At 73.6% G+C, this 57,270-nt stretch carries 48 protein-coding genes (2 of these 48 running past the window's edge); 29 read left to right on the forward strand and 19 right to left on the reverse strand.

Features of this window, described 5'->3' with window-relative positions; all coding sequences use genetic code 11:
• The 6 genes from ACZ6AQ_RS16515 to ACZ6AQ_RS16540 form a co-directional block, all read right to left on the reverse strand.
• Positions 1–947 carry the 5' portion of a serine hydrolase domain-containing protein gene (locus tag ACZ6AQ_RS16515; RefSeq protein WP_468760408.1) on the reverse strand. 229 nt of this gene lie to the left of the window's left edge, so the window shows 947 of its 1,176 coding nt (coding positions 1–947); it begins with the start codon at positions 945–947; the stop codon falls past the left edge of the window.
• A gap of 99 nt (positions 948–1,046) precedes the next feature.
• Complete coding sequence (locus ACZ6AQ_RS16520; protein ID WP_468760409.1) at positions 1,047–1,757, reverse strand: response regulator transcription factor; 711 nt, start codon at positions 1,755–1,757, stop codon at positions 1,047–1,049.
• Entirely contained in the window at positions 1,754–2,911 is a 1,158-nt protein-coding gene (locus tag ACZ6AQ_RS16525; RefSeq protein ID WP_468760410.1) for a sensor histidine kinase, read from the reverse strand. Before ACZ6AQ_RS16525 ends, ACZ6AQ_RS16520 begins: the two co-directional genes overlap by 4 nt.
• Positions 2,911–3,696, reverse strand: a complete 786-nt coding sequence (locus ACZ6AQ_RS16530) for an SAM-dependent methyltransferase (protein ID WP_468760470.1) — start codon at positions 3,694–3,696, stop codon at positions 2,911–2,913. Before ACZ6AQ_RS16530 ends, ACZ6AQ_RS16525 begins: the two co-directional genes overlap by 1 nt.
• A gap of 20 nt (positions 3,697–3,716) precedes the next feature.
• Positions 3,717–4,406 (reverse strand): glycerophosphodiester phosphodiesterase, encoded by a 690-nt coding sequence (locus ACZ6AQ_RS16535; RefSeq protein ID WP_468760411.1) that lies wholly within the window; start codon positions 4,404–4,406, stop codon positions 3,717–3,719.
• A 61-nt stretch (positions 4,407–4,467) separates the two neighbouring features.
• The gene (locus ACZ6AQ_RS16540; RefSeq protein WP_468760412.1) at positions 4,468–5,499 is read right to left on the reverse strand and encodes an adenosine deaminase; all 1,032 of its coding nucleotides are present in this window, start codon (positions 5,497–5,499) and stop codon (positions 4,468–4,470) included.
• Positions 5,500–5,574: 75 nt separating this feature from the next.
• On the opposite strand from ACZ6AQ_RS16540, the gene ACZ6AQ_RS16545 reads away from it, so the two are divergent.
• Positions 5,575–6,306, forward strand: a complete 732-nt coding sequence (locus tag ACZ6AQ_RS16545; RefSeq protein WP_468760413.1) for a DUF4190 domain-containing protein — start codon at positions 5,575–5,577, stop codon at positions 6,304–6,306.
• A 138-nt stretch (positions 6,307–6,444) separates the two neighbouring features.
• On the opposite strand, the gene ACZ6AQ_RS16550 is transcribed toward ACZ6AQ_RS16545, so the two are convergent.
• Positions 6,445–6,993, reverse strand: coding sequence for an NADAR family protein (locus tag ACZ6AQ_RS16550; protein WP_468760414.1), 549 nt, complete (start codon positions 6,991–6,993; stop codon positions 6,445–6,447).
• A gap of 175 nt (positions 6,994–7,168) precedes the next feature.
• Between ACZ6AQ_RS16550 and ACZ6AQ_RS16555 the strand changes: the two genes are divergently transcribed.
• The 8 genes from ACZ6AQ_RS16555 (at position 7,169) to ACZ6AQ_RS16590 (ending at position 16,903) form a co-directional block, all read left to right on the forward strand.
• On the forward strand, positions 7,169–8,686 hold the full coding sequence (locus ACZ6AQ_RS16555) for a gamma-aminobutyraldehyde dehydrogenase (protein ID WP_468760415.1): 1,518 nt from the start codon (positions 7,169–7,171) through the stop codon (positions 8,684–8,686).
• 73 nt (positions 8,687–8,759) lie between these two features.
• Positions 8,760–10,007, forward strand: coding sequence for a polyamine ABC transporter substrate-binding protein (locus tag ACZ6AQ_RS16560; RefSeq protein ID WP_468760416.1), 1,248 nt, complete (start codon positions 8,760–8,762; stop codon positions 10,005–10,007).
• Positions 10,008–10,049: 42 nt separating this feature from the next.
• Complete coding sequence (locus tag ACZ6AQ_RS16565) at positions 10,050–11,225, forward strand: ABC transporter ATP-binding protein (RefSeq protein WP_468760417.1); 1,176 nt, start codon at positions 10,050–10,052, stop codon at positions 11,223–11,225.
• Positions 11,222–12,154 carry an ABC transporter permease gene (locus ACZ6AQ_RS16570; protein ID WP_388689310.1) on the forward strand — a complete coding sequence of 311 codons (933 nt, stop codon included), beginning with the start codon at positions 11,222–11,224 and terminating at the stop codon, positions 12,152–12,154. Before ACZ6AQ_RS16565 ends, ACZ6AQ_RS16570 begins: the two co-directional genes overlap by 4 nt.
• Complete coding sequence (locus ACZ6AQ_RS16575; protein ID WP_468760418.1) at positions 12,154–12,951, forward strand: ABC transporter permease; 798 nt, start codon at positions 12,154–12,156, stop codon at positions 12,949–12,951. The genes ACZ6AQ_RS16570 and ACZ6AQ_RS16575 overlap by 1 nt, the downstream gene beginning before the upstream one ends.
• A 36-nt stretch (positions 12,952–12,987) precedes the next feature.
• Positions 12,988–14,406: an NAD(P)/FAD-dependent oxidoreductase gene (locus ACZ6AQ_RS16580; RefSeq protein ID WP_468760419.1), complete on the forward strand. Its 1,419-nt coding sequence runs from the start codon at positions 12,988–12,990 to the stop codon at positions 14,404–14,406.
• A 115-nt stretch (positions 14,407–14,521) separates the two neighbouring features.
• A complete protein-coding gene (locus ACZ6AQ_RS16585; RefSeq protein ID WP_468760420.1) occupies positions 14,522–15,031 on the forward strand; it encodes a hypothetical protein in 510 nt (169 codons plus the stop codon).
• A 93-nt stretch (positions 15,032–15,124) separates the two neighbouring features.
• A complete protein-coding gene (locus tag ACZ6AQ_RS16590) occupies positions 15,125–16,903 on the forward strand; it encodes a chitinase (protein ID WP_468760471.1) in 1,779 nt (592 codons plus the stop codon).
• 37 nt (positions 16,904–16,940) lie between these two features.
• Here ACZ6AQ_RS16590 and ACZ6AQ_RS16595 read toward each other — a convergent pair whose 3' ends face one another.
• Both ACZ6AQ_RS16595 and gabT read right to left on the reverse strand, forming a co-directional pair.
• Positions 16,941–17,696, reverse strand: coding sequence for a phosphatase PAP2 family protein (locus tag ACZ6AQ_RS16595; RefSeq protein WP_468760421.1), 756 nt, complete (start codon positions 17,694–17,696; stop codon positions 16,941–16,943).
• A 114-nt stretch (positions 17,697–17,810) separates the two neighbouring features.
• Positions 17,811–19,145: a 4-aminobutyrate--2-oxoglutarate transaminase gene (gene gabT / locus ACZ6AQ_RS16600; protein WP_468760422.1), complete on the reverse strand. Its 1,335-nt coding sequence runs from the start codon at positions 19,143–19,145 to the stop codon at positions 17,811–17,813.
• A 350-nt stretch (positions 19,146–19,495) separates the two neighbouring features.
• Between gabT and ACZ6AQ_RS16605 the strand changes: the two genes are divergently transcribed.
• The 11 genes from ACZ6AQ_RS16605 (at position 19,496) to ACZ6AQ_RS16655 (ending at position 34,859) form a co-directional block, all read left to right on the forward strand.
• On the forward strand, positions 19,496–21,592 hold the full coding sequence (locus tag ACZ6AQ_RS16605; RefSeq protein ID WP_468760423.1) for a type IV secretory system conjugative DNA transfer family protein: 2,097 nt from the start codon (positions 19,496–19,498) through the stop codon (positions 21,590–21,592).
• A gap of 83 nt (positions 21,593–21,675) precedes the next feature.
• On the forward strand, positions 21,676–23,229 hold the full coding sequence (locus ACZ6AQ_RS16610; RefSeq protein WP_388689324.1) for a PucR family transcriptional regulator: 1,554 nt from the start codon (positions 21,676–21,678) through the stop codon (positions 23,227–23,229).
• A 355-nt stretch (positions 23,230–23,584) separates the two neighbouring features.
• Positions 23,585–24,544, forward strand: a complete 960-nt coding sequence (locus ACZ6AQ_RS16615) for an EamA family transporter (RefSeq protein WP_468760424.1) — start codon at positions 23,585–23,587, stop codon at positions 24,542–24,544.
• A 172-nt stretch (positions 24,545–24,716) separates the two neighbouring features.
• Positions 24,717–26,162, forward strand: a complete 1,446-nt coding sequence (locus tag ACZ6AQ_RS16620) for an aldehyde dehydrogenase family protein (RefSeq protein ID WP_468760425.1) — start codon at positions 24,717–24,719, stop codon at positions 26,160–26,162.
• 206 nt (positions 26,163–26,368) lie between these two features.
• Complete coding sequence (aroA, locus tag ACZ6AQ_RS16625) at positions 26,369–27,604, forward strand: 3-phosphoshikimate 1-carboxyvinyltransferase (RefSeq protein WP_468760426.1); 1,236 nt, start codon at positions 26,369–26,371, stop codon at positions 27,602–27,604.
• Between the two features lie 34 nt (positions 27,605–27,638).
• A complete protein-coding gene (gene dxr, locus ACZ6AQ_RS16630) occupies positions 27,639–28,889 on the forward strand; it encodes a 1-deoxy-D-xylulose-5-phosphate reductoisomerase (protein ID WP_468760427.1) in 1,251 nt (416 codons plus the stop codon).
• Positions 28,886–30,196, forward strand: a complete 1,311-nt coding sequence (locus ACZ6AQ_RS16635; RefSeq protein WP_468760428.1) for a M50 family metallopeptidase — start codon at positions 28,886–28,888, stop codon at positions 30,194–30,196. The genes dxr and ACZ6AQ_RS16635 overlap by 4 nt, the downstream gene beginning before the upstream one ends.
• A gap of 103 nt (positions 30,197–30,299) precedes the next feature.
• Positions 30,300–31,457, forward strand: coding sequence for a flavodoxin-dependent (E)-4-hydroxy-3-methylbut-2-enyl-diphosphate synthase (ispG, locus tag ACZ6AQ_RS16640; protein ID WP_468760429.1), 1,158 nt, complete (start codon positions 30,300–30,302; stop codon positions 31,455–31,457).
• A 150-nt stretch (positions 31,458–31,607) separates the two neighbouring features.
• On the forward strand, positions 31,608–32,450 hold the full coding sequence (locus ACZ6AQ_RS16645) for a GNAT family N-acetyltransferase (protein WP_468760430.1): 843 nt from the start codon (positions 31,608–31,610) through the stop codon (positions 32,448–32,450).
• A 55-nt stretch (positions 32,451–32,505) separates the two neighbouring features.
• The gene (locus ACZ6AQ_RS16650; protein WP_468760431.1) at positions 32,506–33,051 is read left to right on the forward strand and encodes a GNAT family N-acetyltransferase; all 546 of its coding nucleotides are present in this window, start codon (positions 32,506–32,508) and stop codon (positions 33,049–33,051) included.
• A 107-nt stretch (positions 33,052–33,158) separates the two neighbouring features.
• Entirely contained in the window at positions 33,159–34,859 is a 1,701-nt protein-coding gene (locus tag ACZ6AQ_RS16655; protein WP_468760432.1) for a proline--tRNA ligase, read from the forward strand.
• Between the two features lie 61 nt (positions 34,860–34,920).
• Here ACZ6AQ_RS16655 and ACZ6AQ_RS16660 read toward each other — a convergent pair whose 3' ends face one another.
• From ACZ6AQ_RS16660 to ACZ6AQ_RS16675, 4 genes are all read right to left on the reverse strand, one after another.
• Positions 34,921–35,892, reverse strand: coding sequence for a slipin family protein (locus ACZ6AQ_RS16660; protein ID WP_468760433.1), 972 nt, complete (start codon positions 35,890–35,892; stop codon positions 34,921–34,923).
• A gap of 198 nt (positions 35,893–36,090) precedes the next feature.
• The gene (locus tag ACZ6AQ_RS16665; RefSeq protein ID WP_468760434.1) at positions 36,091–36,990 is read right to left on the reverse strand and encodes an aminoglycoside phosphotransferase family protein; all 900 of its coding nucleotides are present in this window, start codon (positions 36,988–36,990) and stop codon (positions 36,091–36,093) included.
• A 30-nt stretch (positions 36,991–37,020) separates the two neighbouring features.
• Entirely contained in the window at positions 37,021–37,437 is a 417-nt protein-coding gene (locus ACZ6AQ_RS16670) for a DUF4439 domain-containing protein (RefSeq protein ID WP_468760435.1), read from the reverse strand.
• Positions 37,434–37,997 carry a hypothetical protein gene (locus tag ACZ6AQ_RS16675; RefSeq protein ID WP_468760436.1) on the reverse strand — a complete coding sequence of 188 codons (564 nt, stop codon included), beginning with the start codon at positions 37,995–37,997 and terminating at the stop codon, positions 37,434–37,436. The genes ACZ6AQ_RS16670 and ACZ6AQ_RS16675 overlap by 4 nt, the downstream gene beginning before the upstream one ends.
• A 187-nt stretch (positions 37,998–38,184) precedes the next feature.
• Between ACZ6AQ_RS16675 and rimP the strand changes: the two genes are divergently transcribed.
• The 9 genes from rimP (at position 38,185) to ACZ6AQ_RS16720 (ending at position 50,063) form a co-directional block, all read left to right on the forward strand.
• Positions 38,185–38,682: a ribosome maturation factor RimP gene (gene rimP / locus ACZ6AQ_RS16680; RefSeq protein WP_468760437.1), complete on the forward strand. Its 498-nt coding sequence runs from the start codon at positions 38,185–38,187 to the stop codon at positions 38,680–38,682.
• A gap of 2 nt (positions 38,683–38,684) precedes the next feature.
• Positions 38,685–39,695: a transcription termination factor NusA gene (gene nusA, locus ACZ6AQ_RS16685; RefSeq protein WP_468760438.1), complete on the forward strand. Its 1,011-nt coding sequence runs from the start codon at positions 38,685–38,687 to the stop codon at positions 39,693–39,695.
• 74 nt (positions 39,696–39,769) lie between these two features.
• Entirely contained in the window at positions 39,770–40,051 is a 282-nt protein-coding gene (locus tag ACZ6AQ_RS16690) for a YlxR family protein (RefSeq protein WP_388699576.1), read from the forward strand.
• Positions 40,052–40,198: 147 nt separating this feature from the next.
• Positions 40,199–43,288 (forward strand): translation initiation factor IF-2, encoded by a 3,090-nt coding sequence (gene infB, locus ACZ6AQ_RS16695; protein WP_468760439.1) that lies wholly within the window; start codon positions 40,199–40,201, stop codon positions 43,286–43,288.
• Positions 43,289–43,436: 148 nt separating this feature from the next.
• Complete coding sequence (locus ACZ6AQ_RS16700; protein WP_030217805.1) at positions 43,437–43,730, forward strand: DUF503 domain-containing protein; 294 nt, start codon at positions 43,437–43,439, stop codon at positions 43,728–43,730.
• Positions 43,731–43,760: 30 nt separating this feature from the next.
• Positions 43,761–44,201, forward strand: coding sequence for a 30S ribosome-binding factor RbfA (rbfA, locus tag ACZ6AQ_RS16705; RefSeq protein WP_360312255.1), 441 nt, complete (start codon positions 43,761–43,763; stop codon positions 44,199–44,201).
• The gene (gene truB, locus ACZ6AQ_RS16710; RefSeq protein ID WP_468760440.1) at positions 44,198–45,097 is read left to right on the forward strand and encodes a tRNA pseudouridine(55) synthase TruB; all 900 of its coding nucleotides are present in this window, start codon (positions 44,198–44,200) and stop codon (positions 45,095–45,097) included. Before rbfA ends, truB begins: the two co-directional genes overlap by 4 nt.
• A gap of 240 nt (positions 45,098–45,337) precedes the next feature.
• Positions 45,338–49,063 carry a trypsin-like peptidase domain-containing protein gene (locus tag ACZ6AQ_RS16715; protein WP_468760441.1) on the forward strand — a complete coding sequence of 1,242 codons (3,726 nt, stop codon included), beginning with the start codon at positions 45,338–45,340 and terminating at the stop codon, positions 49,061–49,063.
• Positions 49,064–49,094: 31 nt separating this feature from the next.
• Positions 49,095–50,063: a bifunctional riboflavin kinase/FAD synthetase gene (locus ACZ6AQ_RS16720; RefSeq protein WP_468760442.1), complete on the forward strand. Its 969-nt coding sequence runs from the start codon at positions 49,095–49,097 to the stop codon at positions 50,061–50,063.
• A 28-nt stretch (positions 50,064–50,091) separates the two neighbouring features.
• On the opposite strand, the gene ACZ6AQ_RS16725 is transcribed toward ACZ6AQ_RS16720, so the two are convergent.
• The 6 genes from ACZ6AQ_RS16725 to ACZ6AQ_RS16750 all read right to left on the reverse strand — a co-directional run.
• Entirely contained in the window at positions 50,092–51,120 is a 1,029-nt protein-coding gene (locus tag ACZ6AQ_RS16725; RefSeq protein WP_468760443.1) for an ABC transporter ATP-binding protein, read from the reverse strand.
• The gene (locus tag ACZ6AQ_RS16730) at positions 51,117–52,082 is read right to left on the reverse strand and encodes an ABC transporter ATP-binding protein (RefSeq protein WP_388699590.1); all 966 of its coding nucleotides are present in this window, start codon (positions 52,080–52,082) and stop codon (positions 51,117–51,119) included. The genes ACZ6AQ_RS16725 and ACZ6AQ_RS16730 overlap by 4 nt, the downstream gene beginning before the upstream one ends.
• Positions 52,079–53,059 carry an ABC transporter permease gene (locus ACZ6AQ_RS16735; RefSeq protein ID WP_468760444.1) on the reverse strand — a complete coding sequence of 327 codons (981 nt, stop codon included), beginning with the start codon at positions 53,057–53,059 and terminating at the stop codon, positions 52,079–52,081. Before ACZ6AQ_RS16735 ends, ACZ6AQ_RS16730 begins: the two co-directional genes overlap by 4 nt.
• Positions 53,056–54,117: an ABC transporter permease gene (locus ACZ6AQ_RS16740; protein WP_468760445.1), complete on the reverse strand. Its 1,062-nt coding sequence runs from the start codon at positions 54,115–54,117 to the stop codon at positions 53,056–53,058. The genes ACZ6AQ_RS16735 and ACZ6AQ_RS16740 overlap by 4 nt, the downstream gene beginning before the upstream one ends.
• 3 nt (positions 54,118–54,120) lie before the next feature.
• Complete coding sequence (locus ACZ6AQ_RS16745) at positions 54,121–55,956, reverse strand: ABC transporter substrate-binding protein (protein ID WP_468760472.1); 1,836 nt, start codon at positions 55,954–55,956, stop codon at positions 54,121–54,123.
• Positions 55,957–56,148: 192 nt separating this feature from the next.
• On the reverse strand, positions 56,149–57,270 hold the final stretch of the coding sequence (locus ACZ6AQ_RS16750; RefSeq protein ID WP_468760446.1) for an SCO5717 family growth-regulating ATPase. Its footprint extends 1,542 nt past the window's final position; only the last 1,122 of its 2,664 coding nucleotides appear in the window; its start codon lies beyond the right edge, outside the window — the gene reads right to left on this strand; it ends in the stop codon at positions 56,149–56,151.

A 57,270-nucleotide genomic window follows, 5' to 3' on the forward strand; every position in this document is an offset into this window, starting at 1 on the left:
CTCACGTCCGGCACCCCCGGCAGCGTGAACATCTCCTCCAGGAGCGGTCCGCGCACCACCCGGCCCGCGAACAGCGCCCGGGTGAAGCGCTCCAGGTCCGCCGTGGTCGAGACGAGGTCCCCGGCCGCCCAGCCGTCCGTCGTCCCCCACACCGAGACGTCGCGGAGTCCGGTCGTGCCGTCGTCCAGCCGCATCGTCTGGTACCCGTGGTTGTACGGACCGACGATCCCGGCGGCCGGGCCCGGGAGGTACGTGTCCCGGAGGCCGAGCGGGCGCAGGATCCGCCGCTCCACCTGGCGCTCGTACGAGTCGCCCGTCACCCGCTCCACGATCAGGCCGGCGATCGTGTACCCGATGTTGAGGTAGTGCTGCCGGGTGCCCGGCCGGAACTCGCGCGGCTTCGCCGTCGCCGAACGGACCTGTTCCTCCGGGTCGTGGATGACGAAGCGCTGTTCGTACCACTCCTCCACCGTCTCGCCCCGGACGTCGGGAGCCGGGATGCCGTGGGTGTGGTTCAGGAGCTGGCGCACCGTCACCCCGGCGTAACGGGCGGGGATCAGGCCCGGCAGGTACGCGCGGGCCGGGCGGTCCAGGTCGATCCGGTGCTCGGCGGCGAGCTGGAGGACGGTCGCCGCGGTGAACACCTTCGTCACCGAACCGGCCCGGAAACGAGCGGCCGGGTCCGCCGGGGCGCCGGACTCCAGGTCGTGGACGCCCGAACTCCCCTGCCAGGAACCCCCCGTGCCCCCGACCCGGACGAGCGCGGCCGTCGCGTCGGCGCGGGGGAGCCCCGCGATCGCCGCCGACATGGCCTTCGCCAGGCCGGCGTCCGGCGCGTGTCGCGCGGTCGCGGCCGGAGCCGAGGCCACGGCCGGGACGAGCGCCGGTCCGGCGGTGACGCCCAGGACCAGGGCGGCGGCGAGCAGGGTGCGGGCGGGTGTGCGCATGGCGGTCAACTCCGTAGGTGGGGGCCGTCGTTCTCGATGGCTCCATCCTGCTGACCGGGGGCGGCCGGCGGATCGCCCGCACCGGCGGTCTCCGCGGGGTCAGTTCCTCCCCGGCACGGGGGAGGAACCGGCGCCCGCGCCTCCCCCGGGCGGGGGAGAGCCCGCCGCGACCAGGCCCGTCTCGTACGCGCAGATCACCGCCTGGACGCGGTCCCGCAGCCCGAGTTTCGCCAGCACGTTGCCCACGTGGGTCTTCACCGTGTGGTCGCTGACCACCAGCTCCGCCGCGATCTCCGCGTTCGACAGGCCCCGGGCGAGCAGCAGTAGGGTCTCGCGCTCCCGGGCCGTCAGCACGCCGAGGCGCGGGTCGGGCCCGGCCGTCCGGCGCGGGCCCGCCGTGTACTGCTCCACCAGCCGCCGGGCCACCGACGGCGCGAGCAGCGAGTCGCCCGCCGCCACCACCCGGACCGCGTGCACCAGGTCGTCGCGCCGCACGTCCTTGAGGAGGAAGCCGCTCGCGCCCGCGTGCAGCGCCTCGTACACGTACGCGTCGGTGTCGAAGGTCGTGAGCATCACCGTCCGGCAGCCGGACTCCGCGCAGATCGTCCGGCACGCCTCGATGCCGTCCGTCCGGGGCATCCGGATGTCCAGCAGCGCCACGTCGGGGGAGTGGCGGCGGACCGCCTCGACGGCCTCCGCCCCGTCCCCGGCCTCCGCCACCACCTCGATGTCCGGCTGCGCGTCCAGGATCATCGCGAAACCGCTGCGGACCAGTTCCTGGTCGTCCGCGACCACCACCCGGACCGTCATGATCCCGCCCCCTCCGCCATCGGCACGGGGAGCAGCACCCGCACCTCGAATCCCCTGCCGTCCGGGCCCGGACCCGTCACCGCCGTACCGCCGTGGGCGGCCGCCCGCTCCCGGATGCCCAGCAGGCCGTGTCCGCCGGGGCCCGGCCGCGGGCCGCGCCCGTCGTCGGTGACCGTGATCCGCAGGACGCCGTCCGCGTGGACCAGTCCGACCTCGGCCGTGCGGGCCCGCGCGTGCTTGACGACGTTCGTCAGCGCCTCCTGCACGATCCGGTGGACGCTCGCCCCGGTCGCCGCAGGCAGCGACCGCACCCCGCCCTCCGTCGTGTACCGGACGGTCAGACCGCCTGCCCGCACCCGCTCCACGAGGGCGGGAATCCCGGCGATGTCCGGCTGCGGTTCGCGGGGGGCCGCCGTCTCGCCGCCCTCGCGCAGCACCCCCAGCATCCGCCGCAACTGGTCCATCGCGTCGCGGCCCGTCTCCGAGATCGCCTCGAACGCGGCCTCGGCGCGCTCCGGCGCCGTCCGCACCGCCACCGGGCCCGCCTCCGCCTGCACCACCATCAGGCTCACCGCGTGCGACAGGACGTCGTGCATCTCCCGCGCGATCCTGGCTCGTTCCCGCGCGGCCGCCCGCTCGGCCTCCACCCGCTGCGCCCGCTGCCGGGCGTCCGTGAGCCGCCCGAAGACATAGGCGGCGCCGAACACGAAGAGGGAGAAGGTCAGTTCGCGCGCCGACCGGGTGTTGAGCCACACCGAGACCGGTACCGCGACCGCCAGGAGCCCCATCGTCACGAACCGCTGCCACGCGGGCGAGAGTGCGGCGACCGTGTAGACGCCGACCAGGCCGGTGTACGGCAGCGGCTGACCCGGGCCCTCCACGGCGAACCGGTACAGGCCGCTCGCCGCCAGGATCGCGAGCAGCACGGTCATCGGTGCCCGTCTGCGCCAGACCAGCGGCAGCACGGTGAGCGTCATCAGCCCGTACGCCGGCCAGGTCGCCGGCGCGAGGCCGGGCGGGCGCGGCACCACGAACGGCATCGTCACCGCCGCCTGGACCAGGAGCGCGATCCCGGCGTCCACCGCCCACGGGTTCGCCGCGCCCCAGGTCCGCGCCCGTTCCCACCCGCCGCGCACGTCCCCCCGTATGCCCATTACGGCTTGCGGCCCACCGCGCCGAACTGCGCCACCACGTGCGTCTCCTGCGAGGAGGACCGCCAGCGCGAGCAGGAGACGACGCCCGGCTCCAGCAGGTCGAGGCCCTCGAAGAACGAGGTGAACTCCTCCCGGGTGCGGGCGGTGATCGGCGGGGTCGCGTTCTCGTTCCAGAAGGCCATCGCGGCCTCGTTCCCCTCGCCGCCCAGCTCCGGCTCCAGGGTGGGGTGGGTGAGCACCAGGAAGCTGCCGGAGGGGACGGCGGCCATCAGGGTCCGCACGATCGACCGGGCCTCGTCGGTGTCCAGGACGAAGTTGAGGATGCCGAGCATCATCACCGCGACCGGACGGGAGAGGTCCAGGGTGGCCGACGCCGCCTCCAGGATGCCCGCCGGGTCGTGCGCGTCGGCGTCGACGTACTCGGTGACGCCCTCCGGCGCGCTGGTCAGGAGCGCGCGGGCGTGGGTGAGGACGATCGGGTCGTTGTCGACGTAGACGATCCGGGCGTCCGGGGCGGCCCGCTGCGCCACCTCGTGGGTGTTGTCGGCGGTCGGCAGGCCGGTGCCGATGTCCAGGAACTGGCGGACGCCCTCCCCGGCCGCCAGGTGGGTCACCGCCCGGCCGAGGAACGCCCGGTCCGCGCGCGCCACTTCGCCGATGCTCGGGTAGAAGCCGGTGACCTGCGCGCCGACCGCGCGGTCCACCGGGTAGTTGTCCTTTCCGCCCAGCCAGTAGTTCCACACCCGGGCGTTGTGGGCGATGTCGGTGCGGATGCGGTCGTTCACGCTCTGGTGTGCGCGGTCGTTCACGCGGGGGCCTTTCGCAGGACGGAGGCGAGGGCGTCGACGCGGTTCGTGGTGATCGCGTCCACCCCGTTCTTGATCAGCTTACGCATGGTGCGTCTCGTGTCCGCCGTCCAGGCGGAGACGAGCAGGCCGTCCCGGTGCACCCGCTCGCTCAGCTCCCGACTCACCAGTCCGAACCGGTAGTTCAGCCAGCGCGGGCGCACGGCGTCGAGGAGCACGGGGCGGGGCGGGGCGAGCGAGGTCCAGGTCAGGGCGATCTCGGCGGCCGGATCGGCGGCCCGCACCTGGAGCATGGCGACGGTGCCCGCGCAGTAGTACACCCGCTCCCCGGCGCCGCACTCGTGGACCGTGCCGACGATCTTCCGGACCGATTCCTCGTTCCCGCCCGGCAGGTCCAGCATCAGCCGGTGGTCCCCGGCGGCGAGCAGCGCCTCCCGCAGGGTCGGCACCCCGCCCGCCGTCGCCTCCTCCACCTGCGCGTACGAGAGCGCGGAGAGCGCCCGGTCCAGGCCCCAGAGGCGCTTCAGGGTGTCGTCGTGGAGGAGGACGGGCACCCCGTCCCGCGTCAGCCGGACGTCGACCTCGACCGCGTCCGCCCCCCATTCGATCGCCGAGACGATCGAACGCAGCGTGTTCTCACGGGCGCGGTACGGGTCGCCGCGGTGGCCTACGACAGTGACGGATCGCATGGGGCCATTGTGGGCGCCGCCCGGCGCCGGTGCCGACGGCGGGGCCGCCGTACGGACGCCGTCAGCGCGCCGTCCACTCCTCGGTGTACGCGTCGATCTCGGCGAGGAGCCGGGCCTTGCCCGCCGCGTCGAGGAAGGACGCCTCCACCGCGTTCCGGGCGAGGGCGGCGAGACCGCGCTCGTCGAGGTCCAGGAGCCGGGCGGCGACCGCGTACTCGTTGTTCAGGTCGGTGCCGAACATCGGCGGGTCGTCGCTGTTGACCGTGACGAGCACGCCGGCGTCCACCATCCGCCGGACCGGGTGCTCCTCCAGGGTCGCCACGGCCCGGGTGGCGATGTTGGAGGTCGGGCAGACCTCCAGGGCGATGCGGTGCTCGGCCAGGTACGCCAGGAGCTCCGGATCCCGGACCGAGCTGGTGCCGTGGCCGATGCGCTCGGCGCCCAGGAACCGGATCGCGTCCCAGACGGTCTCCGGGCCGGTCGTCTCGCCCGCGTGCGGGACGGACCGCAGGCCGGCCGCCCGCGCCCGGTCGAAGTACGGCTGGAACTGGGGGCGCGGCACCCCGATCTCCGGGCCGCCGAGGCCGAAGGAGACCAGGCCCTCCGGGCGCAGCCCGTCGGTGGTGGCCAGTCGCGCGGTCTCCTCGGCGGCTTCGAGGCCGGCCTCGCCCGGGATGTCGAAGCACCAGCGCAGGACCGTGCCGAACTCGGCCTCGGCCGCCTTGCGGGCGTCCTCGATCGCCTCCATGAAGGCGCCCTCGTCGATGCCGCGACGGGTGGAGGAGTAGGGGGTGACGGTCAGTTCGGCGTAACGGATGTTCTGGCGGGCCATGTCGCGGGCGACCTCGAAGGTCAGCAGCCGGACGTCCTCGGGCGTGCGGACCAGGTCGACCACCGACAGGTAGACGTCGATGAAGTGCGCGAAGTCGGTGAACGTGAAGTAGTCGGCCAGCGCCTCCGGGTCCGTGGGGACCTTGGAGTCCGGGTGACGGGCCGCGAGTTCCGCGACGATCCGGGGCGAGGCGGACCCCACGTGGTGGACGTGCAGCTCGGCCTTGGGGAGGCCCGCGATGAAGGGGTGCAGATCGGTCATCGGGTCATCGTAGGCCGGGTGGTTCCCCCCCAGGGGTGAGGCTTTAGCATGACGTGACCACGACGGGGGAGGCACATGTCCGACGATCGAGAACAGCCGAGGGACGGCCACGGCCCGGCGGACCCGTGGGCTCCGCCCCCTCGCGACGGGGTGGAGCTGAGCAAGTCGCCCACTCCGCCCACTCCGCCGACTCCGCCGGCCCCGCCCGCGCACGACCGGCCGACGGTCGCGTCCATGCCCGGGGTGCCGGCGCCCGGCGGTGACGTGCCGCCGCCGCCGATCGCGCCCGGCGGCGCGGTCCCCGGCGCGTACGGCCATCCGGCCGCTCCCGGCGGCTACGGCCACCCGGCGGCCCCCGGCGGCTACGGTCATCCGGCGGCCCCCGGCGGCTACGGTTACCCGACGGCGCCCGTGCCGCCCGCCGGGTACGGCCATCCCGGCTACCCGGGCTATCCGGCGTACGGCCCCCTCCGGCAGCAGTCGCAGAACAACGGCATGGGCACGGCGGCCATGGTGCTCGGCATCCTCGCCGTCGTGCTCTCGGTCTGCTCCTACGGCGTCATGGGCCTGGTCCTGGGCGGGATCGCGCTGCCCCTCGGCATCGTCGCCCGCAAGAAGAGCCTGCGGGGCGAGGCGGACAACCGGGGGCAGGCCGTGGCCGGCATCGTGCTCGGCTCCGTCGGCCTCGTCCTCGGCATCGCGGGCATCGTCCTCTTCGCCTTCCTCGTCACGCACGCGGACGAGTGGGACGACAGCCCGGACGACCCCTGGTCGACGAGCGGGGTCTCCGTCGGCGCCCTTCGCTGAACGGAGGGGCGGCCGGGACCGGCCCCGCACCGGTTCCGCACCGGCGCGGGGCTCCGGCCGCCCGTCCGGGGCCGCCCGGAGCCGTTCCTTTCCGGCCCGCCTCCGGGCCGCCCCGGGGCTCCCTCCACCGGGCCGGGGTCAGGCCGTCCGGAGGCGTTCCCGTGCCTCCATGAGGGCGAAGCCCAGGAGGTTGAGGCCGCGCCAGCGGGCCGGATCGAGGGCGCCGGGGTCGGTCGCGGCGAGCCCGATGCCCCAGACGCGGTCCACCGGGCTGGCCTCCACCAGGACGCGGTCCCCGGTGCCGAGCAGGTAGGCGCGCAGGCCCTCGTCCGAGGAGAACTTGTGGACGCTCCCGTCGACCACGATCCCGAAGCGCTCCCGCTCCCACACCGCGTCGTCGAAGCCCCGCACCAGCCGGCCCGCCTTCTTGGCCTCCGCCGGGGTGCGGGCGGCCAGCGCGGCGCGCTCGGCGTCCGCGTCCCCGAAGAGGCGCGCCTTGGCGGCCATCATCCAGTGCTCGGCGGTCGCGTACGCCACCCCGCCGACCGTGAAGGGGGACGGCCACCACTGGCTGAGACAGCTCGCCGAGAGGTGTCCGGCCGGGTGCGGACGGTGTCCCCAGAAGTGCAGCCACCTGACCCGGTCGCCCCTGCTGACCTGCCGTGTCAGCTCCTCGATCGCGCTCATGCACGGGAGTCTGGCATCCGCCACGGACACTCCGTACGGAGATTTTTCGGCGGCCTCGACAGATGGTCGACCGAATCCGTCGCGTAATCAAAAGGCAACAACGGAATCACTTGTTGGGTGTCATCCCCTCTGTCAGGATCGGCACTCAATTCGAGCTGGGACAACGGAGAGCGTCATGGGCAACCGCTTCCAGGCGACGGACCGCTTCGCGGACGGCGCGCAGTACATCGGCGGACGGCTCCGCCCCGGGACGTCCGGGCGGGAACACAGCGTGACCGACCCGGCGACCGGCGGGAGCGTGTACACCTACGCCCTCGCCTCCACCGCGGACGTGGACGAGGCGGTCGCCGCCGCCGGGGCCGCCTTCCCGGTCTGGGCGGGCGCCACCCCGGGCGAGCGCTCCGACGCGCTGCACCGCCTCGCCGGGGTCCTCACGGAGTGGGCGGAGGACCTCGCCGCGGCCGAGTCCCTCCAGTGCGGCAAGCCGCTCAGGCTCACCACCGGGTTCGACGTGCCCGGCACGATCGACAACACGGTCTTCTTCGCGGGGGCCGCCCGCCACCTCCAGGGCCAGTCGGCCGCCGAGTACAGCGGCGACCACACCTCGTACGTCCGGCGCGAGCCCATCGGCGTCGTCGGCTCCATCGCCCCCTGGAACTACCCGCTCCAGATGGCCGCCTGGAAGATCCTCCCCGCGATCGCCGCCGGCAACACGATCGTCCTGAAGCCGTCCGAGCTGACCCCGCTGACCTCCCTGATGTTCGCGCAGGCGGCGAAGGAGGCCGGCATCCCCGACGGCGTGATCAACGTCGTCAACGGCACCGGGCGGACCGCCGGCGAACACCTCGTCGGCCACCCCGGCGTCGCCATGACCTCCTTCACCGGGTCCACCCCCGTCGGCCGGCGGGTCGCCGAGATCGCCACCGCCACCGTGAAGCGGCTCCACCTCGAACTCGGCGGCAAGGCCCCGTTCCTCGTCTTCGACGACGCCGACCCGGAGGCCGCCGCCCGGGGCGCCGTCGCCGCCTCCCTCATCAACAGCGGCCAGGACTGCACCGCCGCCACGCGCGCGTACGTCCAGCGCCCGCTCTTCGACGCCTTCGTCGCCCGGGTCGCCGCCCTCATGGAGACCGTCCGCGTCGGCGACCCCTTCGCGCCGGACACCGACCTCGGCCCGCTCGTCAGCCACCGCCACCGGGACGCCGTCGCCGGCTTCGTCGAGCGCGCCCGTGCCTCCGCCACCGTCGTCACCGGCGGTGAAGCACCTGGTGGCGAGCTCGAGAACGGCGCATACTACCGTCCCACCCTGATCACCGGCGCGGCGCAGGACAGCGAGGTCGTGCAGTCGGAGATCTTCGGCCCGGTCCTGGTGGCCCTGCCCTTCGACACCGACGACGAGGGCATCCGGCTCGCCAACGACACCCCCTACGGCCTCGCCGCCTCCGCGTGGAGCCGTGACGTCTACCGGGCCAACCGCGCCACGCGGGAGATCCAGGCGGGATGCGTGTGGATCAACGACCACATCCCGATCATCAGCGAGATGCCCCACGGCGGCGCCAAGGCATCCGGCTACGGAAAGGACATGTCGGCCTACTCCTTCGAGGAGTACACCCAGGTCAAGCACGTGATGTTCGACAACACCGCGGTGGCGGCCAAGGACTGGCACCGCACGATCTTCGGGGACCGTCCGTAACCGACACGCGGCCACCGCCGTGTGGAGCCCGCCGCCCGACCAGCGGCTCATCCCTCCCGAAAGGGCACAGCGCATGGAGCAGTACGAGCCCGACAGCCTGTCCGCCGCGCAGCGCGCGGCGATGCGGCGCAGCCTGACGAACGGCAGGGGCGCCCTCAGCCGCCGTTCGGTGCTGCGCGCGGGCGGCGTCGGCGCGCTCACCGCCGGCGGCCTCGCCGGCCTGAGCGCCTGTGGCATCCCGCCCGCCAAGCGGGAGGGCGGCGCCACCGCCTCCACCGACGACTCGGCCAGGGAGAAGACCGTCGCCTTCTCCAACTGGACCGAGTACATGGACGTCGGTGAGGACGAGAAGTCCCGCCCCACCCTGGAGGCGTTCACCCGGCGCACCGGGATACGGGTCAAGTACACCGAGGACATCAACGACAACGTCGAGTTCTTCGGCAAGGTCAAGCCGCAGCTCGCGGCCGGCCAGGACACCGGCCGCGACCTCATCTGCGTCACCGACTGGCTCGCCGCCCGGATGATCCGGCTCGGCTGGGTGCAGAGGCTCGACCCCGCGAACCTCCCCCACGCGTACACGAACCTCTCCGCCCAGTTCCGCAACCCCGACTGGGACCCGGGCCGCGCCCACTCGTACCCCTGGACGGGCATCTCCACCGTCATCGCGTACAACGTGAAGGCGACCGGCGGGAAGAAGGTCGACTCCGTCACCCAGCTCCTGGACGACCCCTCCCTCAAGGGCCGGGTCGGCTTCCTCACCGAGATGCGCGACTCCGTCGGCATGACGCTGCTCGACCTCGGCAAGGACCCGGGCCGCTTCACGGACGCCGACTACGACGCGGCGATCGGACGCCTCCAGAAGGGCGTCGACAAGAAGCAGATACGCCGCTTCACCGGCAACGACTACACGTCCGACCTCGACAAGGGCGACATCGCCGCCTGCCTCGCCTGGGCCGGCGACATCATCCAGCTCCAGGCGGACAACCCCGACATCCGCTACTCCGTACCGGCGGCCGGCTACATCACCTCCACCGACAACCTGCTCGTCCCCGCGCAGTCCCGGCACAAGACCAACGCCGAGAAGCTCATCGACCACTACTACGACCCCCCGGTCGCCGCGCAGCTCGCCGCGTACATCAACTACGTCTGCCCCGTCGACGGGGTGAAGGACGAACTCGCCAGGATCGACCCCGAGCTCGCCGGCAACACGCTGATCCTCCCCGACCGGGCCATGGCCCGGAAGTCGCACGCCTTCCGCTCGCTCACCGGCGCGGAGGAGACGGCGTACGAGGAGAAGTTCGCCCAGCTCATCGGCGCCTGAGTCCGGCCGCGTCCACCCCTCTCACCCCCGGGACCACACCCCATGACCGACAAGACTGCTCACACCGGAAAGAGCACCGGCGGCGACGTCCGTCTCACCGGGATCAGCAAGACGTACGGCTCCTTCACCGCCGTCCACCCGCTCGACCTGACCGTCCCGCGCGGCTCCTTCTTCGCCCTCCTCGGCGCCTCCGGCTGCGGCAAGACCACCACCCTGCGCATGATCGCCGGCCTGGAGGACCCCACCACCGGCACCGTCTTCCTCGGCGACACCGACGTCACCGACCTCCCGCCCTACAAGCGGCCGGTCAACACCGTCTTCCAGTCCTACGCGCTCTTCCCGCACATGGACATCTCCGAGAACATCGCCTTCGGCCTGCGGCGCCGCGGCGTCAAGGAGGTGAAGAAGCAGGTCGACGAGATGCTGGAACTCGTCCAGCTCGGCGACAAGGCCCGGCACAAGCCGCACCAGCTCTCCGGCGGACAGCAGCAGCGCGTCGCCGTGGCCCGCGCCCTCATCAACCATCCGCAGGTGCTCCTCCTCGACGAGCCGCTCGGCGCCCTCGACCTCAAGCTGCGCCGCCAGATGCAGCTCGAACTCAAGCGCATCCAGACCGAGGTCGGCATCACCTTCGTGCACGTCACCCACGACCAGGAGGAGGCCATGACCATGGCCGACCAGGTCGCGGTGATGAACGGCGGCCGGGTCGAGCAGCTCGGCGCCCCCGCCGACCTCTACGAGAACCCCCGGACCACCTTCGTCGCCAACTTCCTCGGCACCTCCAACCTCATCGAGGCCGAGGTCCTGGAGGCGGGCTCCGCCGGAACGGACGTGCTCGTCACGGCGGGCGGCGGCAGGCTCAGGATCCCCGCCGACCGCTGTACCGCCGCCGTCCGCGCGGGCGGCAAGGTGCTCGTGGGCGTCCGCCCCGAGAAGATCTCCCTCACCCACGCGGACGACGCCGGCGCGGTGGCCGACGGCCGCAACCGGGTCACCGGCCGGATCGCCGACTCCTCCTTCATCGGCGTCTCCACCCAGTACGTGGTGGACAGCCCGGCGGGGGCCGCGCTCCAGGTCTACGAGCAGAACATCGAGCGCGACACGCGCCTGGTCCCGGGCGCCGAGGTGGTCCTGCACTGGAACCCCGCCCACACCTTCGGGCTCGACGCCGGCCAGGCCATCGACGCGGGCGTGGAGAGCGTGGAGGACGCCGGATGAGCGCTCCCACCCTCACGAAGGAGGCGCCGGAGACGGCCGGGGAACCGGCCCCGCGCAGGCCCTCCGCCCGCAAGCGGCTCGTCCCGTACTGGCTGCTGCTGCCCGGCATCGTCTGGCTGCTCGTCTTCTTCGCGCTGCCGCTGGTCTACCAGGCGTCCACCTCGGTCCAGACCGGCTCCCTCGAAGCCGGCTTCCGGGTCACCTGGCACTTCCCGACCTACTGGGAGGCGCTCCAGGAGTACTGGCCGCAGTTCGTCCGCTCCCTGCTCTACGCCGGGACCGCGACCCTGTTCTGCCTGCTGCTCGGCTATCCGCTCGCGTACCTGATCGCCTTCCGGGCCGGCCGCCTGCGCAACCTGCTCCTCGTCCTCGTCATCGCCCCCTTCTTCACCAGCTTCCTGATCCGGACCCTGGCGTGGAAGACGATCCTGGCGGACGACAGCCCCGTGGTCGGCGTGCTGAACGCGCTGCACGTCCTCGACGTGACGAGCTGGCTCGGCTGGACCGAGGGCGACCGCGTGCTCGCCACCCCGATGGCGGTGGTCTGCGGTTTGACGTACAACTTCCTGCCCTTCATGATCCTGCCCCTCTACACCTCCCTGGAGCGGATCGACGGGCGGCTCCACGAGGCCGCGCGGGACCTGTACGCCTCCCCGGCCACCACCTTCCGCAAGGTGACCTTCCCGCTGTCGATGCCCGGCGTCGTCTCCGGCACCCTGCTCACCTTCATCCCGGCGAGCGGCGACTACGTCAACGCCGAACTGCTCGGCTCGACGGACACCAAGATGGTCGGCAACGTCATCCAGTCCCAGTTCCTGCGGGTCCTCGACTACCCGACGGCCGCCGCGCTCTCCTTCATCCTCATGGCGGTCGTCCTCGTCATGGTCACCGTCTACATCCGCCGTGCCGGAACGGAGGACCTGGTCTGATGCGCTGGATACGACGCAACCTCGTCGTCGTCGCGGGCCTGCTGACGCTCGCGTACATGATCCTGCCGAACCTCGTCGTCATGGCGTTCTCGTTCAACAAGCCGAACGGGCGCTTCAACTACTCCTGGCAGCGGTTCTCCCTGGACGCCTGGAAGGACCCCTGCGGCGTCGCCGACATGTGCCAGTCGCTGTCGCTCTCGCTCCAGCTCGCCGCCTGGGCCACCCTCGGCGCCGTCGCCCTCGGCACCGCGATCGCCTTCGCGCTCGTCCGCTACCGCTTCCGGGCGCGCGGCGCGATCAACTCGCTGATCTTCCTGCCGATGGCGATGCCCGAGGTCGTCATGGCCGCCTCCCTGCTCACCCTCTTCCTCAACATGGGGATCGAGCTGGGTTTCTGGACGGTCCTGATCGCCCACGTCACGTTCTGCCTGTCGTTCGTCGTGACGGCGGTCAAGGCCCGGGTCATGTCCATGGACCCGCGCCTGGAGGAGGCCGCGCGCGACCTCTACGCGGGGCCCGCGCAGACCTTCCTGCGGGTCACCCTGCCGATCGCCGCGCCCGGCATCGCCGCCGGCGGACTGCTCGCCTTCGCCCTCTCGTTCGACGACTTCATCATCACCAACTTCAACGCGGGTCCCTCCACCGTCACCTTCCCCATGTTCGTCTGGGGCTCGGCGCAGCGCGGCACCCCCGTTCAGATCAACGTCATCGGTACCGCGATGTTCGTCCTCGCGGTCCTGGTGGTCATGGCCGGGCAGATCATCGCGTCCCGGCGCAAGAAAACAGCGACGGCCTGAGCGGACACCGCCCAGGCACCGAAGGAGTTGGAAACCATGGCCCCAGCCGCCATGCGTCTCGCCGCCCACTCTCTCTCCGACGCCCAGCCCGTCCCCTTCTGGCTGGAGGACCCCGGCAAGCCCGGAGCCCTGCCCGCCCTCACCGGCACCGAGAAGTGCGACCTCCTCGTGGTCGGCGGCGGCTACAGCGGACTGTGGACCGCGCTCCTCGCCAAGGAGCGCGACCCCTCCCGGGACGTCGTCCTGATCGAGGGCCGCGAGGTGGGCTGGGCCGCCTCGGGCCGCAACGGGGGCTTCTGCGCGGCCTCCCTCACCCACGGCTTCGGCAACGGGCTCGCCCGCTGGCCGGGCGAGCTGCCGAAGCTGGAGGAGCTGGGCGGGCGGAACCTCGACGCCATCGAGGAGGCCGTCACCCGCTACTCCCTCGACTGCGACTTCGAACGCACCGGCGAGATCGACGTGGCCACCGAACCCCACCAGCTCGGGGAGCTGGCCGAGACGTACGGGGAGGTCGAGCGGCTCGGCCTCGCGGACGGCCTCGAACTCCTCGACCGGGACGCCGTGCGCGCCGAGGTCGACTCCCCGACCTTCCTCGGCGGCCTCTGGGACCGCCGCGGCGTCGCCATGCTGCACCCCGCCAAACTGGCCTGGGGCCTCAAGCGGGCCTGTCTCGGCCTGGGCGTGCGGATCTTCGAGAACACCCCGGGCCTCGAACTGGCCCCCTTCGGCGCCGGCATGGGCGTGCGCACCCCGTACGGCAGGGTCGTCGCCCGCCGGGTCGCCCTCGGCACCAACGTCTTCCCGTCCCTGGTCCGGCGCGTCCGGGCCTACACCGTCCCGGTCTACGACTACGCCCTGACGACCGAGCCGCTCACCCCCGGGCAGCTCGCCTCCGTCGGCTGGCACAACCGGCAGGGGCTCGGCGACTCCGCCAACCGGTTCCACTACTTCCGGATCACCGCCGACCACCGCATCCTCTGGGGCGGCTACGACGCGATCTACCCCTTCGGAGGAAAGGTCAGCGCCGAGCGCGACCACCGCCCCGAGACCTACCTGAAACTCGCCGAGCACTTCTTCCGGTGCTTCCCGCAGCTGGAGGGGCTCCGCTTCAGCCACGCCTGGGGCGGGGCGATCGACACCTGCTCCCGCTTCTCGGCCTTCTTCGGCACGGCCCACAAGGGGAAGGTCGCGTACGCCGCCGGATTCACCGGGCTGGGCGTCGGTGCCACCCGCTTCGGCGCCGACGTGATGCTCGACCTGCTGGCGGGGGAGCGCACCGAGCGCACCGAGCTGGAGATGGTCCGTTCCAAGCCGCTGCCGTTCCCGCCCGAGCCGGTCGCCTGGGCCGGCATCGGCCTCACCAAGTGGTCGCTCGCCCGTGCCGACGAGAACGGGGGCCGGCGCAACCTGTGGCTGAAGGCCATGGACCGCCTGGGCCTCGGTTTCGACAGCTGAGACGGGCGTGTGACGCAGGTCACACGCGAGGGGTGGCCGAAGCCGCGTAAGAGGAGCGGCCGTCCCGGCTCTCTTCCGTGGGGGCACCGTGTCCCCGCGGAAGGAGGACGTCGCGATGACTGGTACGGAGGCCGCGAGCGCCAGGAACGCGGTGGAGTGGCTGGCCTCGGTCGCGCCCGACCCCGACGCCTGCCGGTGGGAGTGGGAGCGCAACCCGTACGGGGTCGCGCTGCTGCCCGCCGGCGTGCGGTGGGACGTGCTGATCCTGCCGGCCGGGCTGGGCCACCCCACGCTCGACGTGCTGACCCGCCTGGTGGACCGGCCCGGTCCCGTCCTGGCCGGCTTCGGCGACGCCCGGACGGGCTTCTTCGTCCCGCCGGGCACCGCCGCCCGCTGGCTCGGCACCGGCGTCCGGGGCGCGGGCGCCGGCACCTGGATCGTCGCCCCGTACCCCGGCCGCGTGACCGGCGGGGTGCGCTGGCTGGTGGTGCCGGACGGCACCGGCACGCTCACCGACCCCGCCCTCCTGGAGCTGGCGATGCACGAGGCGGCGGGGCGGCTGGCCGGGAGGAAGGGGGAAGACCGGGAGGGGCCGAGGGGGACACTGCGCGGACGGAGGTCTTGACCGCTCGATTGGTCTGGACCATGCTGTGGCGCGCTCCACCCGATCCCCCCACCCCCGGAGGCAGTCGTGGACCGCTCCAGACCCCTGACCCTGATGCTGGCGGGCGCCCTCGCCGCCGGCGGACTCCTCGCGCTCACCCCCGCCGCCCAGGCCGCCGACACCGAACTCGCCCGCAACGGCGGCTTCGAGGCCGGCCTCGACGGCTGGACCTGCACGGCGGGCAGCGGCACCGCCGTCCCGTCGCCCGTGCACGGCGGGACGAAGGCCCTCCAGGCCACCCCGGCCGGCAGCGACAACGCCCGCTGCTCCCAGACCGTCGCCGTGAAGCCCAACTCCACGTACGCGCTGAGCGGCTGGGTGCGCGGCAGCTACGTGTACCTGGGGGCCACCGGCACCGGCACCACCGACGTCTCCACCTGGACGGGCTCGGCCCCCGACTGGCAGAAGCTCAGCACCGGCTTCACCACGGGCCCCTCCACCACCTCGGTCACGATCTACACCCACGGCTGGTACGGCACCCCCGCCTACCAGGCCGACGACCTCTCCCTGTACGGCCCCGGCGGCGACCCGGTCCAGCTCCCGGCCGCCCCCACCGGGCTCGCGGCCGGCTCCCCGACCTCCACCACCGTGCCGCTGACCTGGAGCGCGGTCCCCGGCGCCACCTCGTACCACGTCTACCGGGGCACCACGAGGATCCAGACGGTGACCGGCACCTCCGCCACCGCGACCGGCCTCACGCCCTCCACCGCGTACACCTTCCAGGTCAGCGCCGTGAACGCCGCGGGCGAGTCCCCGAAGTCCGCCGCCGTCACCGCGACCACCACCACCGGCGGCGGGGGCGGCGGCGATCAGGGCCTGCCCGCCCACGCCCTCGTCGGCTACCTCCACGCCAGCTTCGCCAACGGCTCCGGTTACGTCCGCATGGCCGACGTCCCCGACTCCTGGGACGTCATCAACCTGGCCTTCGGCGAACCGACCTCGGTGACCTCGGGCGACATCCGCTTCAGCCTCTGCCCGGCCGCCGAGTGCCCGAACGTGGAGTCGCCCGCCGAGTTCAAGGCGGCGATCAAGGCCAAGCAGGCTGCCGGCAAGAAGGTCCTCATCTCCATCGGCGGCCAGAACGGCCAGGTCCAGCTCTCCACGACGGCCGCCCGCGACGCCTTCGTCGCCTCCGTCTCGAAGATCATCGACGAGTACGGGCTCGACGGCCTGGACATCGACTTCGAGGGCCACTCCCTCTCGCTCCGGACCGGCGACACCGACTTCCGCAACCCGACCAGCCCGGTCGTCGTCCACCTGATCCAGGCGGTCAAGACCCTCAAGGCCAAGTACGGCGCGAAGTTCGTCCTGACCATGGCCCCGGAGACCTTCTTCGTCCAGCTCGGCCACCAGTACTACGGCTCCGGCCCCTGGGGCGGCCAGGACCCGCGCGCCGGCGCCTACCTGCCGGTCATCCACGCCCTGCGCGACGACCTCACCCTGCTGCACGTCCAGGACTACAACTCGGGCTCCATCATGGGCCTGGACAACCAGTACCACTCCATGGGCGGCGCGGACTTCCACATCGCCATGACCGACATGCTCCTCACCGGCTTCCCGGTCGCCGGCAACGCGGACCACTTCTTCCCGGCCCTCCGCCCCGAGCAGGTCGCCATCGGCCTTCCGGCCTCCACCCAGGCGGGCAACGGCCACACCAGCCCGTCCGAGGTCGGCAAGGCCCTGGACTGCCTGACGAAGAAGCAGAACTGCGGCACCTACCAGACCCACGGCACCTGGCCCGCCCTGCGCGGCCTGATGACCTGGTCGATCAACTGGGACCGTTACAACCAGTGGGAGTTCTCGAAGAACTTCGACGCGTACGGCTGGAGCTGACCGCCACCCCGCCGCCCCGGCGAACAGCCGGGCCGGCTCACTCCCGGAGATCCGCCCGGACGCCGGGACCGTACCGCGCAGCCAGGACCGGCCAGCGCAGCAGCGGGAGGCAGAGGGCCACCGAGGCCACCACGTCCAGCGGCCAGTGGTAGCCCCGCAGGACCAGTCCGGTCCCCGTCGCCGCCGTCAGCACGGCGGCGACGGGGACCAGGCGGTTCGAGACGAGGAAGGCCGCTCCGAAGTAGGCCACCATCGCGGTGGCCGTGTGGCCCGAGGGATAGTAGCCGTGCGCCCACGGTTCGAGGGGGCCCGGACGGCCGGTCCACTCCTTCAGCGGAACCACGAGCAGGGGCACGGCGGCCATGGCGAGAACCGCGCACAGCGCGGCCCGCCACCGCCCGCGCCCCACCGCGTACGCCGCCGCGCAGGCGAGGACCGGGAGGGCGACGGTCATGTTGCCGAGGTCGGCGCCGAGTTCGGAGAGGGGCCGGGGGACCGTGTCCACCAGGGCCCGGGACACCCGCTCGTCGAGCCTGGCCAAGGGGCCGTGGACGAGCACCTGCCAGGTCACGACGGCGAGGGCGACGAGCGCCGAGAGGAGAGCCGGCCGTCCTGGAACAGGGGGGGTTGCTCCAGGACGGCCGAGGGGATCCGGCTGCCGCGCGCCCCGGGGGGTGTGGGGCGGGCGGCCGTCCGATCCGTGAGGAGTGCCGGGGCACGAGGCACCGGCGGCGTGCGCGAGGGCACGGTGTGGGCGGTGCTGGGGAGGCTCCGCCCGGGGTGTTTCTCTCATCCGTGGAAACCGTACGTCAGGGAACGGGGGGCCGACAGCGGGAAACGCGTCCCGCCATCGGCCCCCCACAGAGTCTTCACACCACGGCCCTCGGGCCCGTGTGCCGGACCCGCGTCAGATGCCGGCGAAGGCGTTCTCGATGATGTCGAGGCCCTCGTTCAGCAGGTCCTCGCCGATGACCAGCGGCGGCAGGAAGCGGAGCACGTTGCCGTAGGTGCCGCAGGTCAGGACGAGCAGGCCCTCCGCGTGGCACGCCTTCGCCAGGGCGCCGGCGGCCTCCGCGTACGGCTCCTTGGTGACCGGGTCCTTCACCAGCTCGATGGCGATCATGGCGCCGCGGCCGCGGATGTCGCCGATGACCGGGAACTTCTCCTGCATGGTGGCGAGGCGGGCCTTCATGACCTCCTCGATGCGCCGGGCCTTCCCGTTGAGGTCCAGCTCCTTCATCGTCTCGATGGCGCCGAGCGCACCGGCGCAGGCCACCGGGTTGCCGCCGTAGGTGCCGCCCAGGCCGCCGCCGTGGACGGAGTCCATGATCTCGGCGCGGCCGGTGACGGCGGCGAGCGGCAGACCGCCCGCGATGCCCTTGGCGGTGGTGATGAGGTCGGGGACGATGCCCTCGTCCTCGCAGGCGAACCACTGGCCGGTGCGGCAGAAACCGGCCTGGATCTCGTCGGCGACGAAGACGATGCCGTTGTCGTTGGCGAACTTCACGATCGCCGGCAGGAAGCCCTTGGCCGGCTCGATGAAGCCGCCCTCGCCGAGGACCGGCTCGATGACGATCGCGGCGACGTTGTCGGCGCCGATCTGCTTGCTGATCTGGTCGATCGCCTGGGCGGCGGCCTCGGGGCCGCAGTTCTCGGCACCGGTGGGCCAGCGGTAGCCGTAGGCCACCGGCACGCGGTAGACCTCGGGCGCGAACGGGCCGAAGCCCTGCTTGTACGGCACGTTCTTCGCCGTCATGCCCATGGTGAGGTTGGTGCGGCCGTGGTAGCCGTGGTCGAAGACGACGACGGCCTGGCGCCCGGTGTACGAACGGGCGATCTTGACCGCGTTCTCGACGGCCTCGGCGCCCGAGTTGAAGAGGGCCGACTTCTTGGCGTGGTCGCCCGGGGTCAGCTCGGCGAGCGCCTCGCAGACCTCCACGTACCCCTCGTACGGCGTCACCATGAAACAGGTGTGGGTGAAGTCCTGGAGCTGCGCGGAGGCGCGGCGCACGACGGCCTCGGCGGAGGCGCCGACCGAGGTCACGGCGATGCCGGAGCCGAAGTCGATCAGACGGTTGCCGTCGACGTCCTCGATGATGCCGCCGCCGGCCCGCTTGGTGAAGACGGGCAGCGTGGAGCCCACGCCACCGGCGACCGCGTCGAGGCGGCGGGCCTGAAGCTCCTGCGACTTCGGACCGGGGATGGCGGTGACGACGCGCCGCTCCTGCGGGACAGCGTTCATGCGGGGCTCCTGGGGGTGATCTGGACGCACTTGCGGGTTTCCTCCGCAGGCTAGGCGCGGGGGAGGGGGAGAGGCATGCGCCGATCGGGAGTGGTGGGGGGTGTGTCGTTGTCCGGGATGGACAGGGGAGGGGGTGGAGGCGTGTGCTCGCGGGAGGTGGCGTTCCCGATCGTCCGGCGGCTCGGCGAGTGCGGCGACGGCCCACCGGCCGGGCGTGACGATTCGCTCCCGAGCGACGCGTCGCCGGTGATCGGCCGCACAGGCGGCCGAAACCCCGCCGGAGCGCCGCGGGCCCGTTAGATTGACGAGGCGTACACGCATCGACCTGGCTGGTCAGGGGGCAGGGGTTCATGGAGACCGACGGCACGTACGAGTCACGCGACGCCAGGGGAGGCGCGGTGCCACGTCCGGCGGGCCCGCCGCCGGTACCGCCCCTGCCCCCCCGCGAGCCCGCTTTCGGTACTTTTCTGGGCACCTGGCTCCGTGCGCCCCGCCCCGAGGCCGCCGTCGGCGTCTGGCGTTACGGCCATGCACCCCGGCCCGACGCACCGCGCGAGGACGTCCCCGGGCTCCAGCTGCTGAGCGGGGCGCTGATCTCGTTCCTCTCCGGTCTGCTCGTCTGGTCGCTGTACGTCAATTACTACATTCCACGCTGGCTCGACCCGCACTACTGGACCAGTGCCTTGATGCAGCTCTCCGACGATCCCGTGATCACGGGAATCATCGGTTGGACCGTCGACCTCGCTCTGTTCGCCGGCCTGGTCGCCTTTTTCTTCAGGGTCGGCCGATGGGACGAGGTCTTCCGCCGCTATGTGCTCCCACTCGTCGGCGTACGCCGACCGGAGACGGGTCCCAGGGCCCAGCCTCCCCTGGAAGAAGGATCACCGGAAGATCCCGGCCGATGGCCGCATCTGCGGACGGTCGGGCAGCACGTGGTTGCCGACCGGCTGGCCGAAGAGGCCCGGACGGGTCGCATGAACGATGTCGACTACGCGAGGATCGCGCGTGCCTGGCAGACGGTCCAGACCGCTCCGAGCCGTCTGGGCCCGTTCGTCGACGCGGTGGTGCGCCAAGGGGCAGCCGCGTTCTCCCATCCTTCGGGCATTCGAGACCTGCCCGTCCGTACGGCTCCGCACGACTTGTTCACCCATCAGGTGAGGATCGGCACCGTGGCTGATCACCCTCGCAACCCCTACGCCCGGCGCACCACCGGCGTTGCCCTGGAACCCGCTCTTCTCGGTACGTCACTGCTCGCGGTGGGGCCCGCCGGAACAGGGAAGAGCACACGGCTGATCCGGCCGGTGGTGGAGTTCCTCTGCCTCGAAGCCCTTGCCAACCGTGCCGCCGTCGTGGCCGTCGCCGCCCAGGACACGCCGCTCGGCCCCGATGAGGCATTCGACGTCGTTGTCTCCGTCGGCCGTCCCGAATCCACTCATGACCTCGATCTGTACGGAGGCGCGGACGATCCGGACGAGGCCGCCAGGATCGTCGCCGAGGCACTCGTGGGTGATCTCGTGACCGACAGTCGTCGCGCCGCCACCGCGCTCGCCCAGCTCATCGGCCCCTTCCGGGCCGCACATGGCCGCTTTCCCTCCGTGCCGGAACTGCGTGAACTCCTCTCCGGCGCCCCCGCTGTCCTCGGAGCCCTCCGCAAGGCAGTCGCTGCCGACCCCGCCCAACTGCGCGAACTCGATGCCCGGCAGCGGCAGGCGGAGCGTGACGACGACATCGGCGTTCTGCTCGCAGAGCGGATCGCCTTCCTCGACCGTCCCGCCTTCGCAGCCTTCTTCGCCACGGATGGGGACGGGCGGCCACAGTTCTCCCTCCGCGCTCTCGAACACCCGCTCCGGGTCCGTGTCGATCTTCCCGAGCGTGGACACGCAGAGGCCTCCCGAATCGTCTCCCGGCTGTTGCTCGCACAGTTCACAGATGCCGCTCTCGCCCGTCGCGACCGTTCTCTTTTCGCCTGCCTGATCCTTGACGACGCCACGCGTACCGCCACAGGAGAAGCCCTTCGCGCCATTCAGGGGCTTCGTTCTGTACACGCCGGCGTGGTGCTCGCCCTGCGCAGCCTGGAGGACGTGCCCGAGACGCTGCGCGGGCCGCTGCTCGGCGTGGTCGGCTGCCGGATGGCCTTCGCGGGCATCGCGCCCTGGGACGGCGGGCGGTTCGCCGACACCTGGGGCACCGAGTGGGTCCAGACGAAGGATGTCACCAACAGACAGATCATCTCGGACGAGCCTCTCACCAAGGCTCTGCACTTCATGCGGCGATTGGTGACCGGCCGGGCGGCCACTGCGGAGGCCGTCACCGTCCGGGAGGTGGAGCGGCAGCGCTGGTCCGCCTCCGACCTCGCCCACGCCGTCCCGCCGGGGCACGCCGTCCTCTCCCTCACCCACGTGCGCGGCGAGCACATGCCGCCCCTCCTCGTCGACCTCCGCGGCTGAGCGCCCGCCCCCGGCCCCTGGCAGAATCGGGGGCGCCGCTCGGCTGAGCGGCGCCCCCTCGCCCAAAGGTCCGACGGTCCCCAATGCCGCCCACCCTCGCCTCGCTCGTGCAGCACTCCGCCCTCAAGCTCGTCGTCCGCGCGGGTGAGGACCGTCTCGACGCCCCCGTCCGCTGGGCCCACGTCAGCGAACTCGCCGATCCCGTCCCGTACATGGAGGGCGGTGAGCTGCTCCTCACCACGGCGCTCACCCTCGACGCGGAGGACCTGGAGGCCATGCGCCGCTATGTGCGGCGGCTGCTCGACGCGGGGGTCGTCGGGCTCGGGTTCGCCGTGGGCGTGAACCACGAGGAGATCCCGGCCGCGCTGCTCGAAGCGGCCCGCGAGGAGCACCTGCCGCTCCTGGAGGTGCCGCGCCGCACCCCGTTCCTGGCCATCAGCAAGGCGGTGTCGGCCGCCATCTCCGCCGACCAGTACCGCGCCGTCACGGCCGGTTTCGAGGCGCAGCGCGAGCTGACCCGGGCCGCGCTCGCCGAGGGGCCCGAGGCCGTCGTCGCCCGGCTCGCCGCCCACGTCGACGGCTGGGCCGCCCTCTACGACGCCTCCGGCCGGCCCGTCGCCGTCTCGCCCGAGTGGGCGGCGCGCCGGGCCGCCCGTCTCACCCCCGACGTGGAGCGGCTGCGGGAACGCTCCGCCCCCGCGAGCGCGGTGGTCGGCGGTGCGGACGACCGCGTCGAACTCCAGTCGCTCGGCACCGGGCGGCGGGTCCGGGGCGCCCTCGCGGTCGGCACCGGCGCGCCCCTCGGCACGGCCGAGCGGTACGCGGTGCACTCCGCGATCGCCCTGCTCACCCTGACCACGGAACGCTCCCGCTCGCTCCAGGCGGCCGAACAGCGGGTCGGCACGGCCGTCCTGCGGATGATGCTCGCCGGCCAGCCCGACCACGCGCGCGCGGTGGCCGGCGACGTGTACGGCGGCCTCCTCGACGCCCCGTTCCGGCTGCTCGTCGCCGAGCAGGCCGGCGGCGAACCGGCCGGTGAGCCGCCCCTCCCGGCGCTCGCCGAAACCCTGGAGGCCGCCGCCGCCCGCGCCGGCGAGACGGTGCTCGCCGTGTCCGAGGGCGAGCGGCGGCTCGTCGTCCTCGCCGGGGACGGCGGCGCGGTCGCCGCCGCCTGCGCCGGGTACGCGGAGCGGGAGGCGGAGGAGGCCGGCGTCGTCATCGGCCTCTCGGCCCCGGCGGGTCCCGTCGGCGCCGCGCCCGCGTACAAGCAGGCCGAGCAGGCGCTCTCGGTGGCCCGGCGCCGGGGCCGGGCGCTCGTCGAGCACGAGGACCTGGCGGCGGGCTCGGTCCTGCCGCTCCTCGCCGACGACGCCGTCCGCGCCTTCGCCGACGGGATGCTGCGGGCCCTCCGCGACCACGACGCCACGGGCCGCGGCGACCTGGTGGTCTCCCTGCGCGCCTGGCTCTCCCGGCACGGCCAGTGGGACGCGGCGGCGACGGACCTGGGCGTCCACCGGCACACCCTGCGCTACCGGATGCGCCGGGTGGAGGAGATCCTGGGCCGTTCCCTGGACGATCCGGACGTGCGGATGGAGCTGTGGCTGGCCCTGAAGGCGACGGGGGAGGGGACGGGGTAGCCCCTCTGGAGGGACGGGGTAGTCCCCGGGCGGGTGCGGGGCAGCCCCGAGCGGGTGTGGGTCAGCCCCGAACGGGTGTGGGTCAGCCCCGAGCGGGTGGGGCAGCCCCGAGCGGATGGGGCAGTCCCCGAGCGGCGGGGCGACCCCAGGGCGTCGCGGGCTTCCCGGCTCCAGGCCGTCCGAACCGCCGCCGCCCCCCCGGGCCGCCCCCAGGCCGCCGCCCCCCGGGCCGCCCCCGGCCACCGCCCTCCAGGCTGCCGTTCCCGCCCCCTCCGTCGCCCGGGCCCCCGAACCCCTGCCCGGAAGCGGGCAAATTTCTGGCAGTTCCCGCCTTCCGCTCCCTATTCTCCTGTTCATGACAGAACCCGCCGTCGACCCGGCTCCCGGCACCCGTACCGCCCTCCCCGTCACACCCCCGGCGCCCGCCCGCCGGATCACCGGCGCCGTCTGGGCCGCTCTCGGCATCGTGTACGTCGTGTGGGGGTCCACGTACCTCGGCATCCGGGTCGTCGTCGAGACCCTGCCCCCGTTCCTCTCCGGTGGCGCCCGCTTCGTCACCGCGGGCCTGCTGCTCGCCGGGATCGTCGCCTGGCGCCAGGGCCCCGCCGCCCTCAGGGTCACCCGCCGGCAGCTCGGCTCGGCCCTCCTCGTCGGCCTGCTCCTCATCCTCGGCGGCAACGGGCTCGTCGTCCTCGCGGAGACCTCCATCCCCTCCGGTCTCGCCGCGCTCCTCGTCGCCGCCGTCCCCGTCTGGGTGGTCGTCCTGCGCGTCACCACCGGCGAGCGCCCCGGCCCCGGCGCGGTCGGCGGCGTCCTCCTCGGCCTCGCCGGGCTCGGCGTCCTCACCCTGCCGGGCCTGACCGGCGAGGTGCGGATCGGCGGTGTCCTCCTCGTGGTCGCCGCCGCCCTCAGCTGGTCCGTGGGCTCCTTCGTCTCCTCGCGCCTTCCGATGCCCGCCAATCCCTTCGCCACCAGCGCGTACGAGATGGTCGCGGGCGGTCTCGCCGGCGTCGCCGTCGGCCTGTCCCGCGGCGAGCACCACGGCCTCGACCCCGCCGAGGTCTCCACCCGTTCCTGGGCCGCCCTCGCCTACCTGGTCGTCTTCGGTTCGCTGATCGCCTTCACCGCGTACGCCTGGCTCCTGCGGGCGGCCCCGCTCTCCCTCGTCGCGACCTACGCGTACGTCAACCCCGTCGTCGCCGTCGCCCTCGGCGCCCTCGTCCTGAACGAGGCCCTGACCTGGCCCCTCGTCCTGGGCGGCGCGATCGTGGTGGCCGGGGTCTGCCTGATCGTGACGACCGAACGGCGCGGCTGACCGCCTCCCGGGGCCGCCTCCCCGGGACCGCTCCCGGCCCCTGTTCGGCCAATTCGGACAGGGCTCCGGCCCCATCACTACAGACCGGACAAACCCACGTGGCCCGCCCCGGCCCTAACGTGTCACGAGAGCAATCGCTCGCACCCCCCGATACGGAAAGGGCCGGGACGCAATGACGACCACCCACGCCTTCTGGCTCGCCGGCCGCGAGGCCACCGGCGAGGCCACCTTCGACGTCACGAACTCCTTCGACGGGCGTCTGGTGGGCAAGGTCAGCGTGCCCACCGAGGCCCAGGTCGAGGAGGCCGTCGCCGCCGCGCACGCCGTCGTCGACGAGTTCGCCGCCACTCCGGCCCACATCCGCGCCGCCGCCCTCGACCACGTGTCGAAGCGCCTCGCCGAGCGCACCGAGGAGATCGCCCAGGTCATCTCGGCCGAGAACGGCAAGCCCGTCAAGTGGGCCCGCGGCGAGGTCGGCCGCGCCGTCTCCGTCTTCCGTTTCGCCGCCGAGGAGGCCCGCCGCTGGAACGCCGGCGAGGCTCAGCGCCTGGACACCGAGGCCGGCGGCGCGGGCCGCCTCGCCCTCACCCGCCGCATCCCCAAGGGCGTCGTCCTCGGCATCGCGCCGTTCAACTTCCCGCTGAACCTCAGCGCCCACAAGGTCGCCCCGGCCATCGCCGTCGGCGCCCCGATCATCCTCAAGCCGGCCCCCTCGACCCCGATCTCCTCCCTGATCCTGGGCGAGATCCTGGCCGAGACCGACCTGCCGGCCGGCTCCTGGTCGATCCTGACCGTGCCGAACGACCGGATGCCCGCCCTCGTCCAGGACGAGCGCCTCCCGGTCATCTCCTTCACCGGCTCCGACAAGGTCGGCTACGCCATCCAGGAGTCCGTGCCGCACAAGCACTGCACCCTGGAGCTCGGCGGCAACGCCGCGGCCGTCGTCCTGCCCGACTGGTCCTCGGAGGAGGACCTGGACTGGGCCGCCGGCCGCATCGCCACCTTCTCCAACTACCAGGGCGGCCAGTCCTGCATCTCCGTCCAGCGCGTGATCGTGGACTCCTCCGTCCACGACCGCCTGCTGCCGAAGATCGTCGCCGCCGTCGAGGCCCAGGTCACCGGCGACCCGGCGGACGACGCCACCGACGTCGGCCCGCTCGTCGACGAGGCCGCCGCGAAGCGCGTCGAGTCCTGGGTGGACGAGGCCGTCGCGGCCGGTGCCACGCTCCTGACCGGCGGCAAGCGCGAGGGCGCCACCTACGCCCCGACCGTCCTCACCGACCTCCCGGCCGACGTCACCCTGGCCCGCGCCGAGGTCTTCGGCCCGGTCCTGACGATCGCGAGGACCGACGGCGAGGCCGAGGCGTTCGCCGCGGTCAACGACTCCGACTTCGGCCTCCAGGCCGGTGTCTTCACCCACGACCTGCAGGCCGCCTTCCGCGCCCACCGCGCCCTGGAGGTCGGCGGCGTGATCGTCGGCGACGTCCCCTCGTACCGCGCCGACCAGATGCCGTACGGCGGCGCCAAGCGCTCCGGCGTCGGCCGCGAGGGCGTCAAGTACGCGATGGACGACTACACCTACGAGCGCGTCCTCGTCCTCACGGGCCTCGCCCTGTAGGACCCCCGGGGCACCTGCCCCACCCGGACCGGGCGGTCCGGCTCCACTGTGCGGGGAGCCGGACCGCCTTCGCCCTTCCCGGCGGCCTCACGGCGGTACGGGCCCCGCGCCTCCGCCCCGTGCCCCGGCCCCGGGCCCGGGCCCCGTACGTCCCGGTATCCGGAACACCGGCCCGTCCGCCCGGCCGGCACGGCAGGATGGCGCCCGTGACCGTCATCGACATACCGGGCTCCAAGTCCGTCACCGCCCGCGCGCTCTTCCTCGCCGCCGCCGCCGAGGGCACCACCACCCTCCTGCGGCCCCTCGTCTCCGACGACACCGAGGGCTTCGCCGAAGGGCTCGCCGCCCTCGGGTACGCCGTGCGCCGCGAACCCGGCGCCTGGCACGTCGAGGGCCGTCCCGCCGGCCCCGGCGCGGACACCGCCGACGTCTACTGCCGCGACGGCGCCACCACCGCCCGTTTCCTCCCCGCCCTCGCCGCCACCGGTCGCGGCACGTACCGCTTCGACGCCTCCGCCCAGATGCGGCGGCGGCCCCTCGGCCCGCTCACCGCCGCCCTGCGGGCCCTCGGCGTCGACCTGCGGCACGGCGGCGAGGAGGGCCACCACCCGCTCGCCGTCCACGCCCGCGGCGTCAGGGGCGGTGCGCTCACCCTGGACGCCGGGCAGTCCTCCCAGTACCTCACCGCCCTGCTCATGCTCGGCCCGCTCACCGCCGAGGGCCTCGACATCACCGTCACGGACCTGGTCTCGGAGCCGTACGTCGAGATCACCCTCGCCATGATGCGGAGCTTCGGCGCGGACGTGCGGCGGGAGGGGCGCACCTACCGCGTCGCCCCCACCGGCTACCGGGCCAGGACGTACGCCGTCGAGCCCGACGCCTCCACCGCGAGCTACTTCTTCGCCGCCGCCGCCCTCGAACCCGGCCGCTCGGTCACCGTCCCCGGCCTCGGCACCGGCGCCCTCCAGGGCGACCTCGCCTTCGTCGACGTCCTGCGCCGCATGGGCGCCGACGTCGAGATCGGCCAGGACGCCACCACCGTCCGCTCCACCGGCACCCTGCGCGGACTCACCGTCACCATGCGGGACATCTCCGACACCATGCCGACGCTCGCCGCGATGGCGCCGTTCGCCGACGGCCCGGTCCGCATCGAGGACGTCGCCAACACCCGGGTCAAGGAGTGCGACCGGCTCGACGCCTGCGCCGAGAACCTGCGCCGCCTCGGGATCACCGTCCGCACCGGCCCCGACTGGATCGAGATCCACCCGGGCACGCCCGCCGGACCCGTCGGGATCGCCACCCACGGCGACCACCGGATCGTCATGTCCTTCGCGGTCACCGCCCTGCGCACCCCCGGCATCACCTTCGACGACCCCGGCTGCGTGAAGAAGACGTTCCCCGACTTCCACCGCGTCTTCGACGCGTTCGCCCGCACCCCGTGAAGACCGGGCCGGGTTTGCGGCAAGAATGGGGGGCATGACCGACCGTCCCTCACCCCTCGCCGACCCGCACACCGCCTTCGACGCGTCCGAAGGCCGCCGGGACATCGTCGTCCTCGGCTCGACCGGGTCCATCGGCACCCAGGCCGTCGACCTGGTGCTGCGCAACCCCGACCGCTTCCGGGTCACCGCCCTGGCCGCCTCCGGCGGCCGGACCGGACTGCTCGCCGAGCAGGCGCACCGGCTGGGGGTCGCCACGGTCGCGGTCGCCCGCGAAGAGGCGCTGCCCGAGCTGCGCGAGGCCCTGGAGGCGCGCTACGGCTCCGAGCCCCTGCCGGAACTCCTGGCGGGGCCGGACGCCGCCGCGCACCTGGCCGCCTCCCCGTGCCACACCGTCCTCAACGGCATCACCGGCTCCATCGGCCTCGCGCCGACCCTCGCCGCCCTGGAGGCCGGCCGCACCCTCGCCCTCGCCAACAAGGAGTCGCTGATCGTCGGCGGCCCCCTGGTGAAGGCGCTCGCGAAGCCGGGCCAGATCATCCCGGTCGACTCCGAGCACGCGGCCCTCTTCCAGGCGCTCGCCGCCGGCACGCGCGCCGACGTCCGCAAGCTGGTCGTCACCGCCTCCGGAGGCCCCTTCCGCGGCCGTACGAGGGACGAACTGGCCCACGTCACCCGCGAGGACGCGCTCGCCCACCCCACCTGGGCCATGGGCCCGGTGATCACGGTGAACAGCGCGACCCTGGTGAACAAGGGACTGGAGGTCATCGAGGCCCACCTCCTCTACGACATCCCCTTCGACCGCATCGAGGTCGTCGTCCACCCGCAGTCCTACGTTCACTCGATGGTGGAGTTCACGGACGGCTCCACGCTCGCCCAGGCCACCCCGCCCGACATGCGCGGCCCGATCGCCATCGGCATCGGCTGGCCCGAGCGGGTCCCCGACGCGGCCCCCGCCTTCGACTGGAGCAAGGCGTCCACCTGGGAGTTCTTCCCGCTCGACACCGAGGCGTTCCCGTCCGTCGGCCTGGCCCGGCACGTGGGCGAACTGGGCGGCACCGCCCCCGCCGTCTTCAACGCCGCCAACGAGGAGTGCGTCGAGGCGTTCCTGGCGGGCCGGCTGCCGTTCAACGGCATCATGGACACGGTCACGACGGTCGTCACGGAGCACGGCGTTCCCGCCGCGGGAACCTCCCTCACCGTGCCGGACGTCCTGGAAGCGGAGACCTGGGCACGGGCCCGGGCCCGAGAACTCGCAGCGAAGGCGACAGCGGAGGCCCGCGCATGAACGAAACGCTCCTGTACGCCCTGGGCATCGCGCTGTTCGTGCTGGGGCTGCTCGTCTCCATCGCCTGGCACGAACTCGGCCACCTCTCCACGGCCAAGCTCTTCGGCATCCGCGTCCCGCAGTACATGGTCGGCTTCGGCCCCACGATCTGGTCGAGGAGGCGCGGCGAGACCGAGTACGGCATCAAGGCCATCCCGGCCGGCGGCTACATCCGCATGATCGGCATGTTCCCGCCGGGCGCGGACGGGCGCATCGAGGCCCGCTCCACCTCGCCCTGGCGCTCCATGATCGAGGACGCCCGCGAGGCGTCGTACGAGGAGCTGCAGGAGGGCGACGAGACCCGGCTGTTCTACACGCGCAAGCCGTGGAAGCGCGTCGTCGTCATGTTCGCCGGACCGTTCATGAACCTGGTCCTGGCGGCGGCGCTCTTCTTCGGGTCGATGATGACGCTCGGCGTCGAGGGCCCGACGACCCGGGTCGCCGGGGTCCAGAAGTGCGTCATCGAACTCAGCGAGAAGCGCCAGAAGTGCGAGCAGGGCGACCCCGTCTCCCCGGCGTACGCGGCCGGCCTGAAGGACGGGGACAGGATCCTCGCCCTGAACGGGCGGGCGGTGAACGACTGGAACACCCTCTCCGACCGCATCCGCACCGCCGCCATCGGCCCCGCCACGCTCACCGTCGAGCGGGACGGACAGCGGCTCGACCTGCACCCCACCCTCGTCTCCAACAAGGTCGAGAAGAAGGACGCCGACGGCAACGTCGTCCGGCCGGTCCAGTACGTCGACGCCGGATACCTCGGCTTCCAGCCGAAGTCCGAGGTCGCCGCCCTCACCTTCGGCGAGACCACCAGCCGCATGACCGACCTCCTGGAGACCGGCGTCCACTCGGTCGTCGCCCTCCCGGGCAAGATCCCCGGCCTCTGGAACGCCACCTTCGGCGACGGCGAGCGCGCCGAGGACTCCCCGGTCGGCGTCCTCGGCGCCGCCCGCATCACCGGCGAGCTGATGACCGTGGACGCGCCGCCGGAACGCATCCTCGTGATGTTCATGAACCTGCTCGTCATGTTCAACGTCTCGCTGTTCCTGTTCAACATGCTCCCGCTGCTGCCGCTCGACGGCGGCCACATCGCGGGCGCCCTGTGGGAGTCCGTGCGCCGCCACGCGGCCCGGATCTTCAAGCGCCCCGACCCCGGCCCGTTCGACGTGGCCCGGCTGATGCCCGCCGCGTACGTGGTGGCCGGCGTCTTCGTCTGCTTCACCCTGCTCGTCCTCGCCGCCGACATCGTCAACCCGGTGAAGCTGACGTGATCCCCCGGAGGGCCGGACCCGGTGGTGTCCGGCCCCCCGCCGCCGGGGCGGTAACCTCGGAGACCCGAGCCCGCCGACGCACAACCCTGAGGTTGCACATCAGATGACCGCGATTTCTCTCGGTATCCCGACCGTCCCGACCCGGCTCGCCGAGCGGCGCAAGAGCCGTCAGATCCAGGTCGGCAGCGTGGCCGTCGGCGGTGACGCTCCCGTCTCCGTGCAGTCGATGACCACCACCCGCACGTCCGACATCGGTGCCACGCTCCAGCAGATCGCCGAGCTGACGGCCTCCGGCTGCCAGATCGTGCGCGTGGCCTGCCCCACCCAGGACGACGCCGACGCCCTCGCCACGATCGCGAAGAAGTCGCAGATCCCCGTCATCGCGGACATCCACTTCCAGCCGAAGTACGTGTTCGCCGCCATCGACGCGGGCTGCGCCGCCGTCCGCGTCAACCCGGGAAACATCAAGCAGTTCGACGACAAGGTCAAGGAGATCGCCAAGGCGGCCTCCGAGGCCGGCACCCCGATCCGCATCGGCGTCAACGCCGGCTCGCTCGACGCCCGGCTCCTCAGGAAGTACGGCAAGGCCACCCCCGAGGCGCTGGTCGAGTCCGCCCTGTGGGAGGCGTCCCTCTTCGAGGAGCACGGCTTCCGCGACATCAAGATCTCGGTCAAGCACAACGACCCGGTCGTCATGGTCGAGGCGTACCGCCAGCTCGCCGCCCAGTGCGACTACCCGCTGCACCTCGGCGTCACCGAGGCGGGCCCCGCCTTCCAGGGCACCATCAAGTCGGCCGTCGCCTTCGGCGCGCTGCTCTCCCAGGGCATCGGCGACACCATCCGCGTCTCGCTCTCCGCCCCGCCGGCCGAGGAGATCAAGGTCGGCATCCAGATCCTGGAGTCGCTGAACCTGCGCCAGCGGCGCCTGGAGATCGTCTCCTGCCCCTCCTGCGGCCGCGCCCAGGTCGACGTCTACAAGCTGGCCGAGGAGGTCACCGCCGGCCTCGACGGCATGACCGTCCCGCTGCGCGTCGCCGTCATGGGCTGCGTCGTCAACGGTCCCGGCGAGGCCCGCGAGGCCGACCTCGGCGTCGCCTCCGGCAACGGCAAGGGCCAGATCTTCGTCAAGGGCGAGGTCATCAAGACCGTCCCCGAGTCGAAGATCGTCGAGACCCTCATCGAGGAGGCGCTGAAGATCGCCGAGCAGATGGAGAAGGACGGCGTCGCGAGCGGCGAGCCGACGATCGCCGTCGCGGGCTGACCCGCCCGCGACCGGGCGCCGCGCCCGCGAAGCTCCCGCCGAAGCCCCGCCCCCGCCCCGGGGGGCGGGGCTTCGGCCGCCGGAGGCGCGCCCCGCGACCCTCCGGGTAAAGTGCGGTGAACCAGCGGAACCGCACGGTGAGGCCCCCTCGTGTTGACAGAGACCACCCGGGTCCTCGAACCCGCCGACCTCGGCGCCGCACTCGCCGTCCTGGAGAGCGCTCCCGTCGAGAACGCCTTCGTGACCGCCCGCGTCCAGGCCGCCGGGCTGGACCCCTGGCGCCTCGGCGGCGAGATGTGGGGCTGGTACACCGAGGGACGGCTGCGTTCGCTCTGCTACTCCGGCGCCAACCTGGTCCCGATCTGCGCCACCCCCGGGGCCGTCCGCGCCTTCGCCGACCGGGCCCGCAGGACCGGCCGCCGCTGCTCCTCCATCGTCGGCCCCGCCGGACCCACCACGGAACTGTGGCGGCTCCTGGAACCGAGCTGGGGCCCCGCCAGGGACGTCCGGGCCAACCAGCCCCTCATGGTCGCCGAGGAGCCCTCCGCCACCGTCGAGCCCGATCCGCTGGTGCGCCGCGTCCGCAAGGACGAGATGGAGGTGATCATGCCCGCCTGCGTGGCCATGTTCACCGAGGAGGTCGGCGTCTCCCCGCTCGCCAACGACGGCGGCCTGCTCTACCAGGCCCGGGTCGCCGAACTCGTCGGCGCGGGTCGCTCCTTCGCCCGGATCGAGGACGGCAGGGTCGTCTTCAAGGCCGAGATCGGCGCCGCCACCCGCCGGGCCTGCCAGATCCAGGGCGTCTGGGTCGCCCCCGAGCACCGGGGCAGGGGCCTCTCCGAGACGGGCATGGCCGCCGTCCTCCGGTACGCCCTGGCCGACGTCGCCCCCGTCGTGAGCCTGTACGTCAACGACTACAACCTCCCCGCCAGGGCCGCGTACCGCCGCGTCGGCTTCCGCGAGACCGGCGCCTTCACGAGCGTGCTGTTCTGAGCGCCCTCCCCGCGCGTGCTATGCCGGAGGGGGAGCCGCTTGTAGGGTGCGCCGCATGGAAGACGCAGAGATCGCGATCGGACCGGTCGACCTGGCCGCCCGGGTGGACGAGGCCCTGGCCGTGCAGGCGGTCGCCTTCGGCCTGGACGCCGACGAGGTCGCCGTGCGCCGCCACATCGTGCTGCGCCACCTCCTCGTGCCCGGCGCCCGCGCCTACGGCGCCACCACCCCCGACGGACGGCTCGTCGGCTTCGCGTACGGCATGCCCAACGACCGCACCCACTGGTGGTCCACCGTCGTGGAGCCGTACCTGCGCGCCACCGGCACCGCCGACTGGCTCGACGGCTCCTTCGCCGTCACCGAACTCCACGTCCACCCCGGCTTCCAGGGCCGGGGCGCGGGCCGCGCGCTGATCACCACCCTCACCGACACCGCCGCCGAGCCCCGCTCGATCCTCTCCGCCATCGACACCGAGAGCCCGGCGCGGGGCCTCTACCGGTCCCTCGGCTACCGGGACCTCGCCCGGCGGGTGCACTTCCCGAGCGCCCCCCGGCCCTACGCGGTGATGGGCGCCCCGCTGCCGCTGGCGCGCCGGAACTGATTTCTCGTCCCCGGGGCCGCCCGGCTAACCTCGGGGCCATCACCTCCCCCGAGCTCTCGGCCCGTTCGAGCAGGGGGGACCCCCAGCCCGGCAGGAGTACGAGAACCATGGCCAACGCACCGGTCCAGCGCATGTCGAAGTTGATGGCGAAGACGCTGCGCGACGACCCGGCGGACGCCGAGGTCCTCAGCCACAAGCTCCTCGTCCGCGCGGGGTACGTGCGCCGCACCGCCGCCGGCATCTGGAGCTGGCTGCCCCTCGGCAAGAAGGTCCTCGCCAACGTCGAGCGGATCGTCCGCGAGGAGATGGACGCCATCGGCGCGCAGGAGGTCTCCCTGCCGGCCCTGCTGCCCCGCGAGCCCTACGACGCGACCGGCCGCTGGGACGAGTACGGCGCCGAGCTGTTCCGCCTCCAGGACCGCAAGGGCGGCGACTACCTCCTCGGCCCGACCCACGAGGAGATCTTCACCCTCCTGGTGAAGGACCAGGCGTCCTCCTACAAGGACCTGCCGGTCATCCTCTACCAGATCCAGAACAAGTTCCGCGACGAGGCCCGCCCCCGCGCCGGCATCCTGCGCGGCCGCGAGTTCCTGATGAAGGACTCGTACTCCTTCGACACGGAGGACGAGGGCCTCGCCCAGGCGTACGCCCTGCACCGCCAGGCGTACCGGCGGGTCTTCGAGCGCCTCGGCCTCGACTACCGCATCTGCGCCGCCACGGCGGGCGCGATGGGCGGCTCGAAGTCCGAGGAGTTCCTCGCCCCGGCCGAGGCCGGCGAGGACACCTTCGCGGACTGCCCGAACTGCGACTTCGCCGCCAACACCGAGGCGGTCTCCTTCGCGCTGAAGGCCGTGGACGGCTCCGCCGTGCCCGCCGCCGAGGAGATCCCCACCCCGGACACCCCGACCATCGAGACCCTCGCGGCCTCCCTCGGCGTCCCCACCTCCGCCACCCTCAAGAACCTCCTGGTGAAGGTCGACGGCGAGATCGTCGCCGTGGGCGTCCCCGGTGACCGCGAGGTCGACCTCGGCAAGGTCGAGGCGCACTTCGCGCCGGCCACCGTCGAGATGGTCACCGAGACCGACTTCGCGGGCCGCCCCGACCTCGTGCGCGGCTACGTCGGCCCGCAGGGCCTCGACAAGGTCACGTACGTCGCCGACCCGCGCGTGGCGCCGGGCACGTCCTGGATCACGGGCGCCAACAAGGAGCACACCCACGCGAAGAACGTGGTCGCCGGACGCGACTTCGAGGTCACCGAGTACGTCGACGTGGTCGTCGTCGAGGAGGGCGACCCCTGCCCGAAGTGCGGCACCGGCCTCAAGCTGGACCGCGCCATCGAGATCGGCCACATCTTCCAGCTCGGCCGCAAGTACGCCGACGCCCTCAAGCTCGACGTCCTCGGCCAGAACGGCAAGCCGGTCCGCGTGACCATGGGCTCGTACGGCATCGGCGTCTCGCGCGCCGTGGCCGCCCTCGCCGAGCAGACCGCCGACGACAAGGGCCTGTGCTGGCCGGCCGAGGTCGCCCCGGCCGACGTCCACGTGGTCGCCGCGGGCAAGGCCCTCCAGACCGAACTGGCCCTGGAGGTCTCCGACAAGCTGTCCGCCGCGGGGCTGCGCGTCCTGGTCGACGACCGCGCGGGCGTCTCGCCGGGCGTCAAGTTCACCGACGCGGAGCTGATCGGCGTCCCGAAGATCCTGGTCGCGGGCCGCCGTTCGGGCGAGGGCGTCGTGGAGCTGAAGGACCGCCGCACGGGGGAGCGCGAGGAGCTGACGGTGGACGAGGCGGTCGCCCGCCTCACCGCGTAACCGCCGGACGGGGGGGAGGGCCGGGACCCGCGGGTCCCGGCCCTCCCCCCCGTCCCGTTCCTCAGGCGCCGTCCTCGCGGGGCGCCGGCTCCACCGACGTGCCCGTCAGGTCCTCGATGGCGTCCTCCGGCGCCGCCCGTCCCCGCGGGCGCGCCTCGTCGAGCAGCGACGGCACCTCCGGGGACCGGACCGGGGCGGGGGCCGCGCCCGCGTTCGCACCCGCGCCCGCCTCCGCGTTCGTACCCTTGCCCGTGTCCGTCCCCGCCGGGGCCTCCGGCGTCGCCCGTTCCAGGAACCGCAGCAGTTCGACCGGGAACGGCAGGACCAGCGTCGAGTTCTTCTCCGCCGCCACGGCCACCACCGTCTGCAGCAGCCGCAGCTGGAGCGCGGCCGGCTGGGCCGACATCTCCGCCGCCGCCTCCGCCAGCTTCTTCGACGCCTGGAGCTCCGCGTCCGCGTTGATCACCCGGGCCCGCCGCTCCCGGTCCGCCTCCGCCTGCCGGGCCATCGAGCGCTTCATGGTCTCCGGGAGCGACACGTCCTTGATCTCCACCCGGTCGATGGCCACGCCCCAGCCCATCGCCGGGCTGTCGAGCATCAGTTCGAGGCCCTGGTTGAGCTGCTCCCGGTTGGACAGCAGGTCGTCCAGGTCGCTCTTGCCGATGATCGACCGCAGCGAGGTCTGCGCCATCTGCGAGACCGCGAACCGGTAGTCCTCCACCTGTACGAGGGCGTCCGCCGGGTCGACGACCTTGAAGTACACGACCGCGTCCACCCGCACCGTCACGTTGTCCCGGGTGATGCCCTCCTGCGCGGGCACCGGCATCGTGACGATCTGCATGTTCACCTTGTGCAGCCGGTCGGCGAACGGGACGACCAGGGTGAAGCCGGGCGGCCGCACCCGGCCGCGCAGCCTGCCGAAGCGGAAGACGACCCCGCGTTCGTACTGCTTGACCACCCGCGCCGCCGCGCCCGCGTACACCGCCGCCGCGGCGGCCGCGCCGCCCACTGCCAGCAGCAGCTCTTCGATCATCACGGCTCCCTGGGGTCGAGCCGCCCGGACCGGGCGAGTCCGAACGCCGAAGACCGACGAACGGTACAAAAAGGGTATTACCCCGCTGTTCGTCCGCGAACAGTCTCCGGCCCGCGCAACCTCGCCCGCCCGGAAGCGGCCCCTCCGGAAGCCGCCCGTCCGGGGACCGCCCGTCCGGGAGCCGTGCCGGCCCGCCGGCTACAGCCAGCTCGCGAACTCCAGGAGCAGCTCCGCGTCCTGCCGCCGCCCCGCCGTCAGCGCCCGCGTCCCCGACTCCACCGCCCGGAACAGGGTCCAGCCGCGCAGCCGCTCCCGGTCCACGTCCAGCGAGTCCGCCAGCCTGTTCACCCGCCGCCGGGCCACCGAGGCGCCCGCCGAGGCCGCGACCAGGTCCTCCACCCGGTCCCGTACGAGCCGGGCCAGGTCGTAGGCGCGCTCGCCGACCAGCGGTTCGGGTCCCACGGCCAGCCACGGCGCCCGGTCGCCGGCCAGGACCTTGCCCTGCCGGAAGTTGCCGTGCAGCAGCAGCGTCTCGCTCTCCCCGGCCACCAGCTCCTCGCGTGCCGCGAGCGCCGCCTCCGTGAGACCGGCGGTCGCCGCGTCCGCGCGGTAGCGCTCCATCGCCGGAACCTGCCGGGCCGTCCGCCCGGCCACCGACTCGAAGCCGTGACCGGCCGGGGGCTCGACCCACAGCTTCCGCACGGTGCCCGCCGCCTCCAGGAGCGCCTTCGCCTCCGGCAGCGAGCGCAGCGACACCTCGGGGTGCAGCCGTTCGAGGACCAGCCCCCCGTCACCGGCCTCCCCGAGCAGCCGTACCGCGCCCCAGCCGTCCCAGTGGGCGAGCGCGTCCCGCTCCCGGTCGGGCCGAGCGAACGGAGGCGCCACCTTGAGGGCGGCGGGGGAGCCGTCGGGCCGCCGGACGAGCACCACCAGACTGCTCCGCCCGCCGGGGGCCACCACCCGTTCGGCCTCCAGGGAGCCCCGGTCGAGCGCGGCCCGCGCGTGCTCCGGCAGCCGCTCCAGCCACTCGGCCGCCGCGGACTCCCCGTACGTCTCGCCGAGCACCCGGACGAGTCGCTGCGGCGGTTCGAAACCCATGCGTACGTTGTTCCTTCGGTCGGGGCGGGCTCAGGCCCGCTCGGCGAGCCCAGGAAAGGTTACGTCGCCGCCGCGCCAGCGCACGGCGCGTACCGCCGCCTCCCTCAGCGCGGCGGCCGCCTCCCGCCGGGCCGGGCCCTCGGTGGCCCTGACCAGGTCGGAGTAGACGGCGGCCACCCGGTCCTCCAGGACGGCGGCGAGCCGCACCGCGTCCGCCCGGTCCGCCACCCGGAACGGCAGCCCGTACGCCGCCTCCGCCGCCACCGGTGTCCCGCCGAGGTCCCGTACGGTCCGGCGCAGCGCGTCCCGGCGCGCCCGGTGGGCCTCGTACGCGGCCGCGGCCTCCGCCCGGCGTCCGGCGCCGACCCGGCCGCCGACGACCCCGTACCCGTACACCGCCGCGTGCTCGGCGGCCAGTGCCGCCTGGGCGGCGTCGAGGGCGCTCATGTCCGGGCTCCTCCGGTCAGCAGATGGACGTGGACGGCGCCCGAGGCCGCCACCGAGGCGAGCAGCCGGGCGTACTCGGGAGGGGCGGCGAGCAGCGCCGCCGTGTGCCCGTCGGAGGCGGCGCGCTCGGCCGCCGCGAGCTGCCCGAGGGCCGCCCCGGCGTCGGCCGCCACCGGTACGCGGGCAGGGGAGGGGGCCGCCGGGGCGGAGGCGGAGGCGGAGGGGGCCCGGGAGGCCGTCACGGGCTCCGCCGGGCCCGTACCGCCCTCGCCGAGGGCCTTCACGTGGTCCGCCACCGAGCGCCGCAGCGGGGCCAGCCGGGGCGCCAGGGCCGGATGGGCCGTGAGCACCGCGTCGTACCGTTCCAGCAGTCCGCGCGCGGCGGCCACCGAGCGCGCCCGCAGCGCCGCCTCGGCGCGCGCCGCCCGCGCGGCCTCCCGTTCGGCGGCGTCCGGCCGCCGGGGGCCGCCGTCCCCGCCCGGGGAGGTGCAGCCCACCAGCGCCGTGGCCCCCGCCGCCGCCCCCGCCACGAGGAGCGCGCGTCTGCCCGTCGTCGTCACACCTTCTCCCTCGGCCGCCGTGTCCGTATTCGAAGATCCGTCCGTACGCGAAGACCGCCGGGATCGTCGCAGGCGAGCGTACCCGCGGGCCCCGGGCCGGTGGACGGCAACACCCTCCGGGACCGGATACCCTTTGGTCTGACACGCGACGAACCACAACAGCACACGCGGCCGAGGAGTCACCCGGATGAGCACCCACCAGAGCGACAGGCTGCGCGGACTCATTGAGCCGCTCGTCCGCGAGAAGGACCTGGACCTGGAGGAGATCGAGGTCTCCCGGGCGGGCCGCCGCGGACTGCTGCGGATCGTCGTCGACGCGGACGAGGGCGTGGAGCTGGACCTCTGTGCCGAGCTGAGCCGCGCGATCTCCGAGAAGCTGGACGAGACCGACGCGATGGGCGAGGGCGAGTACGTCCTCGAAGTCAGCTCCCCCGGCGCGGACCGCCCCCTCACCGAGCACCGCCACTACGTACGGGCCACCGGCCGTCTGGTCCGGTTCCAGCTCGCCGACGCGGGTGAGCTGGTCGCCCGGATCGTCGCCGTGGACGAGGACGGCCTCGACCTGGAGGTGCCGGGCGTGAAGGGGCGCAGGCCCACCGCCCGCCGGATCGGGTTCGGCGAGATCTCCAGGGCGCGTGTCGAGATCGAGTTCAACCGCAAGGACAAGAAGGAAGAGGAGGCGTAGCCGTGGACATCGACGTGAAGCTGCTCAAGGGCTTGGCGCATGAGAAGGAGATCTCCTTCGACCTGCTGGTCGAGGCGATCGAGTCGGCCCTCCTCATCGCGTACCACCGCACCCCCGACGCCCGCCGCCACGCGCGCGTGGAGCTGGACCGCACCACCGGTCACGTCACCGTGTGGGCGAAGGAGGACCCCTCCGACCTGGAGGAGGGCCAGGAGCCCAAGGACTTCGACGACACCCCGTCCGACTTCGGCCGGATCGCGGCGAGCACCGCCCGCCAGGTCATCCAGCAGCGGCTGCGGGACGCCGAGAACGACGTGACCTTCGGCGAGTACGCGCGCCGCGAGGGCGATGTCGTCGCCGGCGTGGTGCAGCAGGGCAAGGACCCGAAGAACGTCCTGGTCAGGCTGGACGACAAGCTGGAGGCCATCCTTCCGGTCCAGGAGCAGGTGCCGGGCGAGGAGTACACCCACGGCCTGCGTCTGCGGACGTACGTCGTCCGGGTGGCCAGGGGCGTCCGCGGTCCCTCCGTCACCCTGTCGCGCACCCACCCCAACCTGGTGAAGAAGCTCTTCGCCCTGGAGGTGCCGGAGATCGCGGACGGTTCGGTCGAGATCTCGGCCATCGCCCGCGAGGCCGGCCACCGCACCAAGATCGCCGTCCGCGCCACCCGTTCGGGCCTGAACCCCAAGGGCGCCTGCATCGGCCCGATGGGCAGCCGCGTCCGCAACGTGATGGCGGAGCTGCTCGGCGAGAAGATCGACATCGTCGACTGGTCGGACGACCCGGCCGAGATGGTGGCGAACGCGCTCTCCCCGGCCCGGGTCTCCAAGGTCGAGATCGTCGACCTGGGCGCCCGCTCGGCCCGGGTGACGGTGCCGGACTACCAGCTCTCGCTCGCGATCGGCAAGGAGGGCCAGAACGCCCGCCTGGCCGCGCGCCTCACCGGCTGGCGGATCGACATCCGTCCGGACACCGAGCAGACCGGGCAGACCGGGCTGGCCGGCCGGGACTGAGACCGTTTTTGGCCAACGACTGTTCGATTCTTGCCCCGATCGGGCGAGGTCGGTACGGGGAGGTAGACTTAATCGTGTCTGGCCGGACGCCCGCCCGCGCGTGCCCTGAGCGAACCTGTGTGGGATGCCGGGAGCGAGCGGCCAAGAGCGATCTGCTGCGGATCGTGATGAATAAGGACGAGTGCGTTCCGGATCATCGCGGTACGCTGCCCGGCCGGGGTGCGTACCTCCACCCCGCCGTGGTCTGTCTCGACCTGGCGGTCCGCCGCCGGGCGTTCCCGAGGGCCTTCCGGGCCCAGGGACCGCTCGACACCGCGGAACTCCGCCACCACGTCGAGCGATCGGCACAGCAGTGAAGAAGCACGGCACGGAACACCGTGCGGTCAGGTACCTCGCGAGTTGGAAGTAGGTCGAGATTGCGATGAGCACTCGATGAGTACGCGATGAGTACGCCCATGAAGTAGCGACGGTCCGGCGGTAACCGGACCTCACAAAGGAGCAAAGTGGCTAAGGTCCGGGTATACGAACTCGCCAAGGAGTTCGGTGTGGAGAGCAAGGTCGTCATGGCCAAGCTCCAAGAACTCGGTGAATTCGTCCGTTCGGCGTCCTCGACGATCGAGGCGCCGGTCGTGCGCAAGTTGACTGACGCTTTGCAGGGTCCCGGCGGCAACGCCGGCAGGACCGCTGCGAAGCCCGGCGCGCCCCGCAAGGCGGCGCCCGCCCCCGCCGCGCCGAAGCCGGCGCAGGCATCCCCCGCGCCGTCCCCGGCGCAGGCCGCACGTCCCGCCGCCCCGAAGCCTGGCGCGCCCACCCCGGCGCCCAAGCCCGCGGCAGCGGAGAAGCCCTCGACGCCGGCCGCCTCCGGCCCGCGTCCCACTCCGGGTCCGAAGCCCCCGGCCGCGCCGAAGCCGGCGCCGGCCTCCCCGGCTCCGACCGCCCCGGAGTTCACCGCGCCCCCGTCGGCCCCGGCCGCCGGCAAGGAGCGTCCCGCCGGCGCGACCCCGGGCCCCCGCCCGGCCGCCCGTCCGGGCCAGCAGGCACCCCGCCCGCAGGGACAGGGCGCCCCGCGCCCCGGTGGCCAGCAGGCCCCCCGTCCGGGCGGTGCCCGTCCGGCCGGTCCCCGTCCGGGCAACAACCCCTTCACCTCGGGCGGCTCCACCGGCATGGCGCGCCCGCAGTCGCCGCGTCCCGGTGGCGGTGCCCCCCGTCCGGGCGGCCCCGGTGCCGTTCCGGGCGCCCCGCGTCCGCAGGGCGGCCCCGGCGGCGCACAGCGTTCCGGCGGCCCCGGCGCCCCGGGCGGCGCCCGTCCCACCCCCGGCGGCATGCCCCGTCCGCAGGCTCCCCGTCCCGGCGGCGCCCCCGGCGGCAACCGTCCCAACCCGGGCATGATGCCGCAGCGTCCCGCCGCGGGCCCGCGTCCCGGCCCCGGCGGCCGTGGTCCCGGTGGCCCCGGCGGCCGTCCGGGCGGTCCCGGCGGTGGCGGCGGCGGTCGTCCCGGCTTCACCGGCCGTCCGGCCGGTCCCGGCGGCGGTGGCGGCGGCTTCGCCGGCCGTCCCGGTGGTCCCGGTGGCGGCGGCGGCCGTCCGGGTGGTCCCGGTGGCGGCGGCTTCGGCGGTCGTCCCGGCGGCTTCGGCGGCCGTCCCGGCGGTCCCGGTGGCCGTGGTGGCACGCAGGGCGCCTTCGGCCGTCCCGGCGGTCCCGCGCGTCGCGGTCGCAAGTCGAAGCGTCAGAGGCGCCAGGAGTACGAGGCCATGCAGGCCCCGTCCGTGGGCGGCGTGATGCTGCCCCGCGGCCACGGCGAGACCATTCGCCTGTCGCGCGGTGCCTCCCTCACCGACTTCGCCGAGAAGATCGGCGCCAACCCGGCGTCGCTCGTCGCGGTGATGATGAACCTCGGCGAGATGGTCACGGCCACGCAGTCCGTCTCCGACGACACGCTGACGATGCTCGGCGAGGAGATGAACTACACCGTTCAGATCGTCTCGCCCGAGGAGGAGGACCGCGAGCTGCTCGAGTCCTTCGACATCGAGTTCGGCGAGGACGAGGGCGGCGAAGAGGCCCTGGTCTCCCGTCCGCCGGTCGTCACCGTCATGGGTCACGTCGACCACGGAAAGACCCGACTGCTCGACGCGATCCGCAAGACGAACGTCGTCGCGGGCGAGGCCGGTGGCATCACCCAGCACATCGGCGCCTACCAGGTGGGCACCGAGGTCAACGGCGAAGAGCGTCGCATCACCTTCATCGACACCCCGGGTCACGAGGCGTTCACCGCCATGCGTGCCCGTGGTGCGAAGTCGACCGACATCGCGATCCTCGTGGTCGCGGCCAACGACGGCGTCATGCCGCAGACGATCGAGGCGCTCAACCACGCCAAGGCCGCCGGCGTCCCGATCGTCGTCGCGGTCAACAAGATCGACGTCGAGGGCGCGGACCCGACCAAGGTCCGCGGCCAGCTGACCGAGTTCGGTCTGGTGGCCGAGGAGTACGGCGGCGACACGATGTTCGTCGACATCTCCGCCAAGCAGGGTCTGCACATCGACTCCCTGCTGGAGGCCGTCGTCCTCACCGCCGACGCCTCGCTCGACCTGCGGGCCAACCCGAACCAGGACGCGCAGGGCATCGCGATCGAGTCCCACCTGGACCGCGGCCGCGGTGCGGTCTCGACCGTCCTCGTCCAGCGCGGAACGCTGCGCATCGGCGACACCGTGGTGGTCGGCGACGCGTACGGCCGCGTCCGGGCGATGCTCGACGACAAGGGCAACAACGTCGAGGAGGCGACCCCGTCGACTCCCGTCCTGGTGCTCGGTCTCACCAACGTCCCGGGTGCCGGCGACAACCTCCTGGTGGTCGACGAGGACCGCACGGCGCGTCAGATCGCCGAGAAGCGGGCCGCCCGCGAGCGCAACGCGGCCTTCGCCAAGCGCGTCCGCCGGGTGTCCCTCGAGGACCTCGACAAGGTGCTCAAGGCCGGTCTCGTCCAGGAACTCAACCTCATCATCAAGGGCGACGCGTCCGGTGCGGTCGAGGCCCTGGAGTCCTCGCTGCTCCAGCTCGACGTCGGCGAAGAGGTCGACATCCGCGTCCTGCACCGCGGTGTGGGTGCGGTCACCGAGTCGGACATCGACCTGGCCATGGGCTCCGACGCCATCGTCATCGGCTACAACGTCCGCGCGGCCGGCCGTGCCGCGCAGATGGCGGAGCGCGAGGGCGTCGACGTCCGGTACTACTCGGTCATCTACCAGGCGATCGAGGAGATCGAGGCGGCGCTCAAGGGCCTCCTCAAGCCGGAGTACGAAGAGGTCGAGCTCGGTACGGCGGAGATCCGCGAGGTCTTCCGCTCGTCCAAGCTGGGCAACATCGCGGGTGTCCTCATCCGCTCCGGCGAGGTCAAGCGCAACACCAAGGCGCGCCTCATCCGCGACGGCAAGGTCATCGCGGAGGACCTCACCATCCACGGTCTGCGCCGCTTCAAGGACGACGTCACCGAGATCCGCGAAGGCTTCGAGGGCGGTATCAACCTCGGAAACTACAACGACATCAAGGTCGACGACGTCATCGCGACGTACGAGATGCGCGAGAAGCCGCGCGCCTGATCGCGTCGGATCGCAGCAGTGAGCAGGGGCCGGTCGGCGGAACTTATTCCGTCGATCGGCCCCGGCCGTTGCGTGTACGGTTCCTGGTGCACCCGCCCCGCGGTGGGCGGGGCCACTGACCCCGAACCGGCGGGACATCCGGACACACATGTACGTGGGGACACTGTCCTTCGATCTGCTCCTCGGCGACGTACGTTCGTTGAAGGAGAAACGCTCCGTCGTCAGGCCGATCGTCGCCGAGCTCCAGCGCAAGTTCGCGGTGAGCGCGGCGGAGGTGGGCGGCCAGGACCTCCACCGGCGGGCCGAGATCGGCGTCGCGATGGTGACGGGGGACCCGGGACACCTCAGCGACGTGCTGGACCGGTGCGAGCGGCTCGTCGCCGCCCGCCCGGAGGTGGAGCTGCTGTCGGTGCGCCGCAGGCTCCACACTGATGAAGACTGATTTGAGCAAGGCGAAGAAGGAGAAGGACCAGTGGCCGACAACGCGCGGGCGAAGAAGCTGGCAGACCTCATCCGGGAGGTGGTCGCCGAGAAGCTGCAGCGCGGCATCAAGGACCCCCGCCTGGGTACGCACGTGACCATCACGGACACCCGTGTCACCGGCGACCTGCGGGAGGCCACGGTCTTCTACACGGTCTACGGCGACGACGAGGACCGCGCGAGCGCCGCGGCCGGCCTGGAGAGCGCCAAGGGCATCCTCCGCTCGGCCGTGGGCCGGGCGGCGGGCACCAAGTTCACCCCGACGCTGGCCTTCGTGGCCGACGCGCTCCCGGAGAACGCCCGCACCATCGAGGACCTCCTCGACAAGGCGCGCGCCTCCGACGCCCAGGTGCGGGAGGCGTCCTCGGGCGCCGCCTTCGCGGGCGAAGCCGACCCCTACAAGAAGCCGGGCGAGGACGAAGCCGCCGAATGAGCACCGCACCCCCCACGCCCGACGGCCTTGTCATCGTCGACAAGCCGTCGGGCTTCACTTCGCACGACGTCGTGGCCAAGATGCGCGGGATCGCGAAGACCCGCCGCGTCGGCCACGCCGGAACGCTCGACCCCATGGCGACGGGCGTCCTCGTCCTCGGCGTGGAGCGGGCGACCAAACTGCTCGGGCACCTCGCGCTGACCGAGAAGGAGTACCTGGGCACCATCCGCCTGGGCCAGACCACGGTCACCGACGACGCCGAGGGCGAGATCACGGCGTCGGCCGACGCGTCGAAGGTCACCCGCGAGGGGATCGACGCCGGTGTGGCGGAGCTGACCGGCGACATCATGCAGGTGCCGTCGAAGGTCTCCGCCATCAAGATCGACGGCAAGCGGTCCTACGCGCGCGTGCGCGGCGGCGAGGAGTTCGAGATCCCGGCCCGCCCGGTCACCGTCTCCTCCTTCCGGGTGTACGACATCCGCGAGGCCGTCGCCGGGGACGGCACCCCGGTCGTGGACCTGGTCGTCTCGGTGGTCTGCTCCTCCGGCACGTACATCCGGGCGCTCGCCCGGGACCTCGGAGCCGGGCTCGGCGTGGGCGGCCACCTGACCGCGCTGCGCCGGACCCGCGTCGGCCCGTACAAGCTGGACGCGGCCAGGACCCTGGACCAGCTCCAGGAGGAGCTGACGGTCATGCCGGTCGCGGACGCGGCCTCGGCGGCGTTCCCCCGCTGGGACGTGGACGAGAAGCGGGCCCGGCTGCTGCTCAACGGCGTCCGCCTGGAGATGCCGGAGTACCCGAAGGGGCCCGTCGCGGTCTACGGACCGGAGGGGAAGCTGCTCGCCCTGGTCGAGGACCAGCGGGGCAAGGCCAAGAGCCTCGCCGTCTTCGGCTGAGCGGTGGTCCGGGCGCCGGGGCACGGAAGTGCTCCGGGCGGTCCCGGCGGTGGGGCGGGCACGCGCGCGTGCCCGCCCCACCGCCTTTCCCCGGCGTCCCCCTCCTGAAGGGGAGCCGTCCGGCGAAGTCACGGGGATTCACTCCACCGGGCGGGCGCTCGGGGCGAAAGGGGAGTGAAAGGGGGCGCGTTACGCGTCGTGCGCCGTCCGGTGATCACCGGCGGCCTTACCGTCGTCAGCATGGGACGCGGGGACCTGGCGACGCTGGTGCGGATCTGCGATCCGGCGGGCCGGTCGCGCGGCACCGGCTTCCTCGCCGACCACCACGGAACGGTCGTCACCAGCCACGAAGCCGTCGACGGACTCGGACGCGTCCTGCTGCGCGCCCCGGGCGACCGGAGCTGGCTCGCCGAGGCCGAGGCCGTCACCCCCCTCCCGGAGAGCGGGCTCGCGCTCGTCCGCAGCGACGGACTCGGCGTCCGCCCCCTGCCGCTCGCCACCCGCGCCGAGATCGAACCCGGCACCTACGTCCGGATCGCGGCCCACGGCTGGCGCGAGGCCCGCGTCCTCGGCCCCGCCGCCGTCACGTACACCGCCGCCGACCGCTTCCACGACCTCGACGACGCCCTCGAACTCGCCATCGGCACCGAGGGCGCCGAGGCGCTCCGCCGGGGCGGACAGGCCGCCGGCGGCCCCGTCCTCGACACCACCACCGGCACCGTCCTCGCCGTCCTCGGCACCGCCCTCCGCGGCGCCCGGGCGACCGCCGGGTACGCGGTCCCGCTCCGGCCCGCCGGCCCCCTCGCCGACCTGCTGCGCCGCAACGCCGCCACCGTCCCCGCCTATGGGCCCGACCTCAACCTCGCCGGCATCCTGGAACTGACCGCCACCTCCACCGGACCCGCGCGCCTCCCCGACCCGTGGCCCGAACCCGTCGAACGGGCCGGGTGCGCCCGCGAACTCGACCGCTTCACCACCGGGAACGCCCCCGTCCTCGCCCTGGTCGGCGCCCCCGGCACCGGCCGCACCACCGCCCTCGCCGCGCTCTGCGACCGCCGCGCCCGGGGCGCGGAACCGGCCCCCACCGTCCGGCTGCGCGGCGCCGACCTGCGCGCCGGGGACCGCTCCCTCGCCGACGCCGTCGGCCGCGCCCTGCACCAGGCCGGCCGGATCGTCGCCGCCTCCGGGGCGCTCGGCGACACCACCGCCGTGACCCCCGAACGGGCCGCCGCCCTCGCCCGGGAGGCGGGCCGGCCGCTCCTCGTCGTCCTCGACGGTCCCGAGGAGATGCCCCCGCTCCTCGCCCACCGGCTCCCCGCCTGGACCACCGCCACCGAACGCTGGCTCCGCGCCCACGAGGTCCGGCTCGTCACCGCCTGCCGCCCCGAACACTGGGAGCGGGCCGGCGCGCTCTACGGCCCCCACGCCCCGCACCGGCCCGCCGCGGCGACCGGGGGAGGGCCGCCCGCCGTCGTCCTCGGCCCGTACACCGAGGAGGAGGCCCGGGCCGTGCGCGAGGGGTACGGGCTCCGCGCGACGGACCTCGCCGAGGCGGACGCCCGGCACCCGCTCGCCCTGCGGCTGCTCGCCGAGGTCCGGGCCGCGCTGCCCGGAGAGGTGCCGGGGCGGCCCTGCCGCGAGGAGATCTTCACCGCCCACCTGGACCTGATGTGCCTGCGGATCGCCGTCCGGATCGCCGCCGGGACCCGGCCCCTCGTCCGGGGGACCGCCGTGCGCCGGCTCGCCGCGCGCGTCACCGGCCGGGTCCACGAGGCGGCCCGCCGCTGCCTCGGCCCCGGGCACGGCGTCCTCGACCGGGCCTCCTTCGAGGAACTGTTCCCCTGGCGGGAGGGGTGGGCCCCGGCCGTCCTCACCGAGGGCCTGCTCGTCCCGGCCGGCTCCGGCTACCGCTTCGCCCACGAGGAGCCGGCCGACTGGCTCCAGGCCGCCCACCTCGACCTGGACGCGGCCCTGCACGCCCTGGTCCACGCCCACCGCGGGACGCCGGCGGGACCCGGCCCTTCCGGCGGGACCCGCCCGGACGCGGGCCCCGCCGCCCCGGGAGCCGCCGGGCAGGGAGGCACCGCCCCGGGAGCCGCCGGGCAGGGAGGCACCGGGCCGGGAGGCGTCCCCCCGGGAGCCACCGAACCGGAGGTCGCCGTTCCGGCCGGCCGTCACCGGGCGGGAGCGGGCACCCCGCCCCCCGCGCTCCCGGGCGTGCCCGGAGCGGCCCCGCGCGCCGTCGGCCCCCGCACCGCCCCGGCCGGCCCCGGCCCCGCCGTACCCGCGCGGCGGGACGCCGCGCCGACGGAAGGGCCGGAAGGGCCGGAAGGGCAGCCGCCCGTGCCCCGGCACCGGATCGGGCCCGTCCTCCAGGCGCTCCTGCTGCTGCACCGGGAGCACGGACCGGCCGGGCTCGCGCCCAGGCTCGCCGCGCTGGTGGAGGCGCTGGCCGGGTTCGCGGACGCCGACCGGAACGGGGACGGCGCCTGGTGGGCCGCACGGCTCCTCGGGGAGAGCGTCCGGCGGATGCCGGACCAGCGGCCCTACCTGCCCGTCCTGCGGCTGCTCGCCGACCGGATCGGCGCCCGCCCGGCCCGGCACCCCGTCTTCGCCGCCTTCGGGCCGGAGTTCTGGCGCGGCCTCGCGCTCGGGGAGGACGAGCGGATCGACCTGCTCCGGCGGCTCGTCCCCGCCGACCCGCCGGACGGCGAACGCTGCCTCGACGCCGTCGCGGAGATGCTCGCCGCCGACCCCCGGGGCGTCCAGCCGCTCCTGTGCCGCTGGTTCGGCGACGGACGGCCGCTGCCCGCCGCCCCGCACGCCACCGTCGCCACCACCGCCCAGGCGCTCCTCCACACCCACCGGCGGCTCGCCGTGGACGACCTGTGCGAGGCGCTGGTCACCACCGCGCACCCGCTCGCCGAAGGTCTCCTCGGCGCGCTCGCCGAGGACGAGACCTCCGCCCTCTGCCGGGCCGTCGACCGCTGGGCCCACGACGACGGACGACCGGAGCGGCGCGTCGCCGCCGCCGCGTACGGACACCTCGCCGCCGGCCGCGCCACCGCCCCCGCCGACCGCGAACTCCTCCGCTACGCGGCCCTCGCCCTGCTCGCCCGCCCCGGCGACCGGGCCCTGCACGGCGCCGCCCTCGGCCTCCTGATCCGCGACCCGCACACCCGCGCCGCCCACCTGCCCCGCGCCCGCACCGAACCCGGCGTCCCCCTGGACGCCCTCCTCGCGGCGCTCCCGACCCACCCCGAACCGGTCCTCGACGCCCTCGGGGAGCGGCTGGACGGCCCCGGCGCCACACCGGCCGCCGTCCTGCGGGCCCTCGCCGGGATCGACACGCCCTCCCTCGCCCGCCGCGTCGCGGCCTTCGTCCGCGACCGCGCCCTGCGCCACCCCGAGGACGCCCCGCACGTCGCCGCCTTCGTGGACCGCAGGCTCGAGGACGGACCGGAGGCCAGGGCCGTCCTCCACCCCCTGGTCACCGGCCTGATCCGGAGCCGCCCCGCCGCCCTCCGGCACGCCCTCGCCCCGGTGCTCGCCGCCCCCGGCACCGGCGCCTCCCGCCACCTGCGGGCCGAACTGCTCGACGTCCTCCTGGAGCACGAGCGGTACGAGGCCGACGCAGGCGAGCTGTCCGTCCTGGACGCCCTCCTGGAGGCCGCCGCCGAGGGCGCGGAGCGGCGCAGCGCGCCCCGCACCCGGCAGCTCACCCACCGCGCCGGGCTCCTGTACCTCCGTACCCCCGAGGGCGCCGGGCGGCTCGACCGGACGCTGGCCGCGCTCGTCCACGAGTGGCCCGTCTTCACCGAACTCCTCGGCGGCTGGATCGTCGCCGCCCCCGGCGACTGGGCGCCGCTGCTCGGCATCGAGACCCTGGACGCGCTGCGGAGCCCCGGCACCCCCATGCCGATGCGTGCCGACGGGCGGGGGCATGGCAGTCTTAGACCTGCTTAATCGGCGAACAGGCGGACGAGGAGCGGTCACAGTGCAGCGCTGGCGTGGTTTGGAGGACATCCCCCAGGACTGGGGGCGCAGCGTCGTCACCATCGGCTCCTACGACGGGGTGCACCGAGGGCACCAGCTGATCGTCGGACGCGCCGTCGAGCGCGCCCGCGAGCTGGGCGTCCCCTCCGTCGTGGTCACCTTCGACCCGCACCCCTCCGAGGTCGTGCGGCCCGGCAGCCACCCGCCGCTGCTCGCCCCGCACCACCGGCGCGCCGAGCTGATCGCCGGGCTCGGCGTGGACGCGGTGCTGGTGCTGCCGTTCACCGCCGATTTCTCCCAGCTCTCCCCGGCCGACTTCATCGTCAAGGTCCTCGTCGACAAGCTGCACGCCAGGCTCGTCGTCGAGGGGCCCAACTTCCGCTTCGGCCACCGGGCGGCGGGCGACGTCGCCTTCCTCGCCGAACTCGGCGCCACCTACGACTACGGGGTCGAGGTCGTCGACCTGTACGTCAGCGGCACCGCGGGCGGCGGCCGGCCCTTCTCCTCCACCCTCACCCGCCGGCTCGTCGCCGAGGGCGACGTGACGGGCGCGGCCGAGATCCTGGGCCGCCCGCACCGCGTCGAGGGCGTCGTGGTCCGGGGCGCCCGGCGCGGCCGCGAACTCGGTTTCCCGACGGCCAACGTCGAGACCCTGCCGCACACCGCGATCCCGGCGGACGGCGTCTACGCCGGCTGGCTGACGGCCGACGGGGAGCGGATGCCGGCGGCCATCTCGGTCGGCACGAACCCGCAGTTCGACGGCGTCGAACGGACCGTCGAGGCGTACGCGATCGACCGCGAGGGGCTCGACCTGTACGGGCTGCACGCGGCCGTCGACTTCCTGGCGTACGTGCGCGGCATGCTGAAGTTCGACACCCTGGACGGTCTGCTCCGGGCGATGGCGGACGACGTGCGGCGCTGCCGCGAGCTGACGGGGGAGTACGACCGGGAGCACCCGCACCGGGACTGACCCGGCGGCCCGTTCCCGGCCGCACCGCTCATCCCCTCTCCGTGCTTGCCGTGCCCGCCGCGCCTCCCGCCCAGTGGCAGGCGACCGCGCCCGCCCCGCCGCCGGGCAGGACCGGCGGGTCCTCGTCCCGGCAGCGGTCCGCGACCGCCGCCGCCGCGCCCGACGCGAGGACCTGGCAGCGGGCGTGGAAGCGGCAGCCGGAGGGGACGCGGGACGGGTCCGGGGGTTCGCCGGCCAGGACCACCGGGGTGCCGCCGGACTCCGGGAGCACCGACAGGAGCGCCCGTGTGTAGGGGTGCCGGGGCGCCGTCAGCACGGACTCCACCGGGCCCGTCTCCACGATCCGCCCCAGGTACATCACCGCCACCCGGTCCGCGATGTTCCACGCGAGCCCCAGATCGTGCGTCACCACCAGGGCGGACAGGCCGAGTTCGTCCCGCAGGCGCAGCAGCAGCGCCAGGATCTCGCCCCGCACGGACGCGTCCAGGGAGGCCACCGGCTCGTCCGCGACGATCAGTTCGGGCTCCAGGACCAGGGCGCCCGCGATGACCACCCGCTGCCGCTGCCCGCCGGACAGCTCGTGCGGGTAGCGCAGGAGGAAACGTTCCGGCGGACGCAGTCCGGCCCGCGCGAGGGCCCCGGCGACGGCGGCCCGCTCGTCCCCCGCGTACCCGTGGATCCGCAGCCCCTCCGCCACCGCGTCGTACACGGTGTGCCGGGGGTTCAGCGACCCGCTCGGGTCCTGGAGGACGAGCTGCGCCCGCTTCCGGTACGACTTCAGCGCCCCGGAGGAGTACGCGAGCGCCTCCCCGTCGAAGGAGACCGTGCCCGACGTGGGCCGGACCAGCCCGAGCAGCGAGCGGGCCAGGGTCGTCTTGCCGCAGCCCGACTCCCCGACGAGGGCGACGATCTCGCCCGTGCCGACGTCCAGGTCCACGCCGTCCACCGCGCGGGCGGGCGGCGCGCCCCGCCGCCCGGGGAAGACCACGCGCAGGTCCCGCGCCGAGAGCAGCGGACCGGCCGCCGCCCCCGGACGCGCGGAGGTGTCCGTCCTCATGAAGCGCTCCCCACGTGTACGCAGGCGGCCCGGCGCCCCGCGCCCGCCTCCCGCAGCTCCTGGTCGGTCTCCGCGCACGCGTCCAGCGCCACCGGGCAGCGCGGACGGAAGACACAGCCGTCCGGCAGCGCGGCCGGGTCCGGCGGATCGCCCGGCAGGCCGCGCGGCGCCCGCCGGGACGCGGGGTCCCCGATGCGGGGGAACGCCGAGGACAGCGCCCGCCCGTAGGGGTGCGCGGCCGCCTCGTACACCGCCCGCGCCGGGCCCTCCTCGACGATCCGGCCCGCGTACATCACGGCGAGCCGGTCGCAGGTGTCGGCGAGGACCGCCAGGTCGTGGCTGATCATCAGGAGCCCGAGGGACCGCTCGGTGACCAGTCCCTCGATCAGCCGCAGGATCTGCGCCTGGATCATCACGTCGAGGGCGGTCGTCGGCTCGTCCGCGACGATCAGCCGGGGACCGCAGGCCAGCGCCATCGCGATCATCACGCGCTGCCGCTGCCCGCCGGACAGCTCGTGCGGGTGGGCGGCGGCGCGCGCGGCGGGCAGACCGACCTGTTCGAGGAGTGCGCCGACCCGCTCCCGGGCCGCCGCCGGGGTCGCCAGACCGTGCACGAGCATCGGCTCCGCGATCTGGTCCCCGATCCGCCGCACGGGGTTCAGCGAGTGCATCGCGCCCTGGAAGACGATCGACGCGCCCGCCCAGCGCACGGCCCGGAGGCGTCCCCACGACATCGCCAGGACGTCCTCGCCGTCCAGCAGGATCTCGCCCTCCAGGCGCGCCGAGGCCGGGAGGAGCCGCAGCAGGGCGAGGGCGAGCGTGGACTTGCCGCAGCCGGACTCGCCGGCCACGCCCAGCCGCGTCCCCGCCTCCAGGGTCAGGTCGACCCCGCGCACGGCGGGCACGGCCGCCGCGCCCGTCCCGTACGTCACCCTGAGACCCCGTACGTCGAGCAGGCTCATCGCCCCACCCCCAGCTTCGGGTTGAGCACGGACTCGACGGTCCGGCCGCACAGCGTGAAGGCGAGCGCGACCAGGGCGATGGCGATCCCGGGCGGGGCCAGGTACCACCAGTGGCCGGAGGAGACCGCGCCCGCCTCGCGGGCGTCCTGGAGCATCCCGCCCCAGGAGACCACCGTCGGGTCGCCCAGGCCGAGGAAGGCGAGGGTCGCTTCGGTGAGGATGGCGGCCGAGATGCCGAGCGTGGTCTGCGCGAGGACCAGCGGCATCACGTTCGGCAGCACGTGCCGGGTCATGACGTGCCCGTCGCCGCCGCCGAGCGCGACCGCCCGCTCGATGTACGGACGGGACTCCACCGCGATCGTCTGCGCCCGCACCAGACGGGCGGTGGTCGGCCACGAGGTCACCCCGATCGCCAGGACCACCGTCCACAGCGAACGGGACATCACGGTGGCCAGCACGATCGCCAGGACCAGCGTCGGCATCACCAGGAACCAGTCGGTGATCCGCATGACGACGGTCGAGAGCCGGCCGCCGTAGTGCCCGGCGACGATCCCCACCAGGGTGCCGATGGCGACCGAGAGGACCGCCGCGAGCAGACCGACGAGCAGCGAGACCCGCGCCCCCCAGACCAGCAGCCCGAGCAGGGGGCGCCCGAACCGGTCGGTGCCGAGCGGGAACCCGGCGCTCGGCGGTTCCAGGGCCGTGCCCGGCGCCTCCGTCACCGACTGCACGCCGGCGCCGACGAGCAGCGGGGCGGCGAGCGCGAGCAGGGCGGTCAGGACGAGCCCGGCGAGCCCGTACAGACCGGCGCGGTGGGCGCGGTACCGCTTCCAGAAGCGGGCCACCGACGCCCGGCGGCGTTCCCGGGCGAGGGACGACGCCGAGGGGGCCTTCCGCGGGGGCCCGGGGAGGGTCTTCGCGGAGGGCTCCGGAGGCGGCTCGGGAGCGGACGTCGCGGAGGTCGTGGAGGAGGTCATCGGCCCACCCGGGGATCGAGCAGCGGATAGAGCAGGTCGGCGATCAGGTTCATCAGGATCATCGCTCCGGCGAAGACCACGAACAGGCCCTGCACCAGCGGCAGGTCGGGCACGCTGAGCGCCTGGTAGAACAGCCCGCCGAGCCCCGGCCAGGAGAACACCGTCTCCACCAGGATCGAACCGGCCGCCACGTGGCCCAGGTTGATGAAGACCATGGTCACGGTCGGGAGCAGCGCGTTCGGCACGGCGTGCCTGCGGCGCACGAGGTCGTCCCGCAGCCCCTTCGCCCGCGCCGTCGTCAGGTAGTCGCCGCCCATCTCGTCCAGGAGCGAGGACCGCATGACGAGGAGGGTCTGCGCGTAGCCGACCGCCACCAGGGTCGCCACCGGCAGGACCAGGTGGTGGGCGACGTCGAGGACGTGCGCGAGACCGGTCGCGCCCGTGCCCGACTCCATGCCGCCGGTCGGGAAGAGGCCGGGGACCGGGCCCGCGCCGACCGAGAAGACGATGATGAGGAGCAGACCGAGCCAGAAGGACGGCACCGACCACAGCGTCAGGGCGATCCCGGTGTTCAGCTTGTCGCCGAGCCCGCCGTGGTGCCAGGCCGACCGGGTGCCGAGCCAGAGTCCGAGCGCCGAGTAGATCACCACGGCGACCCCGGTGAGCAGCAGCGTCGCCGGGAGCTTCGCCGCGATCAGCTCCCCCACGGGGGCGTGGAACTGGAAGGAGGTGCCGAGGTCGCCCGTCAGGGCCTTCGCGCAGTAGTCGGCGAACTGCTGCCAGAGCGGCAGGTCGAGCCCGAACTGGCGCCTCAGCGTCGCCAGTTGCTCGGCCGAGGTGGGCACGCCGTGGGTCATCGCCCGCACCGGGTCGCCGGGAACGATCCGGAACAGGAAGAAGCTGGTGACGAGCACGGCGAGGAGGGAGACGAGCGCGCCGCCCAGCTTTCCCGCCGCGTGGCGGAGGAGGCCGGGGGAGACGCCGGCGCGGGACGCGCCGTCCGCGGTACGGGCCGCGTCCGGCCGTACCGCGTCGGCGGGGGTGCCTGTCGTCGTCACCGGCTACTCGCGGTCGTCGGCGGTCGCGCGGCGGCGGCGGGCGGCCCAGACGCCCGCGCCGAGGAGGACGACGGCGGCGGGTCCGGCGACCAGCCAGATCCCGGCCGGCGAGGAGTCCGCCCCCGGCCCGGAGGACGACGCGGCGGGCACGGCGGACCACCAGCTCCAGTAGCCGTCCTGCCCCCACAGGTTCCCGGCGTCCGCGGGCATGGTCGTGATGGACGCGATGTGGTCCGTGCGGTACGCCTCCAGGGCGTTCGGGTAGGCCATGACGTTCATGTACCCCGTGTCGTACAGGCGGGACTGCATCCGCTTCACCAGATCCGCCCGCTCGGCCGCGTCGTACTCCGCCGCCTGGCGCGCGTAGAGCCCGTCGAACTCCTCGTCGCAGATGAAGTTGTCGGTGGCCCCGGTGTCCTTCGGCGTGGCCGGGAGGGTGCCGCAGGTGTGGATGGAGAGGACGTAGTCCGGGTCGGGGTTGACCGACCAGCCGTCGAAGGCGAGGTCGTAGTCGCCCTTCTGCCAGGGGTCCGAGACGCTGTCCAGGCACTCGACCTTCAGACCGATGCCGAGCTTGCCCCACCACTCCTGGAGGTACTTGCCGACCGCCTTGTCGTTCGGGTCGGTGGCGTGGCAGAGGATGCGGAAGTCGAGCGGCCGGCCGTCCTTGCCGACGCGCTTGCCGTCGGCGTTCCTCCGGTACCCGGCGGCGTCGAGGAGCCTCTCCGCCCCGGCCGGGTCGTACGCCCGCCTCTGCGCGCCGGAGGGCTTCCAGAAGTACGTGCCGAAGCGGGGCGGGACGTACCCCTCGCCCTCGACGGCGTGGCCCTGGAAGACCTTGTCCACCAGGGCCGCCCGGTCCACCGCGAGGAAGAGCGCCTTGCGGACGGCCGGGTCGAGGAGCGCCTTGTGGCCGTTGCCGAAGGTCCTCCCGTCCCGGGCCCTCGCGCCGGGGTTGGTGGCGAGGGCGTAGAAGCGGCGGCCGGGGGCGTCGTTGACCTTGATGTTCTTCTGGGTCCTCAGGGCGGCCGCCTGGGCGGGCGTCAGGTTCGGTACGAAGGAGACCTCGCCCTTCCGGAGGGCCGCGACGGCGGCGTCCCCGTCCTTGTAGTACTTGAAGACCAGCTCGTCGAACTTGGGCGCCCCCCGCCAGAACCTCTTGTTCGGCTTGAGCCGGACGTACTGGTCGACCTTGAAGTCCGTGATGACGAACGGCCCGTTGCCCACGAGGGGGAACTGCTTGTCGTTGTTGAACTTCGAGAAGTCGGTGACCTTCTCCCAGACGTGCTTGGGCACGATCGGCACGTCGAGCGCGGTCATCGTCGCCTGCGGCTTCTTCAGCCGGATGACGAGGGTCTTCGGATCGGGCGCGGTGACCTTCTCGAAGTTGGCCGTGAAGCTGCCGTTGGCGGTGGCGGCGTTCGGGTCGGTCATCATCTTGTTGAAGGTCCAGGCGGCGTCCTCGGCGGTGGCCTGCCGTCCGTCGGACCAGAACGAGTCCCCGCGGATCGTGTACGTCCACGTCAGCTTGTCGGGCGAGGGGGTCCACGAGGTCGCCAGACCCGGGACCGTGCGGGCGTCCTTCGGGTCGTAGTTCGTCAGGTACTCGTAGGCCAGCCGGTGGATGCTCGTCGAGGTGAGTTTCTGGGCCAGGAACGGGCTCAGCGAGTCGATGCTCTGCGAGACCGCCACCGTGAGGGTGGTGCCCCCGGCCTTCCCGTCCTCGGCCCCGGCCGTACCGGGGACGGCGGCCAGGGAGCTCGCGGCGAGACCGCAGGCGAGGAGCGGACGGAGGAGCCTGCGGACGGGAGCGGGGCGGGGTGGGACCTTCGTGACCATGACCATGGGACGTGACCTCGCGTCGGAGTTACTGTCGTGGATCGTGGGCTGACGGTGAGTGAAGCGAAGGTGTATCAGCGGTGGTCTGCCGTCGTCAACGATGGCTCAAACCCCTTGTGGACTGCGGGAACGCCAAGAGGCCCCGTACCGGGGGACCGGTACGGGGCCTCATTGGTCTACTCCTGTGACGCCCTACTGATGAGAGGCCGGCGGCGCCTGCGGAGGCAGCGGCTGCCCGGGCCACCGCTCGGGAGATTCCTGCGCCGGGACCGGCTGGTGCCAGGCCGGGGGCGCGTCCGGCGGGCCGGGCCGGGACGGCTGGGGCTGACCGGGAGGGAACGGACCGGGCATCGGTCCGGGGCCCTGGTCCGGTGTCGGCCGGCCGTACGGCGGCTGCTCGGGTATCGGCTGACCGGGCATCGGCTGCTCGGGTATCGGCTGCCCCGGCGCCGGATGCGCCTGCGGCGCGGGGGGCATGCCGGGCCGGGGGGCGTAGGGCTGACCGGGGGCGGGCTGTCCGGGGGTGAACGGGCCCGGCGCCGGCGGGACCGGTCCTCGCGGGCCCGGCATCGGCGGCGCCATGTGCGGGGGCGGCGCCCCCCGGCCGTCACCGGTCCACAGGCCCTGCGCCTGCTGCGCCCGGACGAAGTCCTCGGCCACCAGCGCCGACAGGTGGAAGTACGCCTCGCGGGTCTTCGGCCGCATCATGTCGAGGTCCACCTCGGCGCCGGCCGCCAGGTGCTCGTCGAAGGGCACGACCACGACCCCCCGGCAACGGGTCTGGAAGTGCTGCACGATGTCCTCGACCTTGATCATCTTGCCGGTCTCGCGGACCCCCGAGATGACGGTGAGGGAGCGCTGGACCAGATCGGCGTAGCCGTGCGCGGAGAGCCAGTCCAGGGTGGTCGACGCGCTGGAGGCGCCGTCCACGGAGGGCGTGGAGATGATGATGAGCTGGTCGGCCAGGTCGAGGACCCCGCGCATGGCGCTGTAGAGCAGACCCGTGCCCGAGTCGGTGAGGATGATCGGGTACTGCTTGCCCAGGACGTCGATCGCCCGCCGGTAGTCCTCGTCGTTGAAGGTCGTCGAGACGGCCGGGTCCACGTCGTTGGCGAGGATCTCCAGGCCCGAGGGCGCCTGCGAGGTGAACCGGCGGATGTCCATGTACGAGTTGAGGTACGGGATCGCCTGCACCAGGTCGCGGATGGTCGCCCCGGTCTCGCGCCGCACCCGGCGGCCGAGGGTGCCGGCGTCCGGGTTCGCGTCGATCGCCAGGATCTTGTCCTGCCGCTCCGTCGCCAGGGTCGCGCCGAG

The sequence above is a fragment of the Streptomyces sp. NPDC041191 genome (genome assembly GCF_055591945.1).

Excerpts from the sequence above, each read along its gene's own strand:
- ACZ6AQ_RS16520 (WP_468760409.1), bottom strand. The coding sequence starts at position 1,757 with ATGACGGTCCGGGTGGTGGTCGCGGACGACCAGGAACTGGTCCGCAGC.
- ACZ6AQ_RS16525 (WP_468760410.1), bottom strand. The coding sequence starts at position 2,911 with ATGGGCATACGGGGGGACGTGCGCGGCGGGTGGGAACGGGCGCGGACC.
- ACZ6AQ_RS16535 (WP_468760411.1), bottom strand. The coding sequence starts at position 4,406 with ATGCGATCCGTCACTGTCGTAGGCCACCGCGGCGACCCGTACCGCGCC.
- ACZ6AQ_RS16540 (WP_468760412.1), bottom strand. The coding sequence starts at position 5,499 with ATGACCGATCTGCACCCCTTCATCGCGGGCCTCCCCAAGGCCGAGCTG.
- ACZ6AQ_RS16545 (WP_468760413.1), top strand. The coding sequence starts at position 5,575 with ATGTCCGACGATCGAGAACAGCCGAGGGACGGCCACGGCCCGGCGGAC.
- ACZ6AQ_RS16550 (WP_468760414.1), bottom strand. The coding sequence starts at position 6,993 with ATGAGCGCGATCGAGGAGCTGACACGGCAGGTCAGCAGGGGCGACCGG.
- ACZ6AQ_RS16555 (WP_468760415.1), top strand. The coding sequence starts at position 7,169 with ATGGGCAACCGCTTCCAGGCGACGGACCGCTTCGCGGACGGCGCGCAG.
- ACZ6AQ_RS16560 (WP_468760416.1), top strand. The coding sequence starts at position 8,760 with ATGGAGCAGTACGAGCCCGACAGCCTGTCCGCCGCGCAGCGCGCGGCG.
- ACZ6AQ_RS16565 (WP_468760417.1), top strand. The coding sequence starts at position 10,050 with ATGACCGACAAGACTGCTCACACCGGAAAGAGCACCGGCGGCGACGTC.
- ACZ6AQ_RS16570 (WP_388689310.1), top strand. The coding sequence starts at position 11,222 with ATGAGCGCTCCCACCCTCACGAAGGAGGCGCCGGAGACGGCCGGGGAA.
- ACZ6AQ_RS16575 (WP_468760418.1), top strand. The coding sequence starts at position 12,154 with ATGCGCTGGATACGACGCAACCTCGTCGTCGTCGCGGGCCTGCTGACG.
- ACZ6AQ_RS16580 (WP_468760419.1), top strand. The coding sequence starts at position 12,988 with ATGGCCCCAGCCGCCATGCGTCTCGCCGCCCACTCTCTCTCCGACGCC.
- ACZ6AQ_RS16585 (WP_468760420.1), top strand. The coding sequence starts at position 14,522 with ATGACTGGTACGGAGGCCGCGAGCGCCAGGAACGCGGTGGAGTGGCTG.
- ACZ6AQ_RS16590 (WP_468760471.1), top strand. The coding sequence starts at position 15,125 with ATGCTGGCGGGCGCCCTCGCCGCCGGCGGACTCCTCGCGCTCACCCCC.
- ACZ6AQ_RS16595 (WP_468760421.1), bottom strand. The coding sequence starts at position 17,696 with ATGAGAGAAACACCCCGGGCGGAGCCTCCCCAGCACCGCCCACACCGT.
- gabT (WP_468760422.1), bottom strand. The coding sequence starts at position 19,145 with ATGAACGCTGTCCCGCAGGAGCGGCGCGTCGTCACCGCCATCCCCGGT.
- ACZ6AQ_RS16605 (WP_468760423.1), top strand. The coding sequence starts at position 19,496 with ATGGAGACCGACGGCACGTACGAGTCACGCGACGCCAGGGGAGGCGCG.
- ACZ6AQ_RS16610 (WP_388689324.1), top strand. The coding sequence starts at position 21,676 with ATGCCGCCCACCCTCGCCTCGCTCGTGCAGCACTCCGCCCTCAAGCTC.
- ACZ6AQ_RS16615 (WP_468760424.1), top strand. The coding sequence starts at position 23,585 with ATGACAGAACCCGCCGTCGACCCGGCTCCCGGCACCCGTACCGCCCTC.
- ACZ6AQ_RS16620 (WP_468760425.1), top strand. The coding sequence starts at position 24,717 with ATGACGACCACCCACGCCTTCTGGCTCGCCGGCCGCGAGGCCACCGGC.
- dxr (WP_468760427.1), top strand. The coding sequence starts at position 27,639 with ATGACCGACCGTCCCTCACCCCTCGCCGACCCGCACACCGCCTTCGAC.
- ACZ6AQ_RS16635 (WP_468760428.1), top strand. The coding sequence starts at position 28,886 with ATGAACGAAACGCTCCTGTACGCCCTGGGCATCGCGCTGTTCGTGCTG.
- ispG (WP_468760429.1), top strand. The coding sequence starts at position 30,300 with ATGACCGCGATTTCTCTCGGTATCCCGACCGTCCCGACCCGGCTCGCC.
- ACZ6AQ_RS16650 (WP_468760431.1), top strand. The coding sequence starts at position 32,506 with ATGGAAGACGCAGAGATCGCGATCGGACCGGTCGACCTGGCCGCCCGG.
- ACZ6AQ_RS16655 (WP_468760432.1), top strand. The coding sequence starts at position 33,159 with ATGGCCAACGCACCGGTCCAGCGCATGTCGAAGTTGATGGCGAAGACG.
- ACZ6AQ_RS16660 (WP_468760433.1), bottom strand. The coding sequence starts at position 35,892 with ATGATCGAAGAGCTGCTGCTGGCAGTGGGCGGCGCGGCCGCCGCGGCG.
- ACZ6AQ_RS16665 (WP_468760434.1), bottom strand. The coding sequence starts at position 36,990 with ATGGGTTTCGAACCGCCGCAGCGACTCGTCCGGGTGCTCGGCGAGACG.
- ACZ6AQ_RS16670 (WP_468760435.1), bottom strand. The coding sequence starts at position 37,437 with ATGAGCGCCCTCGACGCCGCCCAGGCGGCACTGGCCGCCGAGCACGCG.
- rimP (WP_468760437.1), top strand. The coding sequence starts at position 38,185 with ATGAGCACCCACCAGAGCGACAGGCTGCGCGGACTCATTGAGCCGCTC.
- ACZ6AQ_RS16700 (WP_030217805.1), top strand. The coding sequence starts at position 43,437 with ATGTACGTGGGGACACTGTCCTTCGATCTGCTCCTCGGCGACGTACGT.
- truB (WP_468760440.1), top strand. The coding sequence starts at position 44,198 with ATGAGCACCGCACCCCCCACGCCCGACGGCCTTGTCATCGTCGACAAG.
- ACZ6AQ_RS16715 (WP_468760441.1), top strand. The coding sequence starts at position 45,338 with ATGGGACGCGGGGACCTGGCGACGCTGGTGCGGATCTGCGATCCGGCG.
- ACZ6AQ_RS16725 (WP_468760443.1), bottom strand. The coding sequence starts at position 51,120 with ATGAGGACGGACACCTCCGCGCGTCCGGGGGCGGCGGCCGGTCCGCTG.
- ACZ6AQ_RS16730 (WP_388699590.1), bottom strand. The coding sequence starts at position 52,082 with ATGAGCCTGCTCGACGTACGGGGTCTCAGGGTGACGTACGGGACGGGC.
- ACZ6AQ_RS16735 (WP_468760444.1), bottom strand. The coding sequence starts at position 53,059 with ATGACCTCCTCCACGACCTCCGCGACGTCCGCTCCCGAGCCGCCTCCG.
- ACZ6AQ_RS16745 (WP_468760472.1), bottom strand. The coding sequence starts at position 55,956 with ATGGTCACGAAGGTCCCACCCCGCCCCGCTCCCGTCCGCAGGCTCCTC.